Below are 57,671 nucleotides of genomic sequence, written 5' to 3' on the forward strand. Positions count from 1 at the left end.
GAATCCGGGATCTTCCAGCCATGCTGTTTTACCCTGAAAATTCATCGCCAGCCCAATCAGTCCCATTGCGCCAGCATAGCCGCTGGTAATAATAATCTGGTCCGCCTGACAGCGCAGGCCGCGTGCCACCGCCAGGTAGGCCACCAGCGCCTGCCGCAACGCTAAGCTGCCGCGGGGATCGGGATAGCTGGCCGGTCTGCTGACCTGCATGCGCGTCTGACGCTGCAGAATGCGCAGCCAGACTTTGGCCGGGAATGCATCGCTGGCAGGAATGCCCATCTGGAAGGTCAGCGGTGGCGCTTCATACTCCTCTGCACCCTCCAGCAGCTGGCGTTCAGCCTCGGCATTGACCGGTTTTAACGGCGGTAATGGGCTGACGAAGGTACCCGCTGCGCCTCTGGCCTGCAGAAACTGACCATCAACCAGCATGTCATAACTGGCGCGAACGGTGCCACGCGCCACGCCGAGCTGAGCGGCCAGATCGCGGCAAGAAGGCAGACGTGCGCCAGGTTGTAAACGTCCTTCACCAATCGCCTGTTCGATCAGCTGGCGCAGTTGTTCACTGAGGCCACGTGACGCGCCGCGCTGCAGTGTCAGCGTGGAAAGCGGCGATGGACCAGTCAGACTCTCACTTTTTGGCACTTTATTTGCTCCATTGAAAGGCTGAAAATCGCCTTATCAACCCTGAATGAGGCAATAAGATGAGCGAACGTATCGATTTTCACAGTGCAGCACCGGCAGGCATGAAAGCGCTGGGCGGCGTATACAGTTATCTGGCACAAACCGATCTGCCGCTCACTTTACTGGAACTGCTGTTCCTGCGCATATCGCAGATTAATGGCTGTGCCTACTGCATTGATTTACATACCAAAGCACTGAATAAAGCGGGCATGGGCTGGGATAAGATCGTGCTGACCTCGGTCTGGCAGGAATCCGGTACGCTGTTCAGTGATAAAGAGAAGGCTACCCTGCACTGGGCTGAATGCCTGACCCTGATTGCTCAGCAGGGTGCGCCAGACGACCGCTATACCGCACTGAAAGCGCACTTCAGTGAAAAAGAGATTGTCGATCTGAACATCGCGATTGGTCTGATGAACACCTACAACCGCATGGCGATAAGTCTGAAAAAGTTGCCCGCCAGCGCCAGTCAGTCATAAGTGAATCCGATGCGTGCGCCGGTGTGCACGCATTTTCAGACTCACAAAAATGTAACATTATTTTTACACAAGCAGCCTTTCAGGCTCTCTTCCCCCGATTCCCGTTATTCCTTACTGCATAATAAATCACTAAATTTCAGCGGATTAAATAATTCCGCACGGTTCATATCCATTCCGTCGTTGCACCAGCATGGGGCTTTTCAGCAACATGCCATTTCCGTTAACCCACTGACTTCACACTAAAAAAACCCTAATTCGCCGCTGGCCCTGATGATTAATTCTTATGCTGAATCATTTCTGCATTTAAAAAATAAACAAATGTTTAATTCAGATGCGAGAATGTTATATTCAGATGACAAAGCATAACGTGCAGTTAACGCGTTATTACCGCTTTAACCCTATACCTGAGACTTAACCTTTGAGAAATAGCGCAACGCGCTCGTAAGAAGCGTGACTATTTCGCCTGCAAAACTGTTGGGCTTCAGGTCAACAGAAGAGGAGATGTCGCCTCATGTGCAATTCAGCTGTAAACCTTGCACTCGCGATGAGTGCCATGGCAAAGGACACCACTACTACCGCGCAGGAGCGCAAAGACGTTGACGTGCTGCTGATTGGCGCAGGTGTGATGAGCGCCACCCTCGGCGCGTGGCTGCAGGATTTAGAGCCGGACTGGTCCATCGAAATGGTGGAGCGGCTGGATAGCGTGGCCGAAGAGTCGTCCAACGGCTGGAATAACGCGGGCACCGGTCATGCGGCGCTGGCAGAGCTGAACTATACGCCTCAGCAGGCGGATGGCAGCATCGACATCTCTAAAGCGGTGACGATCAACGAATCGTTCCAGATTTCCCGCCAGTTCTGGGCTTATCAGGTCCAGAAAGGCAACCTGCGCAACCCTAAAAGCTTTATTCACAGCACGCCGCACATGAGCTTTGTCTGGGGTGACGACAATGTCGACTTCCTGCGCAAGCGCTTTAAGGCGCTGCAGAAAAGCACCCTGTTCCGTGGCATGGCCTACTCCGAAGATCCGCAGCAGATTGCCCGCTGGATCCCGCTGGTGATGAATGGCCGTGACCGCAGCCAGAAAGTGGCCGCGACCTGGACGGAGATGGGCACCGATGTGAACTTCGGTGAAATCACCCGTCAGCTGATCGCCTCGCTAGAGAAGAGAGCGAATTTCCAGCTGCGTCTGCGTCAGGAAGTGCGTGAGCTGAAGCAGCTCGCCGACGGTCGCTGGCAGGTGACGCTGCAGTGTCTGAACAGCGGCACGCGTCGCACACTAACGGCGGGTAGAATATTTATCGGTGCTGGCGGCGCGGCGTTACCGCTGTTGCAGAAGGCTGGCATCCCGGAAGCCAACGGTTACGCTGGTTTCCCGGTGGGCGGTTCATTCCTGGTAACGGAAAATCCGCAGGTCGTCGCGCAGCACATGGCCAAGGTCTATGGCAAAGCCAGCGTCGGTGCGCCGCCGATGTCCGTGCCGCACGTCGACACCCGCGTGCTGGATGGCAAGCAGGTGCTGCTGTTTGGCCCGTTCGCCACCTTCTCGACTAAGTTCCTGAAGCAGGGTTCGCTGATGGATATGTTCACCTCACTGAACAGCAGCAATATGCTGCCGATGGTGAAAGTGGGGCTGAAAAGTTTTGATCTGGTGAAATACCTGATGGATCAGGTGCTGCAAAGCGATCGCGACCGGATGGACGCCCTGCGCGCCTATGTGCCGCAGGCGAAGCAGGAGGACTGGCGCTTAGTGACTGCCGGTCAGCGTGTGCAGATCATCAAGAAAGATGAGAAAGAGGGCGCCGTGTTACGCCTGGGCACCGAAGTGGTCGCCTCACAGGATGGCTCGATTTCAGCACTGCTGGGTGCATCGCCTGGCGCCTCTACGGCGGCACCGATCATGCTGGAGCTGCTGCACAAGGTTTGTCCTGAGCAGATGGCTTCGCCGGAATGGCAGAACAAAATCCGTGCGGTGATCCCATCCTGGGGACGTAAGCTGAACGGCGACGTAGCGCTGACAGAGAAAGTGTTAGCCGAAACCAGCCGGATTCTGCAGCTCGACTATTCGCCGGTTACCCCGATGGCGGCAAACGATGAAGGACGGGAAACCGCGTTCGTCGTCGGCAAATAATTCAGCGCCATTGATAAAAAAGGCTCCGCACTGCGGGGCCTTTTTTATTGGCCGGTTACCTGGTCGATCCGGGCATTCTCTATTAGGGTTAAGGCATCTTTTAGCTGCACGATCAGGAGGAAACTGCATGTCTTACTCCCCTGCTTCACCGGAATTCACGCTGCTCGACCGCTACTGGCGGGCAGCAAACTACCTCTCCGTCGGACAAATTTACCTGATGGATAACCCGCTGTTGCGTGAGCCACTCAGGCCTGAACACATTAAACCGCGTCTGCTGGGTCACTGGGGCACTACGCCAGGCCTGAATTTTATCTATGCCCACCTCAACCGCGTTATCCGGAAGCAAAACCTGGATATGATCTACATCTGCGGACCAGGACATGGCGGCCCCGGCATGGTGGCGAATACCTGGCTTGAGGGCAGCTACAGCGAGATTTATCCGCACATCACGCAGGATGCGGCGGGCATGCAGCGTCTGTTCAAACAGTTCTCCTTTCCGGGGGGCATTCCCAGTCACGCGGCACCGGAAACGCCTGGCTCGATTAATGAAGGCGGTGAACTGGGCTATTCGCTCTCCCATGCGTTTGGCGCGGCCTTCGATAATCCCGAACTGGTTGTACCCTGCGTGATTGGCGACGGCGAAGCGGAGACCGGTCCACTGGCCTCCAGCTGGCACGGCATTAAATTCCTGAATCCTGAACGTGACGGCGCGGTCCTGCCGATTCTGCACCTCAATGGCTACAAAATCGCCAACCCGACGCTGCTGGGTCGCAGCAGCGATGAAGATTTGCACCAGTTGTTCAGTGGCTACGGCTATGAGCCGCTGTTCGTCTGCGGGCATGAGCCTGAAAAAATGCATCCGCTGATGGCGGAGGTGCTGGATAGTGCCTTCAGTAAAATCGCCGCTTATCAGCGCGAGGCGCGCCAGGGCAAAGCCACCACCGGGGTGCCGCGCTGGCCAATGATTATTCTGCGCAGCCCTAAAGGCTGGACCGGCCCCAAAACGGTCGACGGCAAGAAAGTGGAAGATTTCTGGCGGGCGCATCAGGTGCCGGTCGCGGCCTGTCGTGAAGATGAAGGACATCGCCAGATCCTTGAGACGTGGATGCGGAGTTATCAGCCAGACGACCTGTTTGATGAACAGGGTCGCTTAAAGCCGGAACTGCAGGCGCTGGCACCGGAAGGTGATAAACGCATGGGGTCTTCGCCTTATGCCAATGGCGGCCTGTTGCGCCGTGAGCTGGATGCGCCTGAACTCGCGGAGTTTGCCTGCGATGTCAGCGAGCCAGGCGCACAGATGGCGCAGGCCACTGAGCATCTGGGCCGCTATCTCAGCGTGCTGTTCCAGCGCAACCGCGATAATTTCCGCCTGTTTGGCCCGGATGAAACCGCCTCTAACCGCCTGACGCCGGTCTTCGACGTGACCAACCGTACCTGGCTGGAACGAACAGAGCCTTACGATGAGCAGCTGGCGCGTGATGGCCGGGTGATGGAAATTCTCAGTGAGCATCAGTGTCAGGGCTGGCTTGAGGGCTATCTGCTGACTGGCCGCCACGGGCTGTTTAACTGTTATGAAGCTTTTATCCACATTGTCGATTCGATGTTTAACCAGCACGCCAAGTGGCTGAAAGTCTCGCGTAAACTGGGCTGGCGTAAGCCGATCTCGTCGCTGAACTATCTGCTCTCTTCGCACGTCTGGCGACAGGATCACAATGGCTACAGCCATCAGGATCCTGGCTTTATCGATCACGTTGCCAATAAAAAAAGCGGACATTGTGCGCATCTATCTGCCGCCCGATGCCAATACGCTGCTGTGGGTTGGCGATCACTGCCTGCGCACCTGGGACCGCATCAATGTGATTGTGGCGGGCAAGCAGCCTGCGCCGCAGTGGCTGGATATGGCGAGTGCGGTGACCCATTGTGAAGCGGGCATGGGCGAGTGGCGCTGGGCGGGCACCACCCCAGAGCATGAGGAGCCGGGTGTGGTGATGGCCTGTGCCGGTGATGTGCCGACCATGGAGACGATGGCGGCGGTGGATCTGCTGCGCGGTATGCTGCCCGAACTGCGTATCCGCGTGGTGAACGTGGTCGATCTGCTGGCGCTGCAGCCGCAGGATCAGCATCCGCATGGCAAATCTGATGCGGAATTCGACGCGCTGTTTACCCAGGATAAACCGGTAATCTTCGCCTTCCACGGTTATCCAACGCTGATACATCGCCTGACCTATTCGCGTACCAACCACCGCAACTTCCATGTGCGCGGCTTCAATGAAGAGGGAACCACCACTACGCCATTTGATATGACGGTGCTGAACGAACTTGACCGCTATCATCTGGCGCAGGAGGCGATTCTGCGCGTGCCTGGCCTGGCCGATGCGCATCCTGAGCTACTGGAGGATTTACAGCAGCGTCTGGCGGAACATCATCGCTATGTGCGTGAACATGGTGAAGATGTGCCGGAGGTGCAGAACTGGAAATGGCCGTCGGCCACAGCACCTGGTGCACCCGATTAAGCGGCCAGCAAGGCGTCGGTCAGCATCCAGATGGTAGTCGCCACCAGCGACAGCGCCATCAGGCTGTTAAATAACTGACGCTTCCAGGCAATCTGCAGATGGCTGCGCAGGCGATCGCCCAGCGCAGCCCAGATCAGAATGCAGGGCAGGTTCAGCAGCATAAAGCCGATCATCACCGTCAGCACGCCGCTGCTGGCGCTGTACAACAGCGCCACATTGGTCGCCATCAGCCAGGCTTTGGGATTGATCGCCTGGAAACAGGCTCCGCCCAGCAGCGTCATGGGCTGCGGCTTGCTGCGCACTTCAGGTGCTGCTGCACGGAAAATCTTCCACGAGAGCCACAACAGATAGGCACAGCCTGCCAGCGTCAGCGGCAGGCGAATCGCCGCCATCCAGTGCAGTAAGACCTCCAGTGCGACGCCGGCGATCACCGTTTGCAGCGCACAACCTATCAGTATGCCAAACACCATCGGCAGCGTGCGGCGCATGCCGAAATTGACGCCTGAGGTCGCCAGCAGCAGATTGTTCGGGCCTGGCGTAATCGACATGACGGTAACGTAACTGAAGAAAGAGGGATCGAGCATTATGACTCTCCTGAAAACAGACAGAGTTCTATGCTACGGCGGGAAAAGGGATGGTAACAGTGACACAAAATCACTATTGTTATGGTTACAGTTCCCGTTAACAGCAATTGTACCCATCCAATCCGGAGGCTACTGTGTCCCTTGCTCCCACTTCCGATCGGCCGCTCTATCAGCAGCTGGCAGACAGCTTCGCTGAGGCTATCCATCAGGGCACGCTGAAACCTGGCAAACGCCTGCCGGCGATCCGCCGCGTCGCCCAGTCACATCAGGTCAGCGTCAATACGGTACTGAATGCCTGGCAGTTACTGGAAGATCGCGGGCTGATTGAGGCGCGTCCCCAGTCGGGCTATTACGTGCGCGGCGTGTTGCCCGCCGTGACCCGCCATGGTCAGCATAAAACCCGGGTACGCGACCCCAGCAGCAGCAAGCTCGACCTTATCGATAAGGTATTTGCGGCGCAGAACCATCCCGACTACATCAATATTTCCCTGGCCTGCCCCCAGGATAGCGAGCTGTTTCCTGCGGCGCGTATTGCCCGGATTACTGCCTCACTGCTGCGCCGTGATCCGAACATGATTGGGCGCTATGCGCTTCCGCCCGGTAGTGAGCGCTTACGGGAGGAGATTGCGCGACGGGCGCTGCACGCCGGACAGACGCTCACCGCCGATGAGATCACTCTTACTCACGGCTGCATGGAGGCGCTTCAGCTGGCGCTGCGGGCGGTCACGCAGCCCGGCGACTGCGTCGGACTGGAGTCGCCGACCTACTTTTTCCTCTTCCCGCTGCTGGCTTCACTGGGCCTTAAGGCGCTGGAAATCCCCACCGATCCGCAGCATGGGCTGTCGCTGGATGCGCTGGAGATGCTGCTTCAGGAGCAGCGAATTAAGGCGCTGATTGCGATGCCGAGCGCGCAGAACCCGCTGGGCTGCGGCATGTCGCTGGAGAACAAGAAGCGGCTGGCGAAGTTAGTGAATACTTACCACGTTCCGCTGATAGAAGATGGGCTGTATGACGAGTTACAGTTCGACTGGCCGCTCTCGCCCGCGGTAAAAGCCTTTGATCGCGACGGCTGGGTGATCTACTGCACCAGCTTCACCAAAACCGTGGCGCCCGATTTCCGTATTGGCTGGACCGCCGCTGGCCGTTTTCATGATGCGATTGCCCGACTGAAAGCGGTGTCGTCGATGGCAGAATCCGCCCTGCTCTCTGAAACGCTGGCGGAGTTTCTTGCTTCCGGCGGTTATGACCACCATCTGCGCACGCTGCGCCGTCGCTACGCGGCCAACCTGGATGAGGCGCGGGGACTGATCGCCCGCTACTTCCCGGAGGGCACCCGCGCGACGCTGCCGCGCGGTGGCTTCGTCTTCTGGGTCGAGTTACCGGGCGGCGTAAATACCACCGAGATGTTTGATCGGCTGCTGCAGGAGCAGATTTGCGTCACGCCCGGCGCGCTCTATTCGCTGAGCGAGCGCTACAACCATGCACTGCGCCTCTCCTGCTGCTATCCGTTTGATGCGCGCTACAGCTGGGCGATCAGACGCGCGGGCGAAATCGCCTGTGAACTGGCGGGAGTATCCTGCGGCGAGGCTCAGGGTGTACCGTTGCGGCCCCAGACGGTATAGCCGTGGCGTTCAGTCAGGCGTTCGTAATAGGTGCGTACCGCCGGATAATCAGGGTGTTCGAGCGGCGTTTCAAACCAGCGGTTCACCGCCAGACCAATCGGAATGTCTGCCAGCGTGAAATTACGTCCGGCAACGTAGCGACCGGTTTTTTCCAGCTGCTGATTGAGAATGCTCATGGTGTGTGCCCAGCCTTTACTGGCCGCGGCCAGCAGACGTGGATCCTGATGAGCCGGTGAATTTCGCACCAGCGACATAAATGCGTAGCGCCATGAGGTGTTGAGTTCAGTGGACTGCCAGTCCATCCACTGATCGACAGGCGCACGCGTTTGAGGATGATGAGGATAGAGCCACTCGCCGCCATAGGCATTCGCCAGATAGCGCAGGATGGCGTTGGATTCCCACATCACAAAGTCATCATCTTTCAGTACCGGCACCATCGCATTGGGATTAAGTGCCATAAATTCGGGCAGGTGCGTTGAGCGGAATCCATCGCCCCACTCTTCGCGCTGGTAATCAAGGTCAAGCTCGTCACACAGCCATAATACTTTGCGCACGTTGATTGAGGAGGCGCGTCCCAGGATCGTTAGCATTCACAGTCTCCGGTAAAATCTTTAACTTATTGATAACGCTGTTAGCTGTTATAAGCAATCATCCGGCAGAGAAAAGGCCGCACTGAACCCAATCGCAAGGAGTCACCATGAAGGTCGCGTTTAAGCAAGTCGATGTGTTTACCTCAGCAGCCTTTAATGGCAATCCGCTGGCGGTGATTATGGATGCTCAGGGGTTGAGCGACAGCCAGCTGGCGGCGATTGCCCGCTGGACTAACCTGTCGGAAACCACCTTTGTGCTGCCGCCACAACATGAAGAGGCGGACTACCGGGTGCGTATTTTTACCGTTGAAGGCGAACTGCCGTTTGCCGGTCACCCAACGCTGGGCACCGCACACGCGCTGCTGGAGGCGGGCTGGCCAACCCGTACGCCGGGTGAAATCGTGCAGGAGTGCGGCGTCGGTAACGTGACGGTGAAGATTAATGAGACGGGCGGACTGGCCTTTGCCGCGCCAGCTGCCACCCTGATGCCATGGCAGGATGCGCTGATGGGTAACGCCTTAAACAGCGATGCATTCGATCTGACGCAAAGCCCCACCGTAGTGGATATGGGTATCCGCTGGCTGCTGGTGCCGATGGTCAGCGCCGAGGCCGTGCTGGCGCTGCAGCCCAATGTCAGCGATTTGCAGCGCCTGATTAAACATGCGGGTGTCTCGGGCGTGATGCCCTTTGGCCGTTTGCCCTCGGGCGAGCATGAACAGTATGAAGTGCGTGGCCTGCTGGTGGAAAATGGCAGCCTGACCGAAGATCCGGTGACCGGCAGCGCCAACGCCTGTCTGGCGCGGTATTTTGCAGCCGCAGGCCATACCACCTCCTATCGCGTGCGTCAGGGTACTGCTCTGCAGCGTGCCGGTCGGGTGAACGTAACCTTTAATGGTGAAACCATCTGGATTGGCGGTAATACCGTTACCGTCATTGATGGCACCATTACGCTGTAAAAGGCGGCGACGTCGCGGGGTGCTTTCCGCGACGCCACCAGCGGTTAAATCCCCTGCCCGCCTGAGGCTTCAATACGCTGAGCGGTGATCCAGCCGGTTTCGTCACTGAGGATCGCGCTGATGGCGTCGCCGATATCATCCGGCAGTCCGACCCGGCCCAGCGCCGTCAGCCCGGCAATCTGATGGTTAATCTCGGGGGTATCGCGCACCCGGCCACCGCCAAAGTCGGTCTCTATCGCGCCAGGTGCCAGGATATTAACGCGAATGCGCCGTTCGCCCAGCTCCTTCGCCTGATAGCGCGTCAGTACCTCCATCGCCCCTTTCATTGACGCATAGGTCGAGGAGCCAGGATAGATCAGCCGGGTCAGACCGCTGGAGATATTCAGGATGCGGCCACCGTCGTTGATCAGCGGCAGCAGCTTCTGGGTCAGGAAGTAAGGTCCTTTGAAATGCACGTTAACCAGCGCATCAAATTCCGCCTCGGTGGTGTCGGTAAATGGCTTGTAGTGTCCGTGTCCGGCGTTGTTCACTAAATAGTCAAAGCGCTCACGCTGCCATTGCTGTTGCAATGCCTCTTTCACCTGGCCGACAAAGCGATCGAACTGACCGGTTTCGCCGACGTCCAGCGCCAGTGCCACTGCACGCCGTCCCAGCGCCTCGATCTCCTTCACCACCGTCTGTGCCTCATCGGCATGGCTGCGGTAAGTCAGGATAATGTCTGTCCCCCCTGGCCGCCAGTTTTAACGCGCCATTACGGCCTAAACCGCGGTTTGCACCGGTAATTAACGCCACTTTCTGATTCATCTCTCGCACCTGTTGAAAAATTGAACACAGGTTAAGGATATTCGCGAATTATTGATCTATAAACAGTGTTAAATGCGCATCACTGTTTCAATAAAAACAACAATCGGTGAACAACATGGACAAAATTCACGCAATGCAGGTGTTTGTGCGGGTGGCCGAAATGGGCAGTTTTACCCGCGCGGCAGAGAGTTTAGGTGTCCCTAAAGGCAGCGTTTCGCGGCAGATACAGGCGCTGGAGAATCAAATGGCAACACGTTTGCTGCATCGCACCACGCGCCGGGTGCAACTAACCCAGGATGGGTTGGTCTATTACGATCGCTGTCTGGATTTATTGTCGATGATTGACGATATGGACAGCCTGTTCCAGCACGAGCCTGCCTCGCTCAGCGGTAAACTCCGGATTGATATGTCTGTGGCCATGGCCACCAGTTTTATCCTGCCACGGCTGCCGGAATTTTTGCAGCACTACCCCGGCGTAGAGATTGAGCTGAGCAGCAGCGATCGTCAGGTGGATGTGATCCGGGAAGGGTTTGACTGCGTAATCCGCGTCGGTGAGCTCAAAGATTCTGGCCTGATTGCGCGAAAAATTGGTACCCATACCTTGATCAACTGCGCCAGCCCTGGCTACCTTTCGCGTTTCGGCATGCCGATCCGGCTGGAAGAGCTGTCGCAGCATGCGATGGTGCATTACAGCCAGCAACTGGGTCAGGCCTCACCGGGTTTTGAATATTTTGATGGCAGGCAGTGTCACTATGTTCACACCGGCGGTGTGGTCACCGTGAACAGCACCGAAACCTATCGCGCCGCCTGTCTGGCGGGGTTAGGCATTATTCAGGTGCCAGCCGCCGGGATTCAGACATTACTGGAAAGAGGCGAGCTGGTAGAAGTGCTGCATCGCTTTCCCGCCAGACCGATGCCGATCCACCTGCTCTATCCGCACCGGCGCAATGTGGCGCGTCGCGTGCGGGTTTTTATGGAGTGGCTGAGTCAGGTGTTACAGGAGTACGTCACCTGAGCGGCTATACTTTGATTTTAATGATAAACAGGACAGTGAAGGTCTATGACAGACAAGCAGGAAAACCCGCAGGATACGCAGCCGCAAAAGCCACTTATCGATATTAAAACCGGCAACGAGACGGTTGATCATTCGATAGTGCGCGTGTCGCGTTTTGCCGCCTGGTTTCAGGCGATCCCGGCAGTGGCGCATTTTATTCGCGCCCTTGACCGCTTTAACGATCGGCTCGGCAGCCAGTTTGGCGCGGCCATTACCTATTTCTCTTTTTTTATCGCTGATCCCCATTCTGATGGTGTCGTTTGCCGCCGTGGGTTTTGTGCTGGCATCGAACCAGGATCTGCTGACCGATATCATCAACAAAATCGTCAGCAGCATCAGCGACCCGACGCTGGCCACCACGCTGAAGAATACGGTAAATACCGCCATTCAGCAGCGTGCCACCGTGGGTATTACCGGTTTACTGCTGGCGCTCTACTCCGGTCTTAACTGGATGGGTAACCTGCGCGAAGCGATTCGTGCCCAGTCGCGCGACGTGTGGGAACGCAAACCGGATGACAAAGAGAAGATCTGGAAGCGTTATATTCGCGATTTCCTGTCGCTGACCGGTCTGATGCTGGCGCTGGTGATTACGCTGTCGCTGACCTCGGTAGCCGGTTCGGCGCAGGCAATGATCGTCAGCGCACTGGGGCTGGATGGCATCGACTGGTTACGGCCCGCCCTGACCATTATTGCCACCTCGATTTCCGTTATGGCTAACTATCTGCTGTTCCTGTGGATTTTCTGGATCCTGCCGCGTCATAAGCCGCGTAAGAAAGCACTGTTCCGCGGCACGCTGCTGGCGGCAATCGGTTTTGAGGTGATCAAGTTTGTGATGACGCTAACGCTGCCGAAGCTGGCGACCTCGCCTTCCGGTGCGGCCTTTGGTTCCGTGCTCGGCCTGATGGCGTTTTTCTACTTCTTCGCCCGTCTGACGCTGTTCTGTGCGGCGTGGATCGCCACCGCCAAATATAAAGACGACCCACAAATGCCTGAAGCGGGCAGCGCGTCACGACACAAATCATCGTAATCCGTTAACAACAGCGGAAAATATTACCCCTCGGCTATTTTTTAACCAGATAACAGGATGAATAGCTGAGGGGTCACTTTTATTTAGCCCTTTCGTAGAGTATCCCGCCAGATATCGTCCGGATTACCCCGGTATCCCCCGACATTCGTCGCACCTCAGAAATTATCCTCTTTTTTGCCCGCTGAAGCCAGACGCGGCGCGGGTTTTCTTCATTGAATGCGCTCTGGCAGATGCGTAAGATTCTTTGTCTGTATTTACAAATAAGAAACAGTTATGCAAGCCTCCCTCACAGACACGCTCGACAAACAGCAGGATCCCACGCCGGTTAACTCACGCAGTAAAGTGGTGATTGCCTCGCTGGTCGGAACGGCCATCGAGTTCTTCGACTTTTATATTTATGCCACTGCTGCGGTGATTGTTTTCCCGCACATTTTCTTCCCGCAGGGTGATGCCACGGTCGCGACGCTACAGTCGCTGGCCACCTTTGCTATCGCCTTTATCGCGCGTCCGATTGGCTCCGCCGTGTTTGGTCACTTTGGCGATCGCGTGGGTCGCAAAGCCACGCTGGTTGCCTCGCTGCTGACCATGGGGATCTCCACCGTGGTGATTGGTCTGCTGCCCGGCTATGAAACCATCGGCGTGATGGCTCCGCTGCTGCTGGCGCTGGCGCGTTTTGGTCAGGGACTGGGACTGGGTGGTGAATGGGGTGGCGCGGCGCTGCTGGCGACGGAAAATGCCCCGGCGAAGAAGCGTGCGCTTTACGGCTCCTTCCCTCAGCTGGGTGCGCCGATTGGCTTTTTCTTCGCTAACGGCACTTTTCTGCTGCTTTCGTGGCTGCTGACCGACGAGCAGTTTATGCAGTGGGGCTGGCGCGTGCCGTTTATTCTCTCTGCCGTGCTGGTGCTGATTGGCCTGTATGTGCGCGTTTCGCTGCATGAGAGTCCGGTGTTTGCCAAAGTACAGAAAGAGAAGAAGCAGGTTCGGGTGCCCATTGCGGCGCTGCTGAGCAAGCATCTGACTGCCACCATTCTCGGCACCTTTATCATGCTGGCGACCTATACGCTGTTCTATATCATGACCGTCTATTCGATGAGCTACGGCACCACGGCAGCACCGGCCGGTCTGGGTATTCCGCGTAATAGTATGTTGTGGATGCTGATGCTGGCGGTGATTGGCTTTGGAGTGATGGTGCCGATTGCCGGTTTGCTGGCTGACCGTTTTGGTCGCCGCAAGACGATGATTACCATTACGCTGATGATTATCGCGTTTTCGTTCCTGTTCCCGGCGATGCTCGGTTCCGGATCGCAGGTGCTGGTGATGGCGTTTCTGTTGCTGGGTCTGAGCATTATGGGCCTGACCTTTGGTCCGATGGGCGCGCTGCTGCCGGAGCTGTTTCCGACCGAAGTGCGTTATACCGGCGCATCGTTCTCTTATAACCTCTCATCGATTCTGGGTGCCTCTGTTGCGCCTTATATCGCGACCTGGCTGAATGCGCATTATGGTTTGCAGGCGGTGGGACTTTATCTGGCGTCGATGGCCGTGCTGACGCTGATTGCATTGCTCGCCTGTAAAGAGACGCGTAATCAGACGCTGTATGACGTTTAATCCGGCTGGATGAAGGTCAGTGAAAACCCGGCGGCTGCCGGGTTTTTTTATGGAGCAGGCTCACAGAGTACAACCGCTCTGAAGGGCTAAGCAATATCAGGCGACAGGCTCAGGGAGCATACGCCTTTCGCAAAGACGCAAAAGACGCCATCCATGGCGGGCTCAGCGCGTTCGATTAAGTACCTCATCCCTGAGGCGCGACCGTAAACGGGCCAACGCTTTGCGTTGTTCAAAAAAGGCTCCCGCCGTTTTTGTCCATGGCACGCGATGCTTTGCTACAGGCGTATGCTCCCATCGTTTGGAGTGGATTAGTTGTCTGTTCGAAAAAGCTGAATCGCGTTTAAATGTATAAAACCTGAGGCGGGGTAATTCTTACAGCAATTAAGAAGCTTGAGGGCACAGGCAACACGGGCAGAAGAGGAAAGCGTCCCGCGCCAGGGACGGCGCGGGCCGAGCGGCCAGGGATTGGCTTAAGCGCCTTTCCGATCTGACCGTGTTGCCTGTGCAGGCACGGTCTCACAGAGAACCGTCCAGCCGTTGTTCATCAACAAAAAAACCCCGGCAAGCCGGGGTTTGTTTTGCTGAAAACTGTGATGACGGTAATTAGCCCGCGACAGCGATACGCTTCATGTCGGTCATGTAGCCACGCAGCTTGCGGCCAACGGTTTCAATCGGGTGCTGGCGAACCGCTTCGTTAACGTCACGCAGCTGCGCGTTATCAACCTGCGTGCCTTCAACCGCTTTACCCAGATCGCCTGGCTGCAGCGTGGTCATGAACTCTTTCAGCAGCGGCACCGCAGCGAAGGAGAACAGGTAGTTACCATATTCGGCGGTATCGGAAATCACCACGTTCATTTCATACAGGCGCTTACGGGCGATGGTGTTCGCGATCAGCGGCAGCTCATGCAGTGATTCGTAGTAAGCAGACTCTTCAATGATGCCGGCGTCCACCATGGTTTCAAACGCCAGCTCAACGCCCGCTTTAACCATCGCAACCATCACCACACCTTTGTCGTAGTACTCCTGCTCTTCGATTTTGCCTTCATACTGTGAAGCGGTTTCGAACGCGGTCTGGCCGGTCTCTTCACGCCAGGTCAGCAGGTTTTTATCATCGTTAGCCCAGTCCGCCATCATGCCGGAAGAGAATTCGCCGGAGATGATGTCATCCATGTGTTTCTGGAACAGGGGTGCCATGATGGTTTTCAGCTGCTCTGACAGCGCATAAGCGCGCAGTTTAGCCGGGTTAGAGAGGCGATCCATCATCAGTGTGATGCCGCCAAACTTCAGTGATTCGGTGATGGTTTCCCAGCCGAACTGGATCAGTTTTTCTGCGTAAGCCGGGTCAGTGCCTTCAGCCACCAGCTTGTCGAAGCAGAGCAGTGAACCAGCCTGCAACATGCCGCACAGGATGGTCTGCTCACCCATCAGGTCAGATTTCACTTCAGCAACGAAAGAGGACTCCAGCACGCCAGCACGATCGCCGCCAGTTGCTGCTGCCCAGGCTTTGGCAATCGCCATGCCTTCGCCTTTTGGATCGTTTTCCGGGTGAACCGCGATCAGCGTCGGTACACCAAAGCCACGTTTGTACTCTTCACGAACTTCTGTACCCGGACACTTCGGTGCCACCATGACCACGGTGATGTCTTTGCGGATGCTTTCGCCCACTTCAACGATGTTGAAACCGTGCGAGTAGCCCAGCGCAGCGCCATCTTTCATCAGCGGCTGAACAGCCTGAACTACAGCGGAGTGCTGCTTGTCTGGCGTCAGGTTAACCACCAGATCAGCCTGCGGGATCAGTTCTTCGTAGGTGCCCACTTTGAAACCGTTATCGGTCGCTTTGCGCCATGAAGGGCGTTTTTCCGCAATTGCTTCAGCACGCAGTGCATAGGCCACATCCAGACCGGAATCACGCATGTTCAGACCCTGATTCAGGCCCTGCGCACCACAGCCAACGATAACGACTTTTTTTGCCTTTCAGGAAACTGGCACCATCCGCGAATTCATCGCGCGCCATGAAACGGCATTTACCTAATTGCGCCAGCTGGTTGCGCAGGTTCAATGTGTTGAAATAGTTAGCCATGGGTACTCCGGTAAGGTTGTGTTTGCTTTTTTTGTTCAGGAACGGCGTGTCATGTAGCGCCGCGAATGACCCCATCATATGACAGGAATTCTGTTGCTTAAATTGATATATTAACAACGTCACATTGCAATAAATGCAACACCACCCAGAGGCGACGCGCACATGGATTTACGGGATCTGAAACTGTTTCTTCATCTGGCAGAAAGCTGCCACTTCGGGCGCACTGCGCGTGCTATGCACGTCAGCCCTTCCACGCTGTCACGCCAGATCCAGCGGCTTGAAGAAGATGTCGGCCATGCGCTGTTTCTGCGCGATAACCGCACCGTGACGCTGACAGAAGCGGGCGAACGCCTGCGCCAGTTTGCCCAGCAGACGCTGTTGCAGTATCAGCAACTGCGCCATGTGATGGATCTTAACGGTCCGTCGCTCAGCGGCGAGCTGCGCCTGTTCTGCTCAGTGACGGCGGCCTACAGTCATCTGCCGCCCATCCTCGACCGCTTTCGCGCTGAACATCCGCAGGTCGAAATCAAACTGGATACCGGCGATGCCGCGGATGCGGTGGAAAAAGTGCACTCCGGCGATGCCGATCTGGCCATTGCCGGCCGTCCTGAAACGCTGCCCGCCAGCATTGATTTTATGCCACTGGGGCTGATCCCGCTGGTGCTGATCGCGCCTGCACTGCCCTGTGCCGTTCGTACTCAGGCAACACAGCCGCAGCCCGACTGGTCAAAAATTCCGTTTATCCTGCCGGTGCAGGGACCGGCACGGCGACGTATCGATCTCTGGTTTCGCCGCCAGCGCATCCCGAATCCGGTAATTTACGCCACGGTCTCAGGTCATGAGGCGATTGTTTCGATGGTGGCGCTGGGCTGCGGCATCGCACTTTTGCCGGATGTGGTGCTGGAGAACAGCCCGGACCCGGTGCGTAACCGCGTGCTGCTACTGGAGAATATTGACTCGGTTGCGCCGTTCGAACTCGGCATCTGCGTGCAAAAAAAGCGGCTCGGAGAGCCGCTGATCAGTGCTTTCTGGAGCCAGCTGTAATCAGCTGCCTGACAGGAAGAAGCGGAACGCCGGGTTCTGGCTTTCGTCATGAAAGTCGTAACCCAGATCGGTGAGATGCTCTTCGAAGCGTGGCTCATCGCTGCCAAGTTCAAAAGCGGCCAGCACACGGCCATAATCGGTGCCGTGGCTGCGATAATGAAACAGCGAGATATTCCAGTGGGTGCCCAGCGTTTGCAGGAACTTCAGCAACGCGCCGGGTGCCTCCGGGAATTCAAAGCTGAAGAGGCGTTCACGCAGTGGTTTAGAAGGACGTCCGCCCACCATGTAACGCACGTGCAGTTTCGCCATCTCATCATCCGAGAGATCGACCACCTGATAACCGCCGCTGGTGAGCTCGCTGATGATCTCGCTGCGCTCTTCCACGCCGCGCGTCAGTCGTACGCCAACAAAGATGCAGGCTTTGTCCGCATCGGCGTAGCGGTAGTTGAACTCGGTAATCGACCGTCCACCCAGCGTCTGGCAGAAACGCAGGAAACTGCCCTGCTGTTCCGGGATCGTTACGGCCAGCAGCGCTTCACGCTGTTCGCCCAGCTCGCAGCGCTCAGAAACGTAGCGCAGGCCGTGGAAATTGACGTTGGCCCCGGATAACACATGCGCCAGCCGCTCGCCTTTGATCCCGTGCTGCTGGATATACTTTTTCATGCCCGCCAGCGCCAGCGCGCCAGAGGGCTCCGCCACAGCACGGACATCTTCAAAGAGATCTTTCATTGCGGCACAAATGGCATCGCTGTCGACGGTGATGATGTCATCGATGTATTCCTGACAGAGCCGGAAGGTTTCGCTGCCAATCCGTTTCACCGCCACCCCTTCGGCAAACAGCCCGACGCGCGGCAGATCGACCGGATGACCCGCCTCCAGCGCTGCTTTCAGGCAGGCTGAATCTTCTGACTCCACCGCGATCACTTTGATTTGCGGCATCAGCTGCTTGATCAGCACCGCGACGCCGGCTGCCAGACCTCCACCGCCAACCGGGACAAAGACCCGGTCGAGATGCGCATCCTGTTGCAGCAGCTCCATCGCCAGCGTGCCCTGTCCGGCAATGACGGCCGGATGGTCAAACGGCGGTACGAAGGTGTAACCGCGCTGTTCAGAGAGTTCTATCGCTTTGGCTTTCGCCTCGTCAAAGTTGGCCCCGAACAGGAAAGCCTCACCGCCAAATGCGCGCACCGCATCAACCTTGATGTCTGCCGTCGCCAGCGGCATCACAATCAGTGACTTGATGCCCAGCTTAGTGGCGGAGAGCGCCACGCCCTGCGCATGGTTACCGGCTGACGCCGTCACCACGCCGCGCGCTTTCTGCTCTTCGTTCAGACCGGCAATCATCGCGTAGGCACCGCGCACCTTGAAACTGTGCACCGGCTGACGATCTTCCCGCTTCACCAGAATGGTGTTGCCGAGACGCGATGAGATTTTTTCCATAACCTGCAGCGGCGTCACCTGTGCCACTTCATACACCGGTGAACGCAACACTGCGCGCAAATACTCGGCGCCACAAGGCGCCTCGGGTAGCGGTTGAGACTCGGCCATCGTTAGCCTCCCAGCTTGCTCTTATCGCGGACGGCGCCTTTGTCAGCACTGGTCGCGAGTAATGCGTAGGCACGCAGCGCAAAGGAGACTTCACGCTGACGATTGACCGGCGTATACGCCGCATCGCCACGTGCCTGCTGCTCTTCACGACGGGCGTGCAGTTCGTTATCCGGTACGGCGAGTTTGATACCGCGGTTAGGGATATCGATTTCGATGGTGTCGCCATCTTTGACCAGCGCAATGGTGCCACCGTTGGCTGCTTCAGGCGAGGCGTGACCGATAGAGAGGCCCGACGTACCGCCAGAGAAACGACCATCGGTGATCAGCGCGCAGCTTTTGCCCAGCCCCATCGATTTCAGATAAGTGGTCGGATAGAGCATCTCCTGCATGCCTGGCCCGCCTTTTGGACCTTCGTAGCGAATGACGACCACATCGCCCGCAACGACTTTGCCGCCCAGAATCGCTTCAACGGCGTCATCCTGGCTTTCATAGACTTTGGCCGGACCGGTGAAGGTCAGGATCTCTTTGTCTACGCCCGCAGTTTTTACGATACAGCCATCTTCCGCAATGTTGCCGTAGAGCACGGCCAGACCGCCATCCTGCGAGTAAGCATTTTCACGGGTACGGATACAGCCTTCGGCACGGTCATCATCCAGCGTGTCCCAGCGGCAGTTCTGTGAGAACGCCTGGGTGGTACGAATACCCGCCGGACCCGCGCGGAACATATCTTTTACCGCCTGATCTTTGGTCAGCATGATGTCGTACTGATCCAGCGTTTCACGCATGGTCTGCTGCAGGATATTACGGGCGCTGCTGTCGAACAGGCCGGCACGATCCAGCTCGCCGAGAATGGCGAACACGCCACCCGCGCGATGCACATCTTCCATATGGTATTTCGGAGTGCTTGGCGCCACTTTACAGAGCTGAGGCACTTTGCGTGACAGGCGATCGATGTCGGAGATATTAAAGTCAATATCGCCTTCCTGTGCGGCTGCCAGCAGGTGGAGCACGGTGTTGGTGGAGCCACCCATGGCGATATCCAGCATCATGGCGTTCTCAAAAGCGGCCTTGTTCGCGATGTTACGCGGCAGCATGTTGACATCATCCTGCTCGTAATAGCGCTTGGTCAGGCTTACGATGCGCTTACCGGCATTGATGAACAGCTCTTTGCGATCGGCATGCGTAGCCAGCAGTGAACCGTTGCCAGGCTGCGACAGACCGAGTGCTTCAGTCAGGCAGTTCATCGAGTTGGCGGTGAACATACCGGAGCAGGAGCCGCAGGTCGGACAGGCAGAGCGTTCGATCTGCTCGCTGTCGGCATCGCTGACGTTCGGGTTGGCACCCTGAATCATCGCATCTACCAGATCCAGCTTGATGATCTGGTCAGAAAGCTTGGTTTTACCCGCTTCCATCGGTCCGCCTGAAACGAAGATCACCGGAATATTGAGGCGCAATGACGCCATCAGCATACCCGGGGTGATTTTGTCGCAGTTAGAGATGCAGACCATGGCGTCAGCACAGTGGGCGTTGACCATGTACTCGACCGAGTCAGCAATCAGCTCACGCGACGGCAGTGAATACAGCATGCCGCCATGACCCATGGCAATACCGTCATCCACCGCAATGGTGTTGAACTCTTTAGCCACACCGCCTGCCGCTTCGATCTGCTCGGCGACAAGTTTACCAAGATCACGCAGGTGAACGTGGCCCGGCACAAATTGGGTGAATGAGTTAACCACAGCGATAATCGGCTTGCCGAAATCGTCGTCGGTCATTCCTGTCGCGCGCCATAAGGCACGGGCACCCGCCATATTGCGGCCGTGGGTGGTGGTGGCGGAACGGTACTTAGGCATACTCTATTTACTCCAGTAAGAATAAGCTCGCGGACGTCAGATGACGCCCGCGCTGTATCTGATTATGGGTTAACCGGATCTAACCAGCCCCATTTGTCTTCGGTTTCGCCGGTGAACAGGCCAAAGAAGGCCTCCTGGATGCGTTTGGTCACCGGGCCACGTTTGCCTTCGCCAACCTGAATGCGGTCAACGCTGCGCACCGGTGTAATTTCTGCCGCGGTGCCAGACATAAAGACTTCGTCAGCCAGATAGAGAGATTCACGCGACAGGGTCTGCTCACGCACTTCAATGCCCATATCGCGCGCCAGCGTGATGATGGCATCGCGGGTGATGCCCGGCAGTGCTGAAGAGGTAAATGGCGGGGTAAAGAGCACGCCATCTTTAACTTCAAACAGGTTTTCGCCTGCACCTTCTGAGATCAGGCCATTAGTATCCAGCGCAATCCCTTCCTGATAGCCGTGACGACGGGCTTCGCTGCCCACCAGCAGTGAGGAGAGGTAGTTACCGCCCGCTTTAGCGGCGGTTGGCAGGGTGTTCGGTGCTACGCGGTTCCATGAGGAGACCATGGCATCGATGCCGTTCTCAAGGGCTTCAGCGCCCAGGTATGCGCCCCACGGGAACGCCGCAATGATCACATCGGTGGTGAAGCCGTCTGGCGGGTTCACGCCCAGGCCCACATCGCCGACAAAGGCCAGCGGACGGATATAAGCACTTTTCAGTTTGTTCACGCGGATGACTTCGCGGCACGCTTCCATCAGCTCATCAACGCTGCTTTTAATCGGGAAGCGATAGATTTTGGCGGAGTCGTGCAGACGTTGCATGTGTTCGCGATGGCGGAACACAACCGGTCCTTTGTGAGAGTCGTAGCAGCGCACGCCTTCAAATACCGACGTACCGTAGTGCAACGCGTGGGACATGACGCTGACCTTCGCCTCTTCCCACTTAACCATCTCGCCATTGAACCAAATAAAGTCTGCTTTCTTCGTGCTCATTGTTATTCCCTCTCGCGGCTAAGCGCGGATTTGTTGTGTTGTCTGTTGTTGAATCTGAACGCATGCAACGTCGATCAATTTGCTTAACTGCGAAGACAGTAAATCGACGGAACGCTGACTGGCAACGGTCATTTCAATATTAATGTTTTCTGCGTTGGCGACTGAGGCCATGTTCATAGAACAGACCTGAAAACCGCGGTGACGCACTACGCGTAAAATGCGCTCCAATATTTCAGGGCGGAAACGGGCTTCGATAGACAATTGATGCTGGTTCATACAGTTTTCTCCATCATGTTTGCATTGCTGGCACCCGGCGGTACCAGTGGCCAGACGTTTTCATGCTCATCAATTGCAACATGCAGGAAGTAAGGACCTTCGCTGTTCAGCAGAGCATCAAGGGCGGCGTCGACCTGATCTTTACGGGTAATGCGCTGGCCGGGAATATTGAAAGCGCTGGCCAGCGTGAGGAAGTCGGGGTTGTCGGACAGATTGGTTTCACTGTAGCGGCCATCGAAAAACAGCTGCTGCCACTGACGCACCATGCCCAGACGCTGGTTATCCAGCAGCACGATTTTGACCGGCAGCTTGCCGCGCTTGATGGTACCCAGCTCCTGGATGTTCATCATGATGGAGCCATCGCCCGAGACACAGATAACCGTATCTTCCGGGCGTGCAACCTGCGCACCGATGGCGGCGGGTAAACCAAAGCCCATGGTGCCTAAGCCGCTGGAGGTGATGAAGTTCTCCGGCGCGCTGAATGCCATGTGTTGCGCCGTCCACATCTGGTGCTGACCGACGTCGGTGGTCACTACGGTATTGGCCGGTTTGCGATCGGAAAGCTGCTTCAGCAACAGCGGTGCATAGATCGCTTCGCCCGGATGGTCGTAGCGCCATGGGTGACTGGCCTTAAGCGCTTTCATCTCATCGCGCCAGGCGTTGATATGCAGAGGCTGACTCAGGGCGGGCAACAGTTCGTTGAGATCACCCTGCAGAGAGACATGTGCACGACGTAATTTGTTTAACTCAGCGGGATCGATATCGAGATGAATTACGCTGGCATGGGGGGCAAAGGTGTCCAGCTTGCCGGTCACGCGGTCATCGAAACGGGCACCGACCGCAATCAGTAAGTCACAACTCTGCACCGCCAGGTTGGCAGCTTTAGTACCGTGCATCCCCAGCATGCCGAGATACACCTCGCTGTGGGGGTCTACGCTGCCCAGCCCCTTTAAGGTGGCCACTGCCGGGATGCCGGTCTCTTCTGCCAGCGCGCGCAGTGCCGGAACAGCCTGTGCCAGGCCAACGCCTCCACCAACATAGAGTATTGGTTTTCTGGCCTGCGCCATCAGTGCGCGTGCTTCCTGAATCGCCTGATGCGGCAGCGCGCTTCCCTCTTCTACCGGAACCAGATGCGGGGCAGGTTCTCCCTGCGCAATCTGAATATCTTTAGGAATGTCCACCAGTACCGGACCCGGACGGCCCGACTGCGCCAGCGCAAAGGCTTCTGCCATGATGGCGGGCAGCTCATCCAGCGATTCAACCAGGAAGCTGTGTTTGGTGCAGGCCAGCGATAAGCCCAGCACGTCGATTTCCTGAAAGGCGTCGGTGCCGATGAAGGCCGAGGTGACCTGACCGGTTACTGCCACGACCGGAACCGAATCCATCATGGCATCTGCCAGGCCGGTAATCAGGTTTGTCGCGCCAGGGCCAGAGGTGGCGATACAGACGCCGGTTTTGCCGGTTGAGCGCGCATAACCGATCGCCGCCATCACAGCGCCCTGCTCGTGACGACACAGTAGGTGTTCCACGCCGCCGTCGTAGAGCGCGTCGTAAACCGGCATGATTGCGCCGCCAGGGTAACCGAATACGGTATCAACACCCTGCGCGCGTAAAGCCTGAACTACCCACTGTGCACCTGTCATCGCTATTCTCCTGTGTCCTGACCGGAACAACAGAATTTTATGCTACTGTTCATTGTTTGTTCCTTGTGGATTTACTGATATTTCCTCTGGTCGAAAAAAAACCCCCGGACCTTTCGGTGCGGGGGGGTTTTTTCGGATTCGAGGCTTGATTTCTAAGCCTTTCTTTCTCCAAGCGTTGCCCCGCACGGTAGGTTAATAACCACCACCACGCTAATCACGACAAGGCTAATCACTTGTAGAAGGGCTTTCATGTGTTGTTCAATTCTTTCGCTTGTTCGAAGTAATGCCTACAGAGTTATCATAGTCAGGGGGCATGACACAACTTTTTTTACAGACTTTTTTTAGCGCCTGGCGCTAAATCGCGGTCTATCAATTTGTAATACAAGAAATAATTACATGATGATAATTATTCATCACTTTACTGACGTAATAATTTTTTGGTGAATTTGCGCGCAGACACGCAGCGTTTTAACAGGTTGTGAAAAAACTTCTGATAGGTTGTGCAATGACCCGAATAGTGCTGATGATACCCTGGCTTTCCTTTGATGCTGTCACCAGACTGACGGTAACAAGGAGCGAGTATGTCATTGTCAAAAGTTCTGACCCGGGCAGCGCTGGGAGTGGAAGCTCCGCTGGTGACCATCGAGGCACACATCAGTAACGGACTGCCTGCGTTAACGCTGGTGGGGCTGCCTGAAACCACGGTGAAAGAGGCGCGTGAGCGGGTACGCAGCGCCATTATCAACAGCGGTTTTGCCTTCCCGGCAAAACGCGTCACCATCAATCTGGCACCCGCAGATTTACCCAAAGAGGGCGGGCGGTATGACTTACCCATGGCGATTGCCATTCTGGTGGCCTCTGAGCAGCTTCCTGCCGACAAGCTGACGCACTATGAGTTTCTGGGTGAGCTGGCACTCGACGGTGCACTGTGCGGTGTACAGGGCGCGATTCCAGCGGCCATGGTAGCCATTCAGGCTGGACGACAGCTGGTCCTCTCCGCTGAGAATCAGTGTGATGCCGGGCTAATCCGTCAGGGCTCGTCGCTGGTTGCCTCTCACCTCAGCGAAGTGTGCGCCTTTCTGCGCAATGAACTCACATTACCGACAGCCCAATATCCTGAGCATCAGGGCGATGCACCTGCTGACGATCTCGCTGATATCATTGGTCAGGAACAGGGACGCAGAGCACTGGAGATCACTGCGGCTGGCGGGCACAACCTGTTGCTGATCGGGCCCCCTGGCACCGGTAAAACCATGCTCGCTACCCGGTTGCCCGGCATCATGCCCTCCTTAAGCGATCAGGAAGCACTGGAGTGTGCGGCAATCGCCAGCCTGGTGAACAGCAATACCCTGCATCGACAGTGGCGCACCCGGCCTTTCAGATCACCTCACCACAGCGCCTCTCTCTATGCTCTGATTGGCGGCGGCTCACTGCCACGGCCCGGTGAGATCTCCCTGGCGCATAACGGCGTGCTGTTTCTGGATGAATTACCGGAATTTGATCGCAAGGTGCTGGACTCCCTGCGCGAACCATTAGAGTCGGGCATCATCGCTATTTCACGCGCACGGGCAAAAGTTACCTACCCGGCACGGTTTCAGCTGATTGCTGCGATGAATCCAAGTCCAACCGGACACTATCAGGGACAGCATAACCGTTGCTCACCCCAGCAGGTGCTGCGTTATCTCAGTAAGCTATCCGGCCCTTTTCTTGATCGTTTTGATCTTTCGCTGGAGGTGCCGCTACTCCCCAGCGGCATGCTCAGCGGTCAGCGCGCCAAAGCGGAAGCATCTGAGCAGGTTCGTCATCGGGTGGTCGCAGCACGTGACATTCAGCTGACCCGTGCAGGAAAAATAAATGCGCATTTAAACAATGCAGAGATTATGCGCTGGTGTCAGCCTGCTAAAGAGGATGCGGAGTGGCTGGAGTCAGTGCTGGAGAAACTGGGTTTATCTGTACGGGCATGGCAGCGGATTTTAAAAGTGGCGCGTACCCTGGCCGATCTGGCTGGGGAAACAGACATCACCCGGCATCATCTGCAGGAAGCGGTCAGCTATCGCACGATAGATCGATTAATGATCCATCTGCATAACAGCCTGCAATAAAAAAGGGGCTTTCGCCCCTTCTCTGTTAATCGTCGCTGTCGGTGAAGTCTTCAACGGTGTCCATCTGCGGTTTACCGCCAGACAGCGTATGAAAACGTTTAGGACGCTTAATGCGGGTCATATACTTAGACCATACACGTTCAGCTTCCGTTTGCGGCTCACGCACGCCACGACACACTTCAATAAACAAACGTTCTTCTTCGGTTGCAGGCTCACGCTTTGATAAATCCAGCTCATTAAAGGCAAAACCGTGGCGTTCAAGAAGCTGAGCTTCTTTAATAGTAAAGTCACCGTGGCGTGAGAAACCACGCGGGTAATGTTTGTTATCAAAGAAACGATTCTCTGTTGAGAAGCTTTCCGCCATGTTACACGCTCCTGATTTTCTAATGCCGTGCTGTTAATGGCGCGGAGTATTAGATAGGCTTGACAGAGTGTAAAACAAAACATTTAAATCTATACGACAAACATTTTTTGGGAGAACGCTGTGGATACGGAATTACTGAAAACTTTCCTGGAAGTGAGCAGAACTCGCCATTTCGGGCGTGCTGCAGAAGCACTTTACCTCACGCAATCTGCTGTCAGTTTTCGCATCCGTCAGTTAGAGAATCAGCTTGGCGTTAACCTTTTTTACACGGCATCGCAATAACATACGTCTGACGGCGGCCGGAGAGCGACTGCTCCCCTATGCTGAAAGCCTGATGAGCACCTGGATGATGGCGAAGAAGGAGGTCTCTCACACTCAGCAGCACCATGAGCTTTCAATAGGTGCCAGTGCATCACTATGGGAGGCTTATCTGACGCCATGGCTACAGACGCTCTACGAGAATCGGGAGAGCCTGCACTTAGAAGCGCGCGTGGCACAACGACATCTGCTGGTTAAGCAACTCCATGAGCGCCAGCTGGATCTGTTGATTACCACTGAAGCACCTAAGATGGATGAGTTAACCAGTCAGCAGATTGGTCATATTTCACTGGCGCTTTTCTGCGCCCGGCAGAGCGAGAAGCGTGAAAAATATGATTATATTAAGCTGGAATGGGGAGCAGATTTTCATCAGCATCAGAGCTATCTCTCCGGGGCTGATGATGTACCGGTACTGACCACCACGTCGGCACATGTCACCCGTGAACTGCTGCATACCACCGGAGCGTGCGCATTTCTGCCGGACTTCTGGCAGAGTGTGTACAGTGAGTTGATGGTGATTCCGGATACGCCCGTCGCCGTGCGTCCGCTCTATGCTGTCTGGTTGCAGAACAGCGATCAGCAGGCACATATCCGTCAGTTGCTTAAATTCCCGATTCTGGTCAGGCAAAATAGCTGAATTTGCAGGCAGGACAGTAGGCAGGGAAGATCAGAGGCCAGTTAGATTTAGCTGGTTTTTCTTTTTTGCTTTTTTAAAGGCAAAAAAAATCCTTTGCCGAAGCAAAGGATCGTTTTCTGGCAGGGGCGGAGGGACTCGAACCCCCCAACACCCGGTTTTGGAGACCGGTGCTCTACCAATTGAACTACGCCCCTAATAGGGTGGCGGAACGGACGGGGCTCGAACCCGCGACCCCCTGCGTGACAGGCAGGTATTCTAACCAACTGAACTACCGCTCCACCGATTCTTTCACAGCTGTCAGCAACTGGCTGATGGCCGTCTGTTCCTGTTATTTTCCTTGTCAGGGGAAAAGGAACGAATTTGATGCCTGGCAGTTCCCTACTCTCGCATGGGGAGACCCCACACTACCATCGGCGCTACGGCGTTTCACTTCTGAGTTCGGCATGGGGTCAGGTGGGACCACCGCGCTAAAGCCGCCAGGCAAATTCTTTGTGCTCTGTCCTGTGTCTTTTGTGCTGATGCTGCGTTGGCCGCCCTCGCGCTACTCCGTCACATACTTCAGTATGCTCCTTCGTATCGCTCGGTTGCCGCCTTGCCTCAGCGCAAAATCCTTCGGACTTCAGTCCGCAGGACACAACTGTATCCGGGAACAAGCTGAAAACCTGTCTCTCAAAAACGCCTCTGGCGTTGTAAGGTTAAGCCTCACGGGTCATTAGTACCGGTTAGCTCAACGCATCGCTGCGCTTACACACCCGGCCTATCAACGTCGTAGTCTTCAACGTCCCTTCAGGACTCTCAAGGAGTCAGGGAGAACTCATCTCGGGGCAAGTTTCGTGCTTAGATGCTTTCAGCACTTATCTTTTCCGCACTTAGCTACCGGGCAATGCCATTGGCATGACAACCCGAACACCAGTGGTGCGTTCACTCCGGTCCTCTCGTACTAGGAGCAACCCCCCCTCAATTCTCCAGCGCCCACGGCAGATAGGGACCGAACTGTCTCACGACGTTCTAAACCCAGCTCGCGTACCACTTTAAACGGCGAACAGCCGTACCCTTGGGACCTACTTCAGCCCCAGGATGTGATGAGCCGACATCGAGGTGCCAAACACCGCCGTCGATATGAACTCTTGGGCGGTATCAGCCTGTTATCCCCGGAGTACCTTTTATCCGTTGAGCGATGGCCCTTCCATTCAGAACCACCGGATCACTATGACCTGCTTTCGCACCTGCTCGAGCCGTCACTCTCGCAGTCAAGCCAGCTTATGCCATTGCACTAACCTCACGATGTCCGACCGTGATTAGCTGACCTTCGTGCTCCTCCGTTACTCTTTAGGAGGAGACCGCCCCAGTCAAACTACCCACCAGACACTGTCCGCAGCCCGGATTACGGGCCTACGTTAGAACATCAAACATTAAAGGGTGGTATTTCAAGGTTGGCTCCACGCGAACTGGCGTCCGCGCTTCAAAGCCTCCCACCTATCCTACACATCAAGGCTCAATGTTCAGTGTCAAGCTGTAGTAAAGGTTCACGGGGTCTTTCCGTCTTGCCGCGGGTACACTGCATCTTCACAGCGAGTTCAATTTCACTGAGTCTCGGGTGGAGACAGCCTGGCCATCATTACGCCATTCGTGCAGGTCGGAACTTACCCGACAAGGAATTTCGCTACCTTAGGACCGTTATAGTTACGGCCGCCGTTTACCGGGGCTTCGATCAAGAGCTTCTCCTTACGGATAACCCCATCAATTAACCTTCCGGCACCGGGCAGGCGTCACACCGTATACGTCCACTTTCGTGTTTGCACAGTGCTGTGTTTTTAATAAACAGTTGCAGCCAGCTGGTATCTTCGACTGGCTTCGGCTCGGGGAGCAGGTCCCTCCACCTACGCGCCAGCGTGCCTTCTCCCGAAGTTACGGCACCATTTTGCCTAGTTCCTTCACCCGAGTTCTCTCAAGCGCCTTGGTATTCTCTACCTGACCACCTGTGTCGGTTTGGGGTACGATTCTGTGTTACCTGATGCTTAGAGGCTTTTCCTGGAAGCTGGGCATTTATCACTTCAGCACCGTAGTGCCTCGTCGTCACGCCTCAGCGTTAACAAGCGTCCGGATTTACCTGGACACTCCGCCTACACGCTTAAACCGGGACAACCGTCGCCCGGCTGATATAGCCTTCTCCGTCCCCCCCTTCGCAGTAACACCGAGTACAGGAATATTAACCTGTTTCCCATCGACTACGCCTTTCGGCCTCGCCTTAGGGGTCGACTCACCCTGCTCCGATTAACGTTGAACAGGAACCCTTGGTCTTCCGGCGAGCGGGCTTTTCACCCGCTTTATCGTTACTTATGTCAGCATTCGCACTTCTGATACCTCCAGCATGCCTCACAGCACACCTTCGACGGCTTACAGAACGCTCCCCTACCCAACAACGCCTAAGCGTCGCTGCCGCAGCTTCGGTGCATGGTTTAGCCCCGTTACATCTTCCGCGCAGGCCGACTCGACCAGTGAGCTATTACGCTTTCTTTAAATGATGGCTGCTTCTAAGCCAACATCCTGGCTGTCTGTGCCTTCCCACATCGTTTCCCACTTAACCATGACTTTGGGACCTTAGCTGGCGGTCTGGGTTGTTTCCCTCTTCACGACGGACGTTAGCACCCGCCGTGTGTCTCCCGTGATAACATTCTTCGGTATTCGCAGTTTGCATCGGGTTGGTAAGCCGGGATGGCCCCCCTAGCCGAAACAGTGCTCTACCCCCGAAGATGAGTTCACGAGGCGCTACCTAAATAGCTTTCGGGGAGAACCAGCTATCTCCCGGTTTGATTGGCCTTTCACCCCCAGCCACAGGTCATCCGCTAATTTTTCAACATTAGTCGGTTCGGTCCTCCAGTTAGTGTTACCCAACCTTCAACCTGCCCATGGCTAGATCACCGGGTTTCGGGTCTATACCCTGCAACTTAACGCCCAGTTAAGACTCGGTTTCCCTGCGGCTCCCCTATACGGTTAACCTTGCTACAGAATATAAGTCGCTGACCCATTATACAAAAGGTACGCAGTCACCCTGATAAATCAAGGCTCCCACTGCTTGTACGTACACGGTTTCAGGTTCTGTTTCACTCCCCTCGCCGGGGTTCTTTTCGCCTTTCCCTCACGGTACTGGTTCACTATCGGTCAGTCAGGAGTATTTAGCCTTGGAGGATGGTCCCCCCCATATTCAGACAGGATACCACGTGTCCCGCCTTACTCATCGAGCTCACAGCTTGTGTGCTTTTGTGTACGGGAGTATCACCCTGTACCCTGCGACTTTCCAGACGCTTCCACTAACACACAAACTGATTCAGGCTCTGGGCTGCTCCCCGTTCGCTCGCCGCTACTGGGGGGAATCTCGGTTGATTTCTTTTCCTCGGGGTACTTAGATGTTTCAGTTCCCCCCGGTTCGCCTTGCAGCACTATGTATTCATGCTGCAATGATGCACAGAGTGCACCGGGTTTCCCCATTCGGACATCGACGGCTGTAGCGGTTCATATCACCTTACCGTCGCTTTACGCAGATTAGCACGTCCTTCATCGCCTCTGACTGCCTGGGCATCCACCGTGTACGCTTAGTCGCTTAACCTCACAACCCACAGGCGTTTTTCAACGCTGCGTGCTGCAAGCATTTGAGAGACTCGAACGCATCGCTTTGTCATTCCCTATTACGGAGGAATGACGCGCTGCGTCGTTTCAATTTTCAGCTTGTTCCGGATTGTTAAAGAGCAATATCTTAAACATGACTCGTAAGTCATCTTTAAGATATGTGGGTAACATCTTTCACCTGTCACCAAGCTTTGGCGTCCCCTAGGGGATTCGAACCCCTGTTACCGCCGTGAAAGGGCGGTGTCCTGGGCCTCTAGACGAAGGGGACAATTAAGTCTGTCTTCGAAAGACACTTTGCTCGTTATTTTCTATCAGACAATCTGTGTGGACACTGCGCGGGAAGGTATCTTCAGGTAAGGAGGTGATCCAACCGCAGGTTCCCCTACGGTTACCTTGTTACGACTTCACCCCAGTCATGAATCACAAAGTGGTAAGCGCCCTCCCGAAGGTTAAGCTACCTACTTCTTTTGCAACCCACTCCCATGGTGTGACGGGCGGTGTGTACAAGGCCCGGGAACGTATTCACCGTGGCATTCTGATCCACGATTACTAGCGATTCCGACTTCACGGAGTCGAGTTGCAGACTCCGATCCGGACTACGACGCACTTTGTGAGGTCCGCTTGCTCTCGCGAGGTCGCTTCTCTTTGTATGCGCCATTGTAGCACGTGTGTAGCCCTACTCGTAAGGGCCATGATGACTTGACGTCATCCCCACCTTCCTCCGGTTTATCACCGGCAGTCTCCTTTGAGTTCCCGACCGAATCGCTGGCAACAAAGGATAAGGGTTGCGCTCGTTGCGGGACTTAACCCAACATTTCACAACACGAGCTGACGACAGCCATGCAGCACCTGTCTCAGCGTTCCCGAAGGCACCAAAGCATCTCTGCTAAGTTCGCTGGATGTCAAGAGTAGGTAAGGTTCTTCGCGTTGCATCGAATTAAACCACATGCTCCACCGCTTGTGCGGGCCCCCGTCAATTCATTTGAGTTTTAACCTTGCGGCCGTACTCCCCAGGCGGTCGACTTAACGCGTTAGCTCCGGAAGCCACTCCTCAAGGGAACAACCTCCAAGTCGACATCGTTTACGGCGTGGACTACCAGGGTATCTAATCCTGTTTGCTCCCCACGCTTTCGCACCTGAGCGTCAGTCTTTGTCCAGGGGGGCCGCCTTCGCCACCGGTATTCCTCCAGATCTCTACGCATTTCACCGCTACACCTGGAATTCTACCCCCCCTCTACAAGACTCAAGCCTGCCAGTTTCAAATGCAGTTCCCAGGTTAAGCCCGGGGATTTCACATCTGACTTAACAGACCGCCTGCGTGCGCTTTACGCCCAGTAATTCCGATTAACGCTTGCACCCTCCGTATTACCGCGGCTGCTGGCACGGAGTTAGCCGGTGCTTCTTCTGCGGGTAACGTCAATCGACGCGGTTATTAACCCCGTCGCCTTCCTCCCCGCTGAAAGTACTTTACAACCCGAAGGCCTTCTTCATACACGCGGCATGGCTGCATCAGGCTTGCGCCCATTGTGCAATATTCCCCACTGCTGCCTCCCGTAGGAGTCTGGACCGTGTCTCAGTTCCAGTGTGGCTGGTCATCCTCTCAGACCAGCTAGGGATCGTCGCCTAGGTGGGCCATTACCCCGCCTACTAGCTAATCCCATCTGGGTTCATCCGATAGTGAGAGGCCCGAAGGTCCCCCTCTTTGGTCTTGCGACGTTATGCGGTATTAGCCACCGTTTCCAGTGGTTATCCCCCCTCTATCGGGCAGATCCCCAGACATTACTCACCCGTCCGCCACTCGTCACCCAAGAGCAAGCTCTCTGTGCTACCGTCCGACTTGCATGTGTTAGGCCTGCCGCCAGCGTTCAATCTGAGCCATGATCAAACTCTTCAATTTAAGTTTGATTTGCTTAAACAAGTTAAGCGGTGCTCATCTGTAAAACGTCATAATGAATTTCATTATGTGTTCACTCGTGAGGCTTGATATTTTTTTACGTCCGGAGACGCTGATATCAATCCTGCGAGTGCCCACACAGATTGTCTGATAAATTGTTAAAGAGCAGTGCGAACAGTGCGTTAGCGTCCTGTCGCGAGGTGGCGTATATTACGCTTTCCTCCTGCAGAGTCAACCTCTTTCTCAGAAGTTTTTCTCCGGCGGCGCAGTCTCCTGTGCCTCTCAACCCGTTTCCCGTTGCCGGTGTTCCGTGTTGATGGATGCGCATTATAGGGAGTTGCCTGAGAGGCGCAACCCATAAATTGCATAAAAAAGAGCGTTCGCTGCATTCCACAGCAAAAGCGGCTGTTATACGCAGTTACACACAATGTTATCCACATTAGTCGGGCCAGATAAATTTAGGCGAGCATCACGCAAACGTTTTCGCTACAATGCCGGGCAAAGTTCCGGACACCCCTTTTCGGGGCGTTACCTGAGGTTTTTGATTTTTTCTTCCTATATAGAGAAGAGAAAACCGCTGTAAAGCCTGATGTAACGCTCTTATATACGCGAAACAAAGCCAAGGGATAAACCACCATGCAACAAACTCGTCCTGTACGCCGCGCATTGCTCAGTGTCTCTGACAAAGCCGGTATCCTCGAATTTGCTCAGGCGCTCTCAAGTCGCGGTGTCGAACTGCTCTCCACAGGCGGAACAGCTCGCCTGCTGGCGGATGCGGGTCTGGCTGTCACAGAAGTCTCTGACTACACCGGTTTCCCGGAAATGATGGATGGACGCGTCAAAACCCTGCATCCCAAAGTGCATGGCGGCATTTTAGGTCGTCGCGGCCAGGATGATGCCATTATGGCGCAGCAAGACATCAGCCCAATCGACATGGTGGTCGTTAACCTCTATCCCTTTGCACAGACCGTCGCCCGTGAAGGATGTTCACTGGAAGATGCAGTGGAAAATATCGACATCGGTGGCCCGACCATGGTGCGCTCTGCTGCCAAGAACCATAAAGATGTGGCAATCGTGGTCAGCAGCGGCGACTACGATGCGATCATTGCCGAAATGGATGCCCATGAAAATGGTCTGAAGCTTGAGACCCGTTTCGATCTGGCGATCAAAGCGTTTGAACACACTGCCGCGTATGACAGCATGATCGCTAACTACTTTGGCAGCCTGGTGCCCGCCTATCACGGTGATCGTAATCAGCCCGCCGGCCGTTTCCCACGTACCCTGAATCTGAACTTCATTAAGAAGCAGGATATGCGCTACGGTGAAAACAGCCATCAGGATGCTGCCTTCTATATAGAAGAGAACATCACTGAAGCTTCAGTGGCGACTGCCCGGCAGGTTCAGGGCAAAGCGCTCTCCTATAACAACATTGCTGACACGGATGCTGCACTGGAGTGCGTAAAAGAGTTCAGTGAACCCGCCTGCGTCATCGTCAAACATGCAAACCCTTGTGGCGTAGCGACCGGTGACTCTCTGCTGGCAGCCTATGAGCGTGCTTACCAGACCGATCCGACCTCCGCATTTGGCGGTATCATCGCTTTTAACCGCGAGCTGGATGAAGCAACTGCGCAGTCCATTATCAGCCGCCAGTTTGTTGAGGTGATTATCGCGCCAGCGGTTTCCGAGGCCGCGCTGAAAATTACCGCCGCGAAGCAGAATGTCCGTGTCCTGATCTGCGGCCAATGGCAAAACCGTACTGCTGCACTGGATTTCAAACGCGTCAACGGGGGGTCTGCTGGTACAGGATCGCGATCTCGGCATGGTTGATGCCAGCCAGCTGCGCGTCGTCAGTAAACGTCAGCCAACCGAACAGGAGCTGCGTGATGCGCTGTTCTGCTGGAAAGTAGCGAAGTTCGTTAAGTCTAACGCCATTGTTTATGCACGCGACAACATGACCATCGGTATCGGTGCCGGACAGATGAGCCGTGTCTATTCCGCTAAGATTGCCGGCATTAAAGCAGCCGATGAAGGGCTGGAAGTAAAAGGATCAGCCATGGCGTCGGATGCCTTCTTCCCGTTCCGTGATGGTATTGATGCGGCAGCCGCGTCAGGCGTGAGCTGCGTCATCCAGCCTGGCGGCTCCATCCGCGATGAAGAGGTGATTGCGGCGGCTGATGAGCACGGCATTGCCATGATCTTCACCGACATGCGTCACTTCCGCCATTAATCGTTCTGGAGAGAAACAGATGAAAATTTTAGTAATCGGCAATGGCGGACGTGAACATGCTCTGGCCTGGAAAGCTGTCCAGTCGCCGCTGGCGGAAACCGTGTTTGTGGCACCGGGTAACGCGGGCACCGCATTAGAGCCTGCGCTGCAGAATGTCGCGATTAGTGCAACTGATGTCCCTGCCCTGCTTGAGTTTGCCCGGCGTGAAAAGATCGATCTGACGATTGTCGGCCCCGAAGCGCCGCTGGTGATTGGCATCGTGGATGCCTTCCGTGAGGCCGGGCTGGCTATCTTTGGTCCGACTCAGGCCGCTGCGCAGCTGGAAGGCTCTAAAGCTTTCACCAAGGATTTCCTGGCGCGTCATCAGATCCCGAGTGCGGAATACCAGAACTTCACCGAGGTTGAGCCCGCTCTCGCGTATCTGCGTGAGAAAGGCGCCCCTATCGTCATCAAAGCCGACGGCCTGGCCGCAGGTAAAGGCGTGATTGTGGCGATGACGCTGCAGGAAGCTGAGGATGCGGTTCAGGATATGCTGGCCGGAAACGCCTTTGGCGATGCCGGACACCGCATTGTGATTGAAGAGTTTCTGGATGGCGAAGAAGCCAGCTTCATCGTGATGGTGGACGGCGAGCATGTGCTGCCCATGGCCACCAGCCAGGATCACAAACGCGTGGGCGATGGCGATACCGGTCCGAACACCGGCGGAATGGGTGCCTACTCTCCGGCTCCGGTTGTCACCGATGAGATCCACCAGCGCGTTATGGATCAGGTTATCTGGCCGACCGTGCGCGGCATGGCGGCTGAAGGCAACGTCTATACCGGTTTTCTCTATGCCGGCCTGATGATCGATCACACCGGGCAGCCGAAAGTGATCGAATTCAACTGCCGCTTCGGCGATCCGGAGACTCAGCCGATCATGCTGCGCCTGCAGTCGGATCTGGTCGATCTTTGCCTGGCCGCCTGTGACGGTAAACTGGATCAGAAAACGTCACAATGGGATCCCCGCCCTGCGCTGGGTGTGGTGCTGGCGGCGGGCGGTTATCCGGGTGACTACGCTCAGGGCGATCAGATTCACGGTCTGCCACTGGAAGAAGTGGCTGACGGCAAGGTATTCCACGCCGGAACACGGCTGGAAGAGGACCTGGTGCTGACAAACGGTGGCCGCGTGTTGTGCGTAACCGCGCTGGGCGACGATGTGGCCGCGGCACAAAAGCGGGCTTATGAGCTGACACAGCCGATCTCATGGCAGGGCAGCTTCTGTCGCCGCGATATCGGCTACCGCGCCATTAATCGCAAATAAGTTCAGGGGGCACCAGGTGCCCCCTTTTCAATTCACATATCTTCTTCTGTCGGCTGCTGTGAGCAGTCATCCTGCTGACTGACCCGCAATAGCTGTATCCCTTCCGGCGCTTCAAGCCATGACACCATCAGCGGTACCGATGCGCGGCGTTGCTGCTGTGTCAGCATCTGCAGAGCGTCGGCGTCAAAAGCGGGTCTGACCTGCTGGCCTTCGCAACTCTCCAGCACATTGTTTCCCAGCCAGTGTCCCTGTCTGAGGAACACCTGACCGCTTAATAGCGCATCGCTGAGGTTACGCATCCGCTCGGCATCAAACTTATAGAGCTCAACCGCATCCGGGCTGACCGCTTCACGCCGGCCTGAAAGCTGGCGCTGCATAAAGTTAAGACCGCCAGCCTGGTCAAAGCGCAGGGTCACATCATCAGGCTGGTTGCCCTTCACCTGACGCTGGATGCTGATCAACGACTCTTCCAGCCAGACATAATCCGTCACTTCACCCTCACCCCCACTGAACGGCGTATAGAAGGTGCGGATATGGACCGACTGGTGGTCGCTGTTTTTACGCCAGATACGAACAACACCACGATCGGCAAGATAGCCACTGGCAGAAAAGGGGGGGAATATCCGGAGTAGAGCTGCAACCGAAAAGAAAAAGGGAGAGAAACAGAACAGATAAACGCTGAAACAGCGGGGTCATGATGGCTGGCCTCTTAAACAAAAGGGGCGAAACGCCCCCCTGTTTTAAAGCTTAACCGCAGTGCGACGTCTTACTTAACGGCGTCTTTCAGCGCTTTACCAGACACGAATGCCGGTACATTTGCTGCAGCGATTTTGATCTCTTTGCCAGTCTGCGGGTTACGACCGGTACGCTCAGCGCGGTGGTTCACTTTAAAAGTACCAAAACCAACCAGTTGTACAGCATCACCATCTTTCAGAGACTCAGTGATCGCAGCCAGAGTAGATTCCAGCGCTGCCTTTGCCTGGGTTTTAGACAGGTCAGCTTTTTCTGCGATCACATCAATCAGTTGAGTCTTGTTCATAAGTTATCCTTAAAGTGTATTTATCGCTTGCTAAGCAACGAGTGCGAGGGAAAAGCCATATTCTGGCACTCTTCTGCCTGCACGCACCGATAGCCACAATTTTCAGCCCCCCAAATGTAGACCAGACAGGGGGCCAATGTGAAGCCTCCAGGCGCGCTAATTCGGGCCTGAAGTCACGTTTTATCGCCTTACTGCTGGAAATTTATACCGATGTTGCTAATTCCCGCTTCACGCAGGTCAGATCGCAGACCTTTAATCAATTCAAGGTCGCGCTCTTCACACTCCGCCAGCAGGCGGAAAATCTCCCACTGAAGGTCCCACTCATCGATGATAGCCGGGTTTTCACGCAGCTCTTCGTCGGTCATTTCGCGTCCAGCCTGGGTCATTTCCAGCATGGCGATAGTGGTAATTGAGGTCTCGCTGACTTCAATTGCATGCTCAAGAGTTTCACCGCTCAGCTGCGCATGTACGACTTCGCTTAATGCCACACAGGCATCGATAGCCGGATAAACGCCGTAAACCTCAAACGCATCACCATCCGGAATGGCGGCTTCGAGCTTTTCCAGCTGGCTGTCGAAGTTAATCTTCGCATCTTTGACCGTCAGGTTTTCCCAGATCAGATCAAGAATACGGCGATAGAGTGCCGGATCGGCAAATTCAGTCTGCTCGCAGAACGCGCGATAGTTGGGATACATGCGCTCGCACAGGCAGGCCATAAAAGTAAGGTGCTGCCAGCTTTCCAGCTTCGCCAGACGCAGATGAACGGGATTTTGTAACATAAAGGTGGCTCTTATTCGTTTCGCTGGCCGCAGTGTAACTGCAAAACCGCAGCACAAACAGTGTTAAAGCGCGTTTTGCCAGCGCTGGAAAGCGGTTCGGTTCGAGGCAACCGCGTCGGCCCAGCGGGTCGGTTCCGGCAGCCGGTAACCACGCGTACAGTTTTCGACCCACTGCAGCGCGGTATCCAGGCTGACACGATGGCCGGTGGCGACAAACAGCGGATTACACCGCAGCTTGCTGCGCCATACCCAGCCTATCTGCTCGCCTTTGTCGATCAGTGGCTGACGACTGCCAGGCTGCGCATCCAGATCGGCAAACCGGCCACACAGGCGACTTTTCGCGACACCAATGGTGGGCACATCGACCAGCAGGCCAAAATGTGACGCGACGCCAAGTCGTCGTGGATGCGAAATACCGTGTCCATCCACAAACAGCAGGTCCGGCTTTTGCTCCAGCATCTGCCAGGCGGCCATTAGCGCTGGATATTCACGGAATGAGAGAAAGCCCGGAATATAAGGCATGGTGGTCTCAACGCGTGCGATGCGATGCTCCACCAGCTTTAAGGAGGGATACTCCAGTATCACCATCGCCGCCCGGGTGATAGTGCCTTCCTGCTCAAATCCAACGTCTGCCCCGCCGATAAAGCGGGGTGGCAGCACATCAAAGTCATCTTCACGCACCACATCAGCGGCGCGTTGTAACTGCTCAGCGCGAAGTGCGGCAATATCCATGATTACTCCTGATGCCAGGGACGTGATAAACGGTGTACCGCCTCAACAAAGACGCCCGCATTTTCCGGTGGCACATCCAGATGAATACCATGCCCCAGATTAAAGACATGCCCGGTGCCCGAGCCAAAGCGCTCCAGGATCCCAGCCACTTCCTGTTCGATGCGCTCAGGTGCCGCATAGAGCATAGAAGGATCCATGTTGCCCTGCAGTGCGACTTTGTCGCCCACGCGACGGCGTGCGTCATCAATATCGGTGGTCCAGTCAAGACCCAGCGCGTCACAACCGGTGGCGGCCATCGCTTCCAGCCACTGTCCGCCGCCTTTGGTGAAGAGCGTCACCGGCACGCGGCGACCGTCGTTTTCACGCAGCAGGCCATCGACAATTTTGTGCATGTAATGGAGTGAGAATTCGCGGTAATCACGACCGGTCAGCACGCCACCCCAGGTATCAAAGACCATAACGGACTGCGCACCGGCGCGGATCTGAGCATTGAGATAGAGGATGACGCTGTCGGCCAGCTTATCCAGCATCGCGTGGAGCGTAGCGGGATCGGCATACATCATCTTCTTAATTTTGGTAAACGCCTTGCTGCTCCCGCCTTCCACCATATAGGTGGCCAGCGTCCACGGACTGCCGGAAAAGCCAATCAGCGGCAGATCGCCGTTCAGGCTCTTACGGATGGTACGGACAGCATTCATCACATAGCCCAGCTCCATTTCCGGATCGGGTACTGGCAAACGCTCAACGTCAGCGCGACAGGTCACAGGGTTTGAGAAACGCGGGCCTTCGCCGGTTTCAAAGTAGAGACCCAGTCCCATCGCATCCGGAATGGTCAGGATGTCACTGAAGAGGATGGCGGCATCCAGCGGATAACGGCGCAGCGGCTGCAGGGTAACTTCACAGGCCAGCTCGGCGTTTTTACACAGCGACATAAAGTCACCCGCCTGGGCGCGTGTCGCTTTGTACTCCGGCAAATAGCGCCCGGCTTGTCGCATCATCCAGACCGGCGTGACATCAACCGGCTGACGTAACAGGGCACGCAAATAACGATCGTTCTTCAGTTCACTCATCTCAACACTCTCTCAATAACAGGCGTGTAGTGTAGCACTTTCACACTTCGGCGCGGCACAGGGCGACGGTATCTTCAATCAGGCGGCGCGCCACAGTGCCTGGCGGTGGCAGCAACGGCAGCTCATCAAAACGGAACCAGGCCGCATCCAGCAGCTCTTTACCGTCGTGCTGCAGATCGCCGCTGTCATACTCCGCCATAAAGGCTGTCATCAGCGATTGCGGGAAGGGCCACGGCTGGGAGGTAACGTAACGGACGTTTTTGACGCGGATATTGCTCTCTTCCATCACTTCGCGGGCAACGGCCTGCTCCAGCGTCTCGCCCACCTCCACAAAACCCGCCAGCACCGTGTAGACCTTGTTGCGATGGCGGGCATGATTCGCCAGCAGGATTTCATCACCGCGACGGATAGCCACAATGATGCAGGGTGCGATCTGCGGATAGTAACGCTCGCGACAATGGCTGCAGAGACAGGCAAATTCATGTTTGCTTTGGTGCATTTCATGGCCGCAATAGCCGCACCAGCGATGAGAACGGTAGAATTCCGCCAGTTGCACACCGCGACCCACCAGCTGAAACAGCGCCACATCCTGATCGATCAGCTGTCGTACTGAGAACATATCGGCAGAACGCGACTCACAAATCAGCCAGACTTTTTCGCCCTGCCACTCACCGATGGTCCGGGCTTTACTGCCGGTCAAACCAAATTTTTCGGCGTTTCCGTGGGGTAAATCACCTTGTGGCAACCAAAGTTTCTGTTCATGGCTGACAATCCACCATCCAGCGTCTACGCTTGAGATTTCGCATTGCATTTATTTCGTCATCCTTAGCGTCAACTCGCACGCTGAAGCCCTGATGTTAAGTGTGTAGATAAACAACTATAACTCACATGGAGTTAGATATGCTTAACCAGTTAGACGTCCTGGCTGAACGCGTAGGTGGCAGTAATGAACTGGTCGATTCGTGGCTTGAAGCCCGTCGTCAGCTACTGGTGACCTATTATCACCTGGTCGGACTTAAACCAAACAAAGAGGCGCTGACGCGTCTTGATGAGCAGGCTCTGGACAACTTCTGTCACGGTCTGGTCGATTATCTTTCTGCGGGTCACTTCAGTATCTATGAACGCGTGATCAGTGAAATGAGTGGCGACAGCCCGATGATTGCCGCCGCACAGATCTATCCACCGCTGGAAGCCAATACTGAGCGTCTGATGCAGCTGTATGACGGTCACCTGCAGCAGGCGATCGACGACGAAAACTGCATGACCTTCCAGCAGGCACTTTCAGAAGTGGGTGAAGTGCTGGAAGCACGCTTTACGCTGGAAGATAAGCTTATCCAGCTGGCATGGGATAACCAGCTTGTCCCCCCGCCGGTAGCGAATGACAGCCATATCGCGCGTCCGGCCTAATCATCATCTCCGGCAAAGGGGTTGAGATTATCCCGTAGCCCTTTTATGCTGAACAGGTTCTGAGGAGAGCGCTCCAAAGAACCTTTTTTATTTTTGCTTTGAAATATAAGGTTTTTACGCCTGGCTCTGTTATCAGACACCCGCGTAAAAACAGCTTCTTGTCGGAGTGCCCAAGTTGGGCTGAGACCGTTAATTCGGGATCCGCGGAACCTGATCAGGTTAGAACCTGCGAAGGGAACAAGAGTAAATATTCTCTGTATACCAGCATGCTTATGCTGTCTATACGGTTACTCCTTCCGAACTCCGGACAAGCATCGTTCCCCCCCTAACAGGAAGATTGCTATGTCTGACCAAAAAACAACCCGTCGTGAACAGCGTGCCCAGGCGCAGGAATTTATTGATTCCCTGCAAAGCGGCAGTGCATTTCCCCAGTCCCGCCGCATCTGGATTACCGGCAGCCGCGAGGATATTCGCGTTCCCATGCGTGAAATCGTGCTAAGCCCGACCCACATCGGCGGCAGCAAAGAACAGCCTCTCTATGAGCAGAACGAAGCGGTACCGGTCTATGACACGGCGGGTGCCTATGGCGATCCCGCGGCACAGATCGATGTTCATCGCGGCCTGGAAAAGCTGCGCGCCCGCTGGATTGCTGAACGCGACGACAGCGAACTTCTCGAACAGAACAGCTCAGGCTATACCCAGCAGCGGCTGGCTGACGAGGGGCTGGATCATCTGCGTTTCGATCAACTGCCGACACCGCGCCGTGCCCGCGCAGGCTGCTGCGTCACGCAATTGCACTATGCCCGCCAGGGGGATCATCACCCCGGAGATGGAATTTATCGCACTGCGGGAAAACATGGGCCGTGAGCGAATCCGCAGTGAGGTATTGCTGCAACAGCATCCTGGCCACAGTTTTGGCGCGCATCTGCCAGCCAGTATCACGCCCGAGTTTGTGCGTCAGGAGGTCGCTGCCGGACGTGCCATCATCCCTGCCAATATCAATCACCCTGAATCAGAGCCGATGATCATTGGCCGCAACTTTCTGGTTAAGGTCAATGCCAACATCGGTAACTCGGCGGTGACCTCTTCTATTGAGGAAGAGGTGGAAAAACTGGTCTGGTCGACTCGCTGGGGTGCCGATACGGTGATGGATCTCTCTACCGGTCGTTATATTCATGAAACGCGCGAATGGATTTTGCGAAACAGCCCGGTGCCAATCGGTACAGTGCCGATTTATCAGGCGCTGGAAAAAGTGAATGGCGTGGCCGAGGCGCTGAACTGGGAAATATTCCGCGATACGCTGCTTGAGCAGGCGGAACAGGGTGTCGATTACTTCACTATCCACGCTGGCGTGCTGCTGCGTTATGTCCCGATGACGGCGAAACGTCTGACCGGAATTGTATCGCGGGGTGGATCTATCATGGCGAAATGGTGCCTGTCGCATCATCAGGAGAGCTTCCTGTATCAGCACTTCCGGGAGATTTGTGAAATCTGCGCCGCCTATGATGTCTCCCTGTCGCTGGGCGATGGCCTTCGTCCGGGTTCCATTCAGGATGCCAACGATGAGGCGCAGTTTGCCGAACTGCGTACCCTGGGCGAACTGACCCGTATTGCCTGGGAATATGACGTTCAGGTCATGATTGAAGGCCCGGGGCACGTCCCGATGCATATGATCCGCCGCAACATGACCGAACAGCTCGACCTGTGCGATGAAGCCCCCTTCTACACCCTTGGCCCGCTGACCACCGACATCGCGCCCGGCTATGACCATTTCACCTCCGGTATCGGTGCTGCCATGATTGGCTGGTTTGGTTGCGCCATGTTGTGTTACGTCACGCCCAAAGAGCATCTGGGTCTGCCGAACAAAGAGGATGTGAAGCAGGGATTGATCACCTACAAAATAGCAGCGCATGCCGCCGATCTGGCGAAAGGCCATCCGGGTGCGCAGATCCGTGATAACGCCATGTCCAAAGCGCGCTTTGAGTTCCGCTGGGAAGATCAGTTTAATCTGGCGCTGGATCCCCATACGGCGCGGGCTATGCATGATGAAACCCTGCCGCAGGAGTCGGGCAAAGTGGCCCATTTCTGCTCGATGTGTGGCCCTAAGTTCTGCTCGATGAAAATTTCACAGGAGGTGCGCGAGTTCGCAGCACGTCAGGATACGCGCGCCGAGCCCGTTGAAGTGGGCATGGCGCAGATGTCAGACCGTTTTCGTCGGCGCGGCGGTGAGCTTTATCATCCCGCCGATGCCATTAAGGAGGAGTAACAATGCCCGCATTTCCCGCTACCGCCCCGCGCCTGGGGCTTTATCCGGTGGTTGATAGCCCCGACTGGATTGAGCGCCTGCTGCAGATGGGCGTTCGTACGCTGCAGCTGCGCATCAAAGATCAGCCCGATGAGATCGCCGAACCCGCCATCGCTCAGGCGATTGCACTGGGTAAACGCTATGACGCGCGCCTGTTTATCAATGACTATTGGCAGCTGGCGATAAAGCATCAGGCTTATGGCGTGCATCTGGGTCAGGAGGATCTCGATGTCGCCGATCTTGCCCGGATTCATCAGGCAGGATTGCGTCTGGGGCTCTCCACCCATGACGATGCTGAACTGGACCGCGCACTGGCAATCCAGCCCTCTTACATCGCGCTTGGACATATTTTCCCGACGCAGACCAAAGAGATGCCTTCTGCGCCGCAGGGCATTGAGCAGCTGAAGCGGCATCTGACGCGCCTGACGCATATCCCCACCGTGGCAATTGGCGGTATTTCGATTGCTCGGGCACCTGACGTGCTGGCAACCGGCGTAGGGAGTATTGCGGTGGTGAGTGCGATTACCCAGGCAGATGACTGGCGTGAAGCAACACGTACTTTGCTGGCGCTGGCAGAGCTTCACCAATAAGGATTTGTGGAAGCTGTCCCGCATAGCGGCTGCAAAACCAGTAACGCCAGCGTTTCTGCCGGGAAAGCGGTGCGCAAAAGCGTAAGTTGCCGCTGGCGTGCTCTGATCCAAAACCTTAACGTGGCCTCCGTCAGGTTAAGGTTATCTGACCAGGGCCGGTTCCCTCCTCTTGCCGGCCCTGCTTCTTCTTTTTGCTATGCGAGAGTTGAAGCTGAAATCTGCGTTTCATGCTGGCACGAGAGCATGGCGCGTTCGACGGCTGCACCCACCAGCGCCAGCGCCTTTTCAGTCTGCTCGTTGATCGGCAGCCCGTAGTTTAAGCGCAGACAGTTACGGTATTTACCCGAGGCCGAAAAGAGTGAGCCTACGGCTATCTGAATTTTTGACTCGCGCAATTCGCGGTTGAGCCGGACCGCATCAAACGCTTCGGGGAGCTCTATCCACATCAGAAAACCGCCCTGAGGACGGGAAACGCAGATGCCGCAGGGAAAGTAGTGGCGCACCCAGCAGCTAAAGGTTTCATAGTTACGATGATAGATTTGCCGCATCCGGCGCAGATGGGGCTGATAATGGCCCTGGCGGATAAACTCGGAGACCGCATGCTGAGGCTGTGTGGCGGTGGAACCTGTGACGATATATTTCATGTGCAGTACACGGTCGCGATAGCGGCCGGGTGCAACCCAGCCGACACGCAAACCTGGCGCCAGCGTTTTGGAAAAGGAGCTGCACAGCAGAACCCGGCCATCGAGATCCAGCGCTTTAATGGTCGCTGGGCGCGGATATTCCCAGGCTAACTCACCATAAACATCATCTTCAATGACCGCCGCGTCAAACCGCTGCGCCAGGGCAAGCAATGCCCGCTTACGCGGCTCAGGCATGATAAATCCCAGCGGATTATTACAGTTCGGTACAACAACGACTGCTTTAATCGGCCATTGATCAAACGCCAGTTCCAGCGCTTCCAGGCTGATGCCGGTTACCGCATCAGTCGGGATCTCAATGGCACGAATGCCAAATCCGCGCAGGGTTTGCATGATCCCGTGAAACGAAGGCGACTCAACAGCAATGATATCGCCCGGCTCGCAGACCGCACGCACGGCTACCGATAACGCTTCATGGCAGCCGGTGGTAATAACGATATCATCGGCGGTGAGCTGGCAACCGCTATCTATCGCCAGTCGTGCAACCTGTTGCCGCAGTGCGAGAACACCATAGAGGTTGTCATAATTGAGCAGCGCGATGTCCTGCTTCTGAGCCTGTCGGCTGAAGGCTTTCCACAGCGGCTTAAGCGTCGGTTGGGTCAGATCGGGCATGCCGCTTCCCAGCTGCAACACATCATCTTCCAGACGGCTGTTGATCAGCTCCAGCACCGCATCCCACTGCGTTACCTCAACCGGCCGCTGTGCGGGACGGGTCAGCGCAGGCATCGGGGGGCGTCGCCTTACGCGAGGCCACAAAATAGCCAGAGCGCGACTGCGGCGTAATCATCTGCTTCTCTTCCAGCAGATGATAAGCCTGCTGCACGGTGCTGATACTGACGCCATGTTCGGCACTCAGACTGCGTACCGAGGGCAGGCGCTCACCGCTGCGATATAAACCTTGTTCGATACGCTGAGCCAGCAGCGTGGCCAGATGTTCATATCGCGTCATTGTATTTCCTCTGACTCAGGAGCTGAGCATTAACCGGTACAGTTATGCCTCTTTTCTACCATTCAGATCGCCATTACTGCAATCTGTATGTTAAAGAAAGGTGATTTTTGCGTCTGTATCATACAGAGCGATCCGCTGAGAATAGTCCTCAGACAATTCACTGAGGGCACTATCATGGGATACGACGAGAATCGCGCAGCTAAACCGTTTACAGGCACGCCTTACCAGCTGGTTCGTTACTTGTGGCGCAGTTATAAACGCTGGCAGCTGCGGCGTGAGACACGCGTCATCCTGTCGAAGCTGAGTGACAGTCAGCTGAAAGACATTGGCCTTGGCCGCAACGACTGGAATGTCTGAATCAGAGACAAAAAAAACCCTGCCGAGGCAGGGTTTTTATCAGGTAAAGGACGATTAATCGTCTTTGTTGCCGCCGAGACCGGCGTTCAACAGTTCAGCCAGGCTGGCTGAGGCTTCATCCGCAGTAACCTGCGGTGCAACCGGAACTTCACCTGCCGCTTTGCGGCGCATACGATCCTGATGGTACGCATAACCGGTACCGGCCGGGATCAGACGACCCACGATTACGTTCTCTTTCAGGCCGCGCAGTTCATCGCGCTTACCTGCTACTGCTGCTTCGGTCAGGACACGCGTGGTTTCCTGGAACGATGCTGCAGAGATGAACGATTCGGTAGCCAGTGACGCTTTGGTAATACCCAGCAGGTCACGCATGAAGGTTGCGCCAACTTTTCCGTTCGCTTCCAGATCACGGTTAGAGATCTTGATGCGAGAGAATTCAGCCTGCTCACCTTCCAGGAAGTCTGCACTTCCTGCGCTCACGATGGTTGCTTTACGCAGCATCTGACGAACGATGACTTCGATGTGCTTATCGTTAATCTTAACGCCTTGCAGACGGTAAACTTCCTGCACTTCGTTAGTGATGTAACGGGTCACCGCATGCACGCCACGCAAGCGCAGGATGTCATGTGGAGACTCTGGGCCATCGGAAACCACGTCACCGCGCTCAACACGTTCACCTTCGAACACGTTCAGCTGACGCCATTTCGGAATCATCTCTTCGTACGGCTCACTGCCATCCAGCGGAGTGATGACCAGACGACGCTTACCTTTGGTCTCTTTACCGAAGGAGATGATGCCGCTGATCTCCGCCAGAATAGCTGGCTCTTTCGGACGACGCGCTTCGAACAGGTCAGCAACGCGTGGCAGACCACCGGTAATATCCTTGGTACCGCCAGATTCCTGCGGAACACGCGCCAGCGTGTCACCAGCACTGATCTTCACGCCATCTTCCAGCTGAACAATCGCTTTACCAGGCAGGAAGTACTGAGCCGGCATGTCGGTGCCCGGGATCAGAACGTCGTTGCCGTTGGCATCAACAATTTTCAGCGCAGGACGCAGATCTTTACCGCCCGCAGTACGTTCAGCACTGTCCAGAACCACCAGCGAAGAAAGACCGGTTAAGTCATCTGTCTGACGGGTAATGGTCTGGCCATCAACCATGTCCGTGAAGCGAATGAAACCGCCCACTTCGGTGATGACTGGCATGGTATGCGGATCCCAGTTTGCGACGGTTTCGCCCGCTGCAACCTGCTCACCATCACCTTTCGCCATGGTAGAACCATAAGGAACTTTATAGCTCTCTTTGGTACGACCAAATTCGTCGATCATTTTCAGTTCAACGTTACGCGAGGTGATCACCAGCTTGCCTGCCGAGTTCGTTACCGACTTAGCGTTGGTCAGCTTGATGGTACCTTTGTTCTTCACCTGAATGCTGGATTCAGCAGCCGCACGTGATGCCGCACCACCGATGTGGAACGTACGCATCGTCAGCTGTGTACCTGGCTCACCGATGGACTGTGCCGCGATAACACCGATCGCTTCACCTTTGTTGATGATGTGACCACGTGCCAGGTCGCGACCATAGCAATGCGCACACACACCAAAGTCGGTTTCACAACCTACTACTGAGCGGACTTTCAGGCTGTCGACTGAGTTCAGTTCCAGCACGTCACACCAGTGCTCATCGAGCAGCGTGTTGCGTGGAACCAGAATGTCAGCAGTACCCGGCTTCAGAACGTCTTCAGCGGTCACACGACCCAGAACACGTTCACGCAGTGGCTCTTTAACGTCGCCACCTTCGATGACAGGTGTCATCATGATGCCTTCGTGTGTACCACAGTCATCTTCGGTAACAACCAGATCCTGTGCAACGTCAACCAGACGACGCGTCAGATAACCGGAGTTCGCCGTTTTCAGTGCGGTATCCGCCAGACCTTTACGAGCACCGTGGGTTGAGATGAAGTACTGGAGTACGTTCAACCCTTCACGGAAGTTCGCCGTGATTGGTGTTTCGATGATGGAGCCATCTGGCTTCGCCATCAGACCACGCATACCGGCCAGCTGACGAATCTGTGCAGCAGAACCACGCGCACCGGAGTCAGCCATCATAAAGATGCTGTTAAAGGAAACCTGTCGCTCTTCTACGCCGTCACGGTTAATAACGGTCTCGGTTGAGAGGTTTTCCATCATCGCCTTGGCAACACGTTCGTTGGCTGCTGCCCAGATATCGATGACTTTGTTGTAACGTTCGCCTGCGGTTACCAGACCAGACTGGAACTGCTCCTGGATCTCAGCCACTTCAGCTTCCGCTTCAGAGATGATTTCCACTTTCTTCTCTGGAATAACCATGTCGTCGATGCCGACAGACGCGCCTGAACGGGCTGCGTAAGCGAAACCGGTGTACATGGTCTGGTCAGCAAAGATAACAGTCGGCTTCAGGCCCAGAATGCGGTAACAGGTGTTCAGCATTTTGGAGATAGCTTTTTTTGCCCAGCGCCTGGTTAACGATGGAGAAAGGCAGACCTTTTGGCACGATCATCCACAGGATGGCACGGCCAACAGTGGTGTCGATGATGCTGGTTTTAGCAACCCACTCATCCTGCTCATTTTTCTCGTGTTCGGTGATACGCACCTTAACGCGAGCATGCAGCGATGCGAGGCCAGCGCGATAAATACGCTCAGCTTCTTTCGGGCCAGTCAGCACCATGCCTTCGCCTTTGGCGTTAACACAGTCACGGGTCATGTAGTACAGACCCAGTACAACGTCCTGAGAAGGAACGATGATTGGCTCGCCGTTCGCAGGTGACAGGATGTTGTTGGTCGACATCATCAGCGCACGCGCTTCCAGCTGGGCTTCCAGCGTCAGCGGTACGTGAACAGCCATCTGGTCACCATCGAAGTCGGCGTTGTATGCCGCACAAACCAGCGGGTGCAGCTGGATCGCTTTACCTTCGATCAGAACCGGTTCAAAGGCCTGAATACCCAGACGGTGCAGCGTAGGCGCACGGTTCAGCAGAACCGGGTGCTCACGGATCACTTCGTCGAGGATATCCCAGACAACCGCTTCTTCGCGCTCAACCATTTTCTTCGCGGCTTTGATGGTGGTGGCCAGGCCACGCAGTTCCAGCTTGCCGTAAATGAACGGTTTGAACAGTTCGAGTGCCATTTTCTTCGGCAGACCGCACTGATGCAGGCGCAGGTATGGACCTACGGTGATAACCGAACGACCAGAATAGTCGACACGTTTACCCAGCAGGTTCTGACGGAAACGACCCTGCTTACCTTTGATCATGTCAGCCAGCGATTTCAGCGGACGCTTGTTGGAACCGGTGATCGCACGACCGCGACGACCGTTGTCCAGCAGTGCATCGACCGCTTCCTGCAACATACGCTTTTCGTTGCGCACGATGATATCTGGCGCAGCCAGATCCAGCAGGCGTTTCAGGCGGTTGTTACGGTTGATCACGCGACGATAGAGATCGTTCAGATCCGACGTTGCGAAACGGCCACCATCCAGCGGTACCAGCGGACGCAGATCCGGTGGCAGAACAGGCAGCACGGTCAGGATCATCCACTCTGGCTTGTTGCCAGACTGAACGAACGCTTCCAGCAGCTTGATGCGCTTGGTCAGCTTTTTACGTTTGGTTTCGGAGTTAGTTTCGTTCAGCTCTTCACGCAGCTGCTCGCACTCCTGCTCCAGATCCATGTTTTTCAACAGGGCCTGGATCGCTTCGGCGCCCATTTTGGCGTCGAACTCGTCACCGAACTCTTCCAGAGCGTCAAGGTACTGCTCTTCAGTCAGAATCTGACGCTTCTCGAGGTTGGTCATGCCACCTTCGATTACTACGTAAGATTCAAAATAGAGCACGCGCTCGATGTCACGCAGTGGCATATCCAGCAGTAAGCCGATACGCGATGGCAGTGACTTCAGGAACCAGATGTGCGCAGTCGGCGACGCCAGTTCGATGTGGCCCATACGCTCACGGCGTACTTTAGTCTGGGTCACTTCAACGCCACACTTCTCACAAATCACACCACGGTGTTTCAGGCGCTTGTATTTGCCGCACAGGCACTCATAGTCTTTTACCGGCCCGAAGATACGGGCACAGAACAGACCATCGCGCTCTGGCTTAAAAGTACGGTAGTTAATGGTTTCTGGCTTTTTCACTTCACCAAAAGACCAGGAACGGATCATGTCTGGCGAAGCCAGCGCAATTTTGATCGCATCAAACTCTTCGGTCTTAGTTTGCGCTTTCAGAAACTTAAGTAAGTCTTTCACGGATTAGCTCCCGTCGGAGTGAGACTCAGAGGGCGTCCAACCGAAATTGAACGCCCCGTAACCAGTACAATTGCGAGCGCTTTAAACCCTGCGCTTTCAGGCGGCGGCGAACCGCAGCCTGAAAAGGGGTTACTCGTCTTCCAGCTCGATGTTGATACCCAGCGAGCGAATCTCTTTCAACAGTACGTTGAAGGATTCCGGCATGCCCGGTTCCATCTGATGGTTACCGTCAACGATGTTTTTATACATCTTGGTACGGCCGTTGACGTCATCAGACTTAACGGTAAGCATTTCCTGCAGGGTATACGCGGCACCATATGCTTCCAGTGCCCATACTTCCATCTCACCAAAGCGCTGACCACCGAACTGTGCCTTACCACCCAGCGGCTGCTGAGTAACCAGGCTGTAGGAACCGGTTGAACGCGCATGCATCTTGTCATCAACCAGGTGGTTGAGTTTCAGCATGTACATGTAGCCAACGGTTACCTGACGTTCGAACTGCTCACCGGTACGGCCGTCAAACAGGGTAATCTGACCGGAAGAAGGCAAGCCGCCGAGCTGCAGCAGCTCTTTGATTTCGCTCTCTTTCGCGCCATCAAACACCGGAGTGGCGATTGGCATACCTTTCTTCAGGTTCTCAGCCAGACGCAATACTTCGTCGTCGGAGAAGGTGTTCAGGTCAACTTTCTGACGCAGATCGCTACCCAGGTCATAGGCGCGCTGGATGAATTCGCGCAGTTTCGCGACGTCTTCCTGCTTTTTGAGCATGGCGTTGATCTTCTCGCCGATGCCTTTCGCTGCCATACCCAGGTGGGTTTCCAGAATCTGACCGATGTTCATACGCGATGGTACGCCCAGCGGGTTCAGAACGATGTCAACCGGCGTGCCGTTTTCATCGTAAGGCATATCTTCGATCGGGTTGATCTTAGAGATAACACCTTTGTTACCGTGACGGCCTGCCATTTTGTCACCCGGCTGAATCTGACGCTTAACAGCCAGATAAACCTTAACGATTTTCAGCACGCCTGGTGCCAGATCATCGCCCTGGGTGATTTTACGACGCTTACCTTCGAGTTTTTTCTCAAACTCGTGCTTCAGCTCGTCGTACTGCTCTGCCAGCTGCTCCAGCTGGTTTTGCTTGGCTTCGTCAGTCAGACCCAGTTCCAGCCAGCGCTCGCGCGGCAGCTTGTCCAGTTTGTCTGCTTCAACGCCACCAGAAATCAATACGTTCTGGATACGGCTGAACAGGCCCGCTTCCAGAATCTGCAGTTCTTCAGACAGGTCTTTCTTGGCCTGCTTCAGCTGCATCTCTTCAATTTCCAGCGCACGTTTGTCTTTTTCCACGCCATCGCGGGTAAAGACCTGAACGTCGATCACGGTGCCTGACACGCCATTCGGTACGCGCAGTGACGAATCTTTCACGTCAGAGGCTTTTTCACCGAAGATAGCGCGCAGCAGTTTCTCTTCTGGCGTCAGCTGGGTTTCACCTTTTGGCGTAACCTTACCAACCAGAATGTCGCCACCGGTTACTTCAGCACCGATGTAGACGATGCCTGACTCATCCAGTTTAGAGAGTGCAGCTTCACCCACGTTCGGGATATCAGCGGTAATCTCTTCCGGCCCCAGTTTGGTGTCACGCGACACGCAAGCCAGTTCCTGAATGTGGATAGTCGTAAAGCGATCTTCCTGAACCACACGCTCGGAGACCAGGATGGAGTCTTCGAAGTTGTAACCGTTCCACGGCATGAACGCTACGCGCATGTTCTGGCCCAGTGCCAGTTCACCCAGATCGGTGGACGGGCCATCTGCCAGCACGTCGCCGCGCTCAACCGGCTCACCCAGAGAAACACATGGCATCTGGTTGATGCAGGTGTTCTGGTTAGAACGGGTATATTTGGTCAGGTTATAGATGTCGATACCGGCTTCGCCAGCATGCATTTCGTCTTCGTTAACTTTGATAACGATACGTGATGCGTCGACGTACTGTACGGTACCGCCACGTTTGGCAACGGCAGTTACACCGGAGTCAACGGCAACAGCACGTTCCATACCCGTACCAACCAGCGGCTTATCAGCACGCAGAGTCGGAACGGCCTGACGTTGCATGTTCGCACCCATCAGGGCGCGGTTAGCATCATCGTGTTCCAGGAATGGGATCAGTGACGCACCGACAGAAACGATCTGTTGAGTCGAAACGTCCATGTAGTCAACCTGATCGCGGCTGAACAGGCTTGATTCGCCTTTGCTACGGCAGGTGACCAGGTCATCAACAAACGCGCCGTTATCATCAAGAGGGGCGTTCGCCTGAGCGATAACGTAGTTACCCTCTTCGATAGCAGACAGGTAGTGAATCTCGTCAGAAACCAGACCGTCGATAACACGGCGGTAAGGCGTCTCAAGGAAACCGTACTCGTTGGTCTGTGCATACACAGACAAGGAGTTGATCAGACCGATGTTCGGGCCTTCAGGGGTTTCGATTGGGCAGACACGACCGTAGTGCGTTGGGTGTACGTCACGCACTTCGAAGCCGGCACGCTCACGCGTCAAACCACCCGGGCCGAGAGCAGAGATACGACGTTTGTGCGTAATCTCTGACAGCGGGTTGTTCTGATCCATAAACTGAGAAAGCTGGCTGGAACCAAAGAACTCTTTCACCGCGGCCGAAATTGGCTTCGCGTTGATCATGTCCTGTGGCATCAGGGTATCAAGGTCGCCCAGTGACAGACGCTCTTTCACCGCACGCTCAACACGTACCAGACCGACACGGAACTGGTTCTCAGCCATTTCACCGACTGAACGAATACGACGGTTACCGAGGTGGTCGATATCGTCCACTTCGCCTTTACCGTTACGGATGTCGATCAGCTTCTTCATCACTTCGATGATGTCATCTTTGCTCAGGATGCCTGAACCTTCGATTTCATCACGCAGCAATGAACGGTTGAACTTCATACGACCCACAGCAGAAAGATCGTAACGATCTTCAGAGAAGAACAGGTTCTCAAACAGGTTCTCTGCTGCTTCGCGTGTTGGCGGCTCACCAGGACGCATCATGCGGTAGATCTCAACCAGTGCGCTCAGACGATCGCTGGTTGGGTCGACACGCAGGGTCTCGGACATATATGGACCGTGGTCCAGATCGTTGGTGAACAGCGTTTCGATGCGCTTGTGACCGGACTGGCTCAGTTTGGCCAGCAGATCCAGTGACAGTTCCATGTTCGCTGCAATGATCAGCTCACCGGTGCTCTCATCGATGTAGTCTTTAGCGACCACTTTGCCCGCGATATATTCAACCGGAACTTCGATGTGCTGAATGCCATCTTTTTCCAGCTGACGGATATGGCGCGCAGTAATACGGCGTGCTTTTTCGACGTAGACGGTGCCGTTCGCTTCGATATCGAAGGTCGCAGTTTCACCGCGCAGGCGCTCAGGCACCAGCTCCATCTGCAGCTTGTTGTCGCGAATTTCAAACACCACTTTCTCGAAGAAGATATCGAGGATCTGAGGTGTAGTGAACTGCAACGCACGCAGGATGATAGTGGCCGGCAGCTTACGACGACGGTCAATACGGACAAACAGGTTATCTTTCGGGTCAAACTCAAAGTCGAGCCATGAACCGCGGTAAGGGATGATACGTGCGTTGTAGAGCACTTTACCCGATGAGTGGGTTTTACCCTTATCGCTATCAAAGAACACGCCAGGACTACGGTGCAGCTGAGAAACGATAACGCGCTCGGTACCATTGATAACAAAGGTACCATTGTCGGTCATGAGCGGAATTTCGCCCATGTAGACTTCTTGTTCTTTAATGTCTTTTACGGTGCCTTCTGGCGCTTCGCGCTCATAGACCACCAGACGCAGTTTCACGCGCAGCGGTGCCGAATAGGTCACGCCACGGATCTGACACTCTTTCACGTCAAAGACAGGTTCACCCAGGCGATAGCTGACATACTGCAACTCAGAGTTGCCGCTGTAGCTCGCAATAGGGAATACAGAGCGGAATGCAGCTTCCAGTCCGTACTGACCTTCTGGATCTTGCTCGATAAACTTCTGGAACGAGTCGAGCTGGATGGAAAGGAGATAAGGTATGTCCAGTACTTGCGGACGTTTACCAAAATCCTTACGAATACGTTTTTTCTCGGTATAGGAGTAAACCATAGGGTTCCTCAGCTAGCTGACAAGTCGACCCACGCTGTCCGTCCTGACAGGACAGTTCATGCAACACGATTTTGTTTGATTCACTGGCTGCGCAGCAGCAGTGCAATACCTCTTTCTATCACGCTTAAATCATTTCATCGCTGTTGCGAGGGCAGGGAACCCGCACAGGTAGAGCGGTATATTAAGTCGTCGATAGAGAAAGATATTGAAGAGTAACAATGGACAAACAGTGTGAAACCCCATTGAGACCCTGTAGCGCAAAAAAGGCTGGTGACCAAAAAGTCACCAGCCATCAGCCTGAAACTACTCAGACTGCAACCCGAAGGCTGTCTTACTTAACTTCAACTTCAGCGCCAGCTTCTTTCAGAGCAGCTTCAAGTGCAGCTGCGTCATCTTTGCTGATCGCTTCTTTGATTACGCCAGTTGCTTCAACCAGATCTTTGGCTTCTTTCAGGCCCAGACCAGTTGCAGTACGTACGGCTTTGATTACTGCAACCTTGTTCGGGCCAACAGCTTTCAGGACTACGTCGAATTCAGTTTTTTCTTCAACAGCTTCAGCCGGGCCCGCAGCAACAGCTACAGCAGCAGCAGCAGAAACGCCGAATTTTTCTTCCATAGCAGAAACCAGCTCAACTACTTCCATTACGGACATCGCTGCAACAGCTTCCAGAATTTGGTCTTTAGTAATAGACATGACAATTGTTCCTAAGAATCAGAAAAAGTTTATACGTAAGCAAGTACGAAGAAAAGAAGATGGCCTTAAGCCGCTTCTTTTGCATCGCGTACAGCAGCCAGAGTGCGGACCAGTTTGCCGGCAGCGGCTTCTTTCATGGTCGACATCAGACGTGCCAGTGCTTCTTCGTAGGTCGGCAGCGTTGCCAGACGGTCAATATTGGCCGCCGTGATCAGCTCACCTTCAAAGGCTGCAGCTTTGACCTCAAATTTTGCATTCGCTTTCGCGAAATCTTTGAACAGACGAGCAGCAGCGCCCGGGTGTTCCATAGAATATGCAATCAGGGTCGGACCAACAAACGTGTCTTTCAGGCACTCAAACTGAGTTCCTTCAACGACGCGGCGCAGCAGGGTGTTACGAACAACACGCATGTAAACGCCAGCTTCACGGCCTGCTTTACGCAGTTCGGTCATTTTATCAACGGTAACGCCACGGGAATCCGCAACAACCGCTGAAAGCGCACCTTTGGCTACTTCGCTGACTTCAGCAACAATCGCTTGTTTGTCTTGAAGATTTAATGCCATTAGCTTTTGCTCCTGGATTTGACCGGGAAAGGATTTCCCCGGAACTCACTTCACTTACTCACCCCAAGGGGAAATAAGCGCTCGAACACGGTGAGCAGAATCCAGCTAAGAAAAAATTCTTTTGGTTCTGTCACCGTCTACGCAGGGTATTAAGCGGAATATCCGGAGATAAGCAGCTCCTGCGGTCTTGGACGGAGGCCAGGATAAGGCCTGGCTCCAACCTAAATTCTGTGCGACGCAGCAGAGTCAGAGGGAAAGGCGATACACGCAACAATCAGTTCTGGCTCTCTGGTGTCCTGTTCCGTTAATAACAGAACAACGGGCGTAAGATTCTAGGTGAATTTTTCGCCCGTTTCAAGCAGCAATTAGTTTGCTGTTGCGTTCAGACCAGCCTGGTCAACGGCAACGCCGGCGCCCATGGTGGTTGAAAGGCTAACTTTCTTGATGTACACGCCTTTCGCCTGAGATGGTTTTGCTTTTTTCAGCGCAACCAGCAGAGATTCCAGGTTTTCTTTCAGTTTGTCAGCGTCAAAGTCCACTTTACCGATGGTAGTGTGGATGATGCCGTTTTTGTCGTTACGATAACGAACCTGACCCGCTTTAGCGTTCTTAACCGCTTCAGCAACGTTAGGCGTTACAGTACCGACTTTCGGGTTTGGCATCAGGCCACGTGGACCCAGAATCTGGCCCAGCTGGCCAACAACGCGCATTGCATCCGGAGAAGCAATAACAACGTCAAAATTCATTTCGCCTTTCTTGATCTGATCAGCCAGGTCTTCCATGCCTACCAGCTCAGCGCCTGCTGCTTTAGCAGCTTCAGCGTTGGCGCCCTGGGCGAAGACAGCAACACGTACTGAACGACCAGTACCGTGTGGCAGAACGGTCGCGCCGCGAACGTTCTGATCAGATTTACGTGCATCAATGCCGAGGTTGACAGCAACGTCAACGCTTTCAACGAACTTGGCAGTAGCCAGTTCTTTCAGCAGAGCAACAGCTTCAGCAATATCATACTGCTTGGTCGCGTCAACTTTGTCGCGAATTACGGTCATGCGCTTGGTCAGCTTAGCCATTTCTTAGTCCTCTACTACCAGGCCCATGGAACGAGCAGTACCTTCGATTGAGCGAGTCATCGCTTCAACGTCAGAACCAGTCATGTCCGCAGCTTTGGTTTCTGCGATTTCACGTACCTGAGCACGAGTCACTTTACCGACTTTATCTTTGTTCGGCTTACCAGAACCAGACTTGATGCCCGCTGCTTTTTTCAGCAGTACGGCAGCCGGAGGCGTTTTGGTAATGAAGGTGAAAGAACGGTCGCTGTATACGGTGATAACAACTGGAGTCGGCAGACCTTTTTCCAGAGATTCGGTCTTAGCGTTGAACGCTTTACAGAATTCCATGATGTTAACACCCTGCTGACCCAGAGCTGGACCAACCGGTGGACTTGGGTTCGCCATACCAGCTGCAACCTGCAGCTTGACGTAGGCTTGGACTTTCTTAGCCATGATATTTCCTCAATTGGGTTATAGCGCCTGTAAAGGCTCCCCGTGATAACGATTTACACGCTGTTGCCAGCGCATAAAAACAAAAGGCGCGAAATTGTAGTTAAATTTCGCGCCTGCTGCAACAGCTAATTTGTGAGCGGAAAGAGGTTAACCTTTCTCCACCTGACCGAAGTCGAGCTCAACCGGCGTGGCACGTCCAAAGATGGAAACGGATACCGTCAGGCGGCTCTTCTCGTAATCCACATCTTCAACCACACCGTTAAAGTCAGCAAAAGGACCGTCATTAACGCGAACCATTTCACCTGGCTCAAACAGCGTTTTCGGACGAGGCTTGTCGCCGACCTGCTGCAGACGGTTCATGATCGCATCAACTTCTTTATCGCTGATAGGTGCCGGACGGTCAGATGTACCGCCGATGAAACCCATCACGCGTGGGACGCTGCGTACCAGGTGCCAGCTGGCGTCATTCATCACCATCTGAACCAGTACGTATCCCGGGAAAAACTTGCGCTCGCTCTTACGACGCTGGCCACCACGAATTTCAACGACTTCTTCAGTCGGAACCATGACGTCGCCAAACAGCTCTTCCATGTTGTGCAAT

At 55.1% G+C, this 57,671-nt stretch carries 34 protein-coding genes, 3 tRNA genes, 3 rRNA genes, 10 pseudogenes and 1 riboswitch (2 of these 51 running past the window's edge); of the genes and pseudogenes, 17 read left to right on the forward strand and 33 right to left on the reverse strand.

The genetic code is table 11. The features are described 5' to 3' along the window. Window positions 1-642, reverse strand: the 5' portion of a protein-coding gene (locus JNO11_RS18285; protein ID WP_325177569.1) for a PLP-dependent aminotransferase family protein. Its footprint begins 795 nt before the window's first position; 642 of the gene's 1,437 nt are visible here — the first part of the coding sequence; it begins with the start codon at window positions 640-642; its stop codon lies off the left edge, out of view. Between the two features lie 59 nt (window positions 643-701). On the opposite strand from JNO11_RS18285, the gene JNO11_RS18290 reads away from it, so the two are divergent. From JNO11_RS18290 to JNO11_RS18300, 3 genes and pseudogenes are all read left to right on the forward strand, one after another. Then, window positions 702-1,157 carry a carboxymuconolactone decarboxylase family protein gene (locus JNO11_RS18290; protein WP_325177570.1) on the forward strand — a complete coding sequence of 152 codons (456 nt, stop codon included), beginning with the start codon at window positions 702-704 and terminating at the stop codon, window positions 1,155-1,157. 511 nt (window positions 1,158-1,668) lie between these two features. After that, window positions 1,669-3,285 carry a malate dehydrogenase (quinone) gene (mqo, locus tag JNO11_RS18295; protein ID WP_022623958.1) on the forward strand — a complete coding sequence of 539 codons (1,617 nt, stop codon included), beginning with the start codon at window positions 1,669-1,671 and terminating at the stop codon, window positions 3,283-3,285. Between the two features lie 127 nt (window positions 3,286-3,412). Continuing rightward, window positions 3,413-5,798 (forward strand): annotated as a pseudogene (locus tag JNO11_RS18300) (phosphoketolase family protein). Here the strand turns inward: JNO11_RS18300 and JNO11_RS18305 are convergent. Beyond that, entirely contained in the window at window positions 5,795-6,382 is a 588-nt protein-coding gene (locus JNO11_RS18305; RefSeq protein WP_263056785.1) for a LysE family translocator, read from the reverse strand. The pseudogene JNO11_RS18300 and the gene JNO11_RS18305 overlap by 4 nt on opposite strands. A gap of 134 nt (window positions 6,383-6,516) precedes the next feature. On the opposite strand from JNO11_RS18305, the gene JNO11_RS18310 reads away from it, so the two are divergent. After that, window positions 6,517-8,004: a PLP-dependent aminotransferase family protein gene (locus JNO11_RS18310; protein ID WP_052270739.1), complete on the forward strand. Its 1,488-nt coding sequence runs from the start codon at window positions 6,517-6,519 to the stop codon at window positions 8,002-8,004. Here JNO11_RS18310 and JNO11_RS18315 read toward each other — a convergent pair. Then, complete coding sequence (locus JNO11_RS18315) at window positions 7,971-8,594, reverse strand: glutathione S-transferase (RefSeq protein ID WP_010253536.1); 624 nt, start codon at window positions 8,592-8,594, stop codon at window positions 7,971-7,973. The genes JNO11_RS18310 and JNO11_RS18315 overlap by 34 nt on opposite strands. Window positions 8,595-8,701: 107 nt before the next feature. Here JNO11_RS18315 and JNO11_RS18320 point away from each other — a divergent pair, with 107 nt between their 5' ends. Then, a complete protein-coding gene (locus JNO11_RS18320) occupies window positions 8,702-9,550 on the forward strand; it encodes a PhzF family phenazine biosynthesis protein (protein WP_010253539.1) in 849 nt (282 codons plus the stop codon). A 44-nt stretch (window positions 9,551-9,594) separates the two neighbouring features. Here the strand turns inward: JNO11_RS18320 and JNO11_RS18325 are convergent. Then, window positions 9,595-10,354: pseudogene (locus tag JNO11_RS18325) on the reverse strand (SDR family oxidoreductase). A gap of 115 nt (window positions 10,355-10,469) precedes the next feature. Between JNO11_RS18325 and JNO11_RS18330 the strand changes: the two are divergent. From JNO11_RS18330 to JNO11_RS18340, 3 genes and pseudogenes are all read left to right on the forward strand, one after another. Further along, window positions 10,470-11,369 carry a LysR family transcriptional regulator gene (locus JNO11_RS18330; protein WP_010253546.1) on the forward strand — a complete coding sequence of 300 codons (900 nt, stop codon included), beginning with the start codon at window positions 10,470-10,472 and terminating at the stop codon, window positions 11,367-11,369. A gap of 45 nt (window positions 11,370-11,414) precedes the next feature. After that, window positions 11,415-12,435 (forward strand): annotated as a pseudogene (gene yhjD, locus JNO11_RS18335) (inner membrane protein YhjD). A 273-nt stretch (window positions 12,436-12,708) separates the two neighbouring features. Further along, a complete protein-coding gene (locus JNO11_RS18340) occupies window positions 12,709-14,040 on the forward strand; it encodes an MFS transporter (RefSeq protein ID WP_325177571.1) in 1,332 nt (443 codons plus the stop codon). Window positions 14,041-14,643: 603 nt separating this feature from the next. Here the strand turns inward: JNO11_RS18340 and ilvC are convergent. Next, window positions 14,644-16,120 (reverse strand): annotated as a pseudogene (gene ilvC, locus JNO11_RS18345) (ketol-acid reductoisomerase). 162 nt (window positions 16,121-16,282) lie between these two features. On the opposite strand from ilvC, the gene ilvY reads away from it, so the two are divergent. Beyond that, window positions 16,283-17,164, forward strand: a complete 882-nt coding sequence (ilvY, locus tag JNO11_RS18350; RefSeq protein ID WP_008926355.1) for an HTH-type transcriptional activator IlvY — start codon at window positions 16,283-16,285, stop codon at window positions 17,162-17,164. Here ilvY and ilvA read toward each other — a convergent pair whose 3' ends face one another. The 6 genes from ilvA to ilvL all read right to left on the reverse strand — a co-directional run bounded on the left by ilvA (window position 17,165) and on the right by ilvL (window position 23,727). Continuing rightward, window positions 17,165-18,712: a threonine ammonia-lyase, biosynthetic gene (ilvA, locus tag JNO11_RS18355; RefSeq protein ID WP_031593765.1), complete on the reverse strand. Its 1,548-nt coding sequence runs from the start codon at window positions 18,710-18,712 to the stop codon at window positions 17,165-17,167. A 2-nt stretch (window positions 18,713-18,714) separates the two neighbouring features. Beyond that, window positions 18,715-20,565 carry a dihydroxy-acid dehydratase gene (ilvD, locus tag JNO11_RS18360; protein ID WP_010253556.1) on the reverse strand — a complete coding sequence of 617 codons (1,851 nt, stop codon included), beginning with the start codon at window positions 20,563-20,565 and terminating at the stop codon, window positions 18,715-18,717. A 62-nt stretch (window positions 20,566-20,627) separates the two neighbouring features. Further along, window positions 20,628-21,557 carry a branched-chain amino acid transaminase gene (locus JNO11_RS18365; RefSeq protein WP_010253558.1) on the reverse strand — a complete coding sequence of 310 codons (930 nt, stop codon included), beginning with the start codon at window positions 21,555-21,557 and terminating at the stop codon, window positions 20,628-20,630. 18 nt (window positions 21,558-21,575) lie between these two features. Next, entirely contained in the window at window positions 21,576-21,833 is a 258-nt protein-coding gene (gene ilvM / locus JNO11_RS18370; protein WP_008926359.1) for an acetolactate synthase 2 small subunit, read from the reverse strand. Beyond that, window positions 21,830-23,476 (reverse strand): acetolactate synthase 2 catalytic subunit, encoded by a 1,647-nt coding sequence (ilvG, locus tag JNO11_RS18375; protein ID WP_325177572.1) that lies wholly within the window; start codon window positions 23,474-23,476, stop codon window positions 21,830-21,832. Before ilvG ends, ilvM begins: the two co-directional genes overlap by 4 nt. A gap of 152 nt (window positions 23,477-23,628) precedes the next feature. Next, the gene (gene ilvL, locus JNO11_RS18380) at window positions 23,629-23,727 is read right to left on the reverse strand and encodes an ilv operon leader peptide (RefSeq protein WP_072101316.1); all 99 of its coding nucleotides are present in this window, start codon (window positions 23,725-23,727) and stop codon (window positions 23,629-23,631) included. A 330-nt stretch (window positions 23,728-24,057) separates the two neighbouring features. Between ilvL and JNO11_RS18385 the strand changes: the two genes are divergently transcribed. Continuing rightward, window positions 24,058-25,578, forward strand: a complete 1,521-nt coding sequence (locus tag JNO11_RS18385; RefSeq protein ID WP_325177573.1) for a YifB family Mg chelatase-like AAA ATPase — start codon at window positions 24,058-24,060, stop codon at window positions 25,576-25,578. A gap of 25 nt (window positions 25,579-25,603) precedes the next feature. Here the strand turns inward: JNO11_RS18385 and JNO11_RS18390 are convergent, their stop codons facing one another. Beyond that, window positions 25,604-25,942, reverse strand: a complete 339-nt coding sequence (locus JNO11_RS18390; protein ID WP_010253568.1) for a DUF413 domain-containing protein — start codon at window positions 25,940-25,942, stop codon at window positions 25,604-25,606. A 120-nt stretch (window positions 25,943-26,062) separates the two neighbouring features. On the opposite strand from JNO11_RS18390, the pseudogene hdfR reads away from it, so the two are divergent. Then, window positions 26,063-26,897, forward strand: a pseudogene (gene hdfR, locus JNO11_RS18395) (HTH-type transcriptional regulator HdfR). Between the two features lie 117 nt (window positions 26,898-27,014). On the opposite strand, the gene JNO11_RS18400 reads toward hdfR, so the two are convergent. From JNO11_RS18400 to JNO11_RS18425, 6 genes are all read right to left on the reverse strand, one after another. Continuing rightward, window positions 27,015-27,091: transfer RNA gene (locus tag JNO11_RS18400), tRNA-Trp, on the reverse strand. Window positions 27,092-27,098: 7 nt separating this feature from the next. Beyond that, window positions 27,099-27,175: transfer RNA gene (locus tag JNO11_RS18405), tRNA-Asp, on the reverse strand. A gap of 87 nt (window positions 27,176-27,262) precedes the next feature. Beyond that, a 5S ribosomal RNA gene (gene rrf, locus JNO11_RS18410) occupies window positions 27,263-27,378 on the reverse strand. A 210-nt stretch (window positions 27,379-27,588) separates the two neighbouring features. Further along, window positions 27,589-30,504, reverse strand: a 23S ribosomal RNA gene (locus tag JNO11_RS18415). Between the two features lie 212 nt (window positions 30,505-30,716). Beyond that, window positions 30,717-30,792 (reverse strand) — tRNA-Glu (locus tag JNO11_RS18420). A gap of 86 nt (window positions 30,793-30,878) precedes the next feature. Continuing rightward, window positions 30,879-32,421: ribosomal RNA gene (locus tag JNO11_RS18425) — 16S ribosomal RNA — on the reverse strand. Together the 16S, 23S and 5S rRNA genes with 3 tRNA genes alongside form the textbook arrangement of a ribosomal RNA operon. Window positions 32,422-33,054: 633 nt before the next feature. Here JNO11_RS18425 and purH point away from each other — a divergent pair. Continuing rightward, window positions 33,055-34,645 (forward strand): annotated as a pseudogene (gene purH, locus JNO11_RS18430) (bifunctional phosphoribosylaminoimidazolecarboxamide formyltransferase/IMP cyclohydrolase). Window positions 34,646-34,664: 19 nt separating this feature from the next. Then, entirely contained in the window at window positions 34,665-35,945 is a 1,281-nt protein-coding gene (purD, locus tag JNO11_RS18435; RefSeq protein ID WP_010261075.1) for a phosphoribosylamine--glycine ligase, read from the forward strand. Between the two features lie 32 nt (window positions 35,946-35,977). Here the strand turns inward: purD and JNO11_RS18440 are convergent. The 6 genes and pseudogenes from JNO11_RS18440 to nudC all read right to left on the reverse strand — a co-directional run bounded on the left by JNO11_RS18440 (window position 35,978) and on the right by nudC (window position 40,376). Then, window positions 35,978-36,641 (reverse strand): annotated as a pseudogene (locus JNO11_RS18440) (DUF1481 domain-containing protein). Between the two features lie 70 nt (window positions 36,642-36,711). Further along, window positions 36,712-36,984 (reverse strand): nucleoid-associated protein HU-alpha, encoded by a 273-nt coding sequence (gene hupA, locus JNO11_RS18445; protein WP_003850136.1) that lies wholly within the window; start codon window positions 36,982-36,984, stop codon window positions 36,712-36,714. 188 nt (window positions 36,985-37,172) lie between these two features. Continuing rightward, window positions 37,173-37,763, reverse strand: a complete 591-nt coding sequence (locus tag JNO11_RS18450) for a YjaG family protein (protein ID WP_010261070.1) — start codon at window positions 37,761-37,763, stop codon at window positions 37,173-37,175. Window positions 37,764-37,826: 63 nt separating this feature from the next. Beyond that, the gene (gene nfi / locus JNO11_RS18455; RefSeq protein WP_010261068.1) at window positions 37,827-38,495 is read right to left on the reverse strand and encodes a deoxyribonuclease V; all 669 of its coding nucleotides are present in this window, start codon (window positions 38,493-38,495) and stop codon (window positions 37,827-37,829) included. 2 nt (window positions 38,496-38,497) lie between these two features. Next, window positions 38,498-39,565 carry a uroporphyrinogen decarboxylase gene (gene hemE, locus JNO11_RS18460; RefSeq protein WP_325177574.1) on the reverse strand — a complete coding sequence of 356 codons (1,068 nt, stop codon included), beginning with the start codon at window positions 39,563-39,565 and terminating at the stop codon, window positions 38,498-38,500. Window positions 39,566-39,605: 40 nt separating this feature from the next. Then, window positions 39,606-40,376, reverse strand: coding sequence for an NAD(+) diphosphatase (nudC, locus tag JNO11_RS18465; protein ID WP_109654306.1), 771 nt, complete (start codon window positions 40,374-40,376; stop codon window positions 39,606-39,608). Window positions 40,377-40,465: 89 nt separating this feature from the next. Here nudC and JNO11_RS18470 point away from each other — a divergent pair, with 89 nt between their 5' ends. The 3 genes and pseudogenes from JNO11_RS18470 (at window position 40,466) to thiE (ending at window position 43,867) form a co-directional block, all read left to right on the forward strand. Continuing rightward, complete coding sequence (locus JNO11_RS18470; RefSeq protein ID WP_010261059.1) at window positions 40,466-40,972, forward strand: Rsd/AlgQ family anti-sigma factor; 507 nt, start codon at window positions 40,466-40,468, stop codon at window positions 40,970-40,972. Between the two features lie 152 nt (window positions 40,973-41,124). Next, window positions 41,125-41,226, forward strand: a riboswitch (TPP riboswitch). Between the two features lie 88 nt (window positions 41,227-41,314). Further along, window positions 41,315-43,238: pseudogene (gene thiC / locus JNO11_RS18475) on the forward strand (phosphomethylpyrimidine synthase ThiC). Between the two features lie 2 nt (window positions 43,239-43,240). After that, window positions 43,241-43,867, forward strand: a complete 627-nt coding sequence (gene thiE, locus JNO11_RS18480; RefSeq protein ID WP_325177575.1) for a thiamine phosphate synthase — start codon at window positions 43,241-43,243, stop codon at window positions 43,865-43,867. A gap of 194 nt (window positions 43,868-44,061) precedes the next feature. Here the strand turns inward: thiE and JNO11_RS18485 are convergent. Beyond that, window positions 44,062-45,517: pseudogene (locus tag JNO11_RS18485) on the reverse strand (PLP-dependent aminotransferase family protein). Between the two features lie 174 nt (window positions 45,518-45,691). On the opposite strand from JNO11_RS18485, the gene JNO11_RS18490 reads away from it, so the two are divergent. Next, complete coding sequence (locus tag JNO11_RS18490) at window positions 45,692-45,874, forward strand: DUF1127 domain-containing protein (RefSeq protein WP_010261051.1); 183 nt, start codon at window positions 45,692-45,694, stop codon at window positions 45,872-45,874. A 54-nt stretch (window positions 45,875-45,928) separates the two neighbouring features. On the opposite strand, the gene JNO11_RS24845 is transcribed toward JNO11_RS18490, so the two are convergent. The 8 genes and pseudogenes from JNO11_RS24845 to nusG form a co-directional block, all read right to left on the reverse strand. Beyond that, the gene (locus tag JNO11_RS24845) at window positions 45,929-48,280 is read right to left on the reverse strand and encodes a hypothetical protein (RefSeq protein WP_346267499.1); all 2,352 of its coding nucleotides are present in this window, start codon (window positions 48,278-48,280) and stop codon (window positions 45,929-45,931) included. Further along, a pseudogene (rpoC, locus tag JNO11_RS24850) lies at window positions 48,281-50,069 on the reverse strand (DNA-directed RNA polymerase subunit beta'); the annotation flags it as partial. It abuts the gene before it with no gap. Window positions 50,070-50,282: 213 nt separating this feature from the next. Next, a complete protein-coding gene (gene rpoB, locus JNO11_RS18500) occupies window positions 50,283-54,311 on the reverse strand; it encodes a DNA-directed RNA polymerase subunit beta (RefSeq protein ID WP_010261046.1) in 4,029 nt (1,342 codons plus the stop codon). 331 nt (window positions 54,312-54,642) lie between these two features. After that, entirely contained in the window at window positions 54,643-55,005 is a 363-nt protein-coding gene (gene rplL / locus JNO11_RS18505; protein WP_008927142.1) for a 50S ribosomal protein L7/L12, read from the reverse strand. A 65-nt stretch (window positions 55,006-55,070) separates the two neighbouring features. Further along, complete coding sequence (gene rplJ, locus JNO11_RS18510; protein WP_003848098.1) at window positions 55,071-55,568, reverse strand: 50S ribosomal protein L10; 498 nt, start codon at window positions 55,566-55,568, stop codon at window positions 55,071-55,073. 365 nt (window positions 55,569-55,933) lie between these two features. Next, a complete protein-coding gene (gene rplA / locus JNO11_RS18515; RefSeq protein WP_010261038.1) occupies window positions 55,934-56,638 on the reverse strand; it encodes a 50S ribosomal protein L1 in 705 nt (234 codons plus the stop codon). A 3-nt stretch (window positions 56,639-56,641) separates the two neighbouring features. Continuing rightward, a complete protein-coding gene (gene rplK, locus JNO11_RS18520; RefSeq protein WP_006121495.1) occupies window positions 56,642-57,070 on the reverse strand; it encodes a 50S ribosomal protein L11 in 429 nt (142 codons plus the stop codon). A 147-nt stretch (window positions 57,071-57,217) separates the two neighbouring features. Beyond that, window positions 57,218-57,671, reverse strand: the 3' portion of a protein-coding gene (gene nusG / locus JNO11_RS18525) for a transcription termination/antitermination protein NusG (protein ID WP_003848088.1). 92 nt of this gene lie beyond the right edge of the window; the window shows 454 of its 546 coding nt (coding positions 93-546); the start codon falls outside the window, past its right edge; it ends in the stop codon at window positions 57,218-57,220.

The organism is Pantoea sp. 1B4 (assembly GCF_016925765.1).
GTDB lineage: Bacteria > Pseudomonadota > Gammaproteobacteria > Enterobacterales > Enterobacteriaceae > Pantoea > Pantoea agglomerans.

Coding starts and splice junctions, on each gene's coding strand:
- JNO11_RS18385 (WP_325177573.1), top strand. CDS start 24,058: ATGTCATTGTCAAAAGTTCTGACCCGGGCAGCGCTGGGAGTGGAAGCT.
- JNO11_RS18290 (WP_325177570.1), top strand. CDS start 702: ATGAGCGAACGTATCGATTTTCACAGTGCAGCACCGGCAGGCATGAAA.
- JNO11_RS18470 (WP_010261059.1), top strand. CDS start 40,466: ATGCTTAACCAGTTAGACGTCCTGGCTGAACGCGTAGGTGGCAGTAAT.
- hupA (WP_003850136.1), bottom strand. CDS start 36,984: ATGAACAAGACTCAACTGATTGATGTGATCGCAGAAAAAGCTGACCTG.
- ilvL (WP_072101316.1), bottom strand. CDS start 23,727: ATGAAAGCCCTTCTACAAGTGATTAGCCTTGTCGTGATTAGCGTGGTG.
- rplL (WP_008927142.1), bottom strand. CDS start 55,005: ATGTCTATTACTAAAGACCAAATTCTGGAAGCTGTTGCAGCGATGTCC.
- nudC (WP_109654306.1), bottom strand. CDS start 40,376: ATGCAATGCGAAATCTCAAGCGTAGACGCTGGATGGTGGATTGTCAGC.
- JNO11_RS18315 (WP_010253536.1), bottom strand. CDS start 8,594: ATGCTAACGATCCTGGGACGCGCCTCCTCAATCAACGTGCGCAAAGTA.
- JNO11_RS18320 (WP_010253539.1), top strand. CDS start 8,702: ATGAAGGTCGCGTTTAAGCAAGTCGATGTGTTTACCTCAGCAGCCTTT.
- ilvD (WP_010253556.1), bottom strand. CDS start 20,565: ATGCCTAAGTACCGTTCCGCCACCACCACCCACGGCCGCAATATGGCG.
- rplA (WP_010261038.1), bottom strand. CDS start 56,638: ATGGCTAAGCTGACCAAGCGCATGACCGTAATTCGCGACAAAGTTGAC.
- mqo (WP_022623958.1), top strand. CDS start 1,669: ATGTGCAATTCAGCTGTAAACCTTGCACTCGCGATGAGTGCCATGGCA.
- ilvY (WP_008926355.1), top strand. CDS start 16,283: ATGGATTTACGGGATCTGAAACTGTTTCTTCATCTGGCAGAAAGCTGC.
- rplK (WP_006121495.1), bottom strand. CDS start 57,070: ATGGCTAAGAAAGTCCAAGCCTACGTCAAGCTGCAGGTTGCAGCTGGT.
- hemE (WP_325177574.1), bottom strand. CDS start 39,565: ATGAGTGAACTGAAGAACGATCGTTATTTGCGTGCCCTGTTACGTCAG.
- ilvM (WP_008926359.1), bottom strand. CDS start 21,833: ATGAACCAGCATCAATTGTCTATCGAAGCCCGTTTCCGCCCTGAAATA.
- purD (WP_010261075.1), top strand. CDS start 34,665: ATGAAAATTTTAGTAATCGGCAATGGCGGACGTGAACATGCTCTGGCC.
- JNO11_RS18340 (WP_325177571.1), top strand. CDS start 12,709: ATGCAAGCCTCCCTCACAGACACGCTCGACAAACAGCAGGATCCCACG.
- JNO11_RS18390 (WP_010253568.1), bottom strand. CDS start 25,942: ATGGCGGAAAGCTTCTCAACAGAGAATCGTTTCTTTGATAACAAACAT.
- JNO11_RS18490 (WP_010261051.1), top strand. CDS start 45,692: ATGGGATACGACGAGAATCGCGCAGCTAAACCGTTTACAGGCACGCCT.
- JNO11_RS18330 (WP_010253546.1), top strand. CDS start 10,470: ATGGACAAAATTCACGCAATGCAGGTGTTTGTGCGGGTGGCCGAAATG.
- JNO11_RS24845 (WP_346267499.1), bottom strand. CDS start 48,280: ATGTACACCGGTTTCGCTTACGCAGCCCGTTCAGGCGCGTCTGTCGGC.
- thiE (WP_325177575.1), top strand. CDS start 43,241: ATGCCCGCATTTCCCGCTACCGCCCCGCGCCTGGGGCTTTATCCGGTG.
- JNO11_RS18305 (WP_263056785.1), bottom strand. CDS start 6,382: ATGCTCGATCCCTCTTTCTTCAGTTACGTTACCGTCATGTCGATTACG.
- JNO11_RS18450 (WP_010261070.1), bottom strand. CDS start 37,763: ATGTTACAAAATCCCGTTCATCTGCGTCTGGCGAAGCTGGAAAGCTGG.
- rplJ (WP_003848098.1), bottom strand. CDS start 55,568: ATGGCATTAAATCTTCAAGACAAACAAGCGATTGTTGCTGAAGTCAGC.
- rpoB (WP_010261046.1), bottom strand. CDS start 54,311: ATGGTTTACTCCTATACCGAGAAAAAACGTATTCGTAAGGATTTTGGT.
- ilvA (WP_031593765.1), bottom strand. CDS start 18,712: ATGGCCGAGTCTCAACCGCTACCCGAGGCGCCTTGTGGCGCCGAGTAT.
- nfi (WP_010261068.1), bottom strand. CDS start 38,495: ATGGATATTGCCGCACTTCGCGCTGAGCAGTTACAACGCGCCGCTGAT.
- JNO11_RS18365 (WP_010253558.1), bottom strand. CDS start 21,557: ATGAGCACGAAGAAAGCAGACTTTATTTGGTTCAATGGCGAGATGGTT.
- ilvG (WP_325177572.1), bottom strand. CDS start 23,476: ATGACAGGTGCACAGTGGGTAGTTCAGGCTTTACGCGCGCAGGGTGTT.